This window comes from uncultured Ruthenibacterium sp., from assembly GCF_963558415.1.
Classification (GTDB): domain Bacteria; phylum Bacillota; class Clostridia; order Oscillospirales; family Ruminococcaceae; genus Ruthenibacterium.
The window spans coordinates 1-57,671 of record NZ_CAUWGY010000006.1; the positions used below are offsets into that span (position 1 = coordinate 1).

The following is a 57,671-nucleotide window of genomic DNA, read 5'->3' on the forward strand; positions in this document are numbered from 1 at the left end:
TGGAATTTGACACAGACATTGGTGGATGAGGTCTATGCCAAATCACTGTCGTGCTCAGGGTGGTCGGTTCGGGCTCATTTGGCAGTGGATACAGGAATGCACCGCTTAGGGGTTCCGTGCGGGGACATTCAAGCAATTTCGCGGATTTTTTCTATGCCGGGGCTACGGGTAGAAGGGGTTTTTTCGCATCTTTGTGTGGCGGATGGACTGTCCGTTCAAGAACGGAGTTATACCGAAAAGCAGACAAACAACTTTTTTGCTATGGTTCGGCAACTTCGTCAAAGAGGAATAGATCCAGGAGAAATTCATTTGTATGCCAGTTACGGCGTTTTAAATCAGACTGCGATTCCCTGCACATGGATACGAGCGGGAATCGCTCTTTATGGCGTTTACAGTGAATATGGAAAAACAGCAAATCGCGTGCCTCTTCGTCCGGTGCTTTCTCTGCGTGCCAGGGTGGCTTCCGTGCGTGTTTTAATGCCGGGGGAATGTGCCGGTTACGGCCTTGTGTTTGAGGCAAAAAGACACACACTTCTGGCTACAGTGACCATCGGCTATGCGGACGGTCTGCCGCGAATGCTCCCGCAGAGCGGTGGACGCGTAATTGTACGCGGACATTATGCGCCGATGGTGGGACGGCTGTGTATGGATCAAATGCTGGTGGATGTGACGGATGTTCCGGACGTCTGTGCAGGCGATGTGGTGACATTGATTGGAAAAGACGGAGAAAAGGAAATACGCGTGGAAGAACTTGCGGCCCGCTGTCATACCATTTCAAACGAGTTGTTGTCTGGTTTAAGCCCTCGCCTTGGACTGGTTGCCGAAAAAAATCGGCATAAAATTTGGAAAAGATTATTATGATAGTAGCAGTGAACACAAGGAGGGAGTAATGTGGAGCTGTCATTTTTGTCGGATTATTTTATTCCTGTAATTACCGGAATTTGTCTTTGTGTAGGATCGATTCTGAAACGTTGGATTGCTGACACAGGACATAAGTACATTCCAACGGTTTGCGCAATACTGGGTGCGGTGTTGGCAGTTTGGATGAGTCGAGAATTTTCCCCTGCTGTATTGCTGCAAGGCATGTTCAGCGGCCTCGCGGCTACAGGGTTGCACCAGGTGTTCCATCAAGCTTTGGGACAGACATTTCAAAAAAGCAACAGTACTCGGGGAAAAGCAAACAAAGCGTAGAACATTGCTCTTTTTACGGGATCACAGATAAAAAAACTCCTGCCTGAAGCGTTAAGGCGGGAGTTTTTTTATGTGATCAAAATGCAATATCATAATTGATAGGGGAGTAAAAAGTAGTTTCGAGTTCTTCCCAACTGGATACCCCTTTGCCAAGAATCCACATTAATTTGGTGTAGGCAGCTTCAAGCGTCAAATCTCGCGTTTCGAGAAAACGTACGCGATTTCGAACACGACGTCCCACTTCATAGGTGTCTACTGCGCTTCCCTCATACGTAACTTGCGTGGTGATGACCAGAACCTTTTTATGAGGTTCATAGCGAGCCATTTCTGAACACAAAGTATCCAGAATGCTGTCCGGTAAACCACCGACGCCAAAACTTTCCACCACGATGCAGTCGTACAGTTTGACAATCAACGGAATGATCTCCGGGGAGATTCCGGGCGTCAGTTTTAAAAGAAAAATGTTGGTGTTCAGTTGGTCGTAGAATTTCAATTTCCCACAAGGAGGGCAGGGGGCGACATAATAAATGATACGATCATTCTGTACTTGTGCCAGCGCTGGAAAGTTGATGCTGGAAAAAGCGTTGTAGCTGAAAGTCGACGTCTTTTTGGCACGTGTGCCGGCAATCAATTTTCCGTCAAACACAAGATTTTCACCACGTGTGCGTTCGTCCAAAGCAAAAAGAATGCTGTCCCGGAGATTTTTCTTTGCATCGGTGATCTCCTGTAAAATGGAACGCTGTGCTCCTGTGATAAGAATGGGTTTGTCCGCATTTTGAATCAGGTAAGACAAAGCGGCCGCAGTATAAGCCATGGTATCGGTGCCATGGCAGATTAAAAATGCATCGTATTTTTCGTAATTGTCATGAACAGCGCGTGCAATCATTAGCCAGTGCTGAGGAGTAATGTTGGTGCTAGACTGCACAACGCCTGGCTTTCCAGTTCACACACATCTTTGAATTCAGTAATGTATCCACGCAGGTCACTGGGACTCAAAACAGGGGTAAGACCGTTTTCCGTGGGACCAGAAGCAATGGTACCACCGGTGGTTAGCATCAAAATCTTTTTCTTTTTCATAGTACCTCCTCAACGCCTTCTAATTGAAAGGAAGGTGTGTATTCTTCTTTTGCGCTGCTTTTTTCCTGCATGAATCCCTGGGTCAGACCCAATTCCACTGCATAGTTCACTGCTTGACGGTATTCGTAAGTGGAGATGCGCCGGGAAAGTTCTTTGTATTCTTTGGCTTTGTAAAACGGAGTGTATTGACTCATTAGGCTGGTTAAAAAACCATTTGCGGGTAGTTGTTCAGCCATAAATTTGAGCACAGCCTTTGTGTCGGCCAGAGCACCCGGCAGAGCAAGGTGTCGAACAATAACTCCTTTTTTGAGCAGCCCTTCTGCATCCAGGACAGGCGGCCCCGCCATGCGGCACATGGTGAGCGCTGCCGCAGACGCCACATCAAAGTAGTCGGCGGCACCGGAATATTTTTTGCTCAAGACAGGGGAGACATATTTGATGTCCGTCAGCCATACGTCCACTACATCCTTGAGCATCTGCAGGGATTCCTGTGTCTCATATCCGCCGGTGTTGTAAACGATGGGAATAAAAAGCTCCGGGCCCGCCAGCGCAAGTGCTTCCAAAACCCACGGCAGGTAGTGGCCGGCAGTGACCAGATTAATATTATGGGCACCTTGTTCCTGCAGACGCAAGAAAATGTCGGCCAGTGTCCGTGTGGATACCTCTTTTCCGAAATTCTGCGCACTGATGGTGAAGTTTTGACAATAACAGCATTGGAGCGGACATCCTGAAAAAAAGACAGTTCCGGATCCTTTTGTGCCGGAAATGCAAGGTTCCTCCCAAAAATGAAGGGCGGCGCGCGCCAGACGCACTTGCGCGCCACCGCCGCACAGCCCTCGTGTGCGGGTGCGATCCGCTCCGCAAGCGCGCGGACAGAGAGTGCAGTGTGTGATTTCCATATAAAAAAACTCCTCCCTGTATGCGGGGTAGTGCCGCGCGGGATTCTTTTTTTAGTGTACCATAAATCCTCTGGATATGATACAATGTATCCATACAAAAAATAAAAAGGGAGTGTTTTTATGCCGCAGAAGGATTATCGGAAACTGGGCGGATGGCTTCTGTTTTTTGCAGTGATCTTAGGAATTGGATTTTTCTCCAATCTTGTATCGTTGATGAGTTCTTTGGCTTATTTGAACGTGAATTTACTTTTGACCATCCTCATGATTGCGTGTGTAGTGGCACAAGGCGTGATGTTCTATCAGATAGTTGCGCGCAGGCCGAATTACTGGCGCTGTCTGATCCTTTTGGTGGCATTGTTGACAATTTCGGATCTGTACACTTTGTGGTATGTGGGATTTAACGCACAGTTTGTCACCTCGGTTGTGGTCGACTTGATTCGCAGCGCGATTTGGCTTGCCTATTTTCACAAGTCCAAAAGGGTGGCAGTCTATTTTGCACAGTCTGTGCCCTTCGATCAGCCCTATCCCAATGTTCAAACGGGCGCTTCGGGTTATTGTCCGTACTGCGGAAGCGCAGTCAGCGATGACGCAATTTTCTGCGGGCACTGTGGACGGTCGCTGCGCTGAGAGGAGACAAGAATGGAAACTCCACAACAGAAGTTTCTTAAACTGCTGGCAAGAGACTATCCGACAACGGCGGCTGCCACACAGGAGATCATCAACCTACAGGCCATTTTAAAACTTCCCAAACCCACTGAGCACTTTATGAGTGACCTCCATGGGGAATATGAAGCATTTACACACATCCTTTCGAACGCTTCCGGAGTCATTCGAGAAAAGGTGGACCGTGTGCTGGAGGATTCTCTGTCCGCTCAGGAGCGGGCGGAGTTTGCTACACTGATTTATTATCCGGCGCAAAAGTTGGCACAGCTCAAGCCGGCGCAAAAAAATCTGGATGAATTTTATCGCCAGACTCTTTACCGCCTGATTGATGTTTGTCGTATGATGAGTTCGAAATATACACGAAGCTACGTGAGAAAGCGATTGCCGCAGGGGTTTTCTTACATCATTGACGAATTGCTGCATGCCCACTTTGAAGACCATGACAAAGATTTGTATTACGGGCGCATTTTGTCAGCAATCATTGATAACGGCCGTGCAGACGCTTTCATCACAGCTATGTGTGAATTGATTCGGCGTTTGGCGGTGCATAAGCTTCATATCGTGGGTGATATCTTCGACCGAGGCTCTCGCCCGGACATCATTTTGGATGAGCTGATGGCACATCATGCGGTGGACATCCAATGGGGCAATCACGATGTGGAGTGGATGGGGGCTGCCGCCGGAAGCGCGGTCTGCATTGCCAGCGTGATTCATGTTTCTCTGAGCTACAACAATTTGGAGACGCTCGAGGATGGATATGGACTGAATTTGCGGCCACTGGCGCTGTTTGCCGAAGAGGTGTACAAAGACACAGATGTATCAGCGTTTTGGCCAAAGCTGGTGAACGACGGTGGGTATTCTGCTGAAGATTTGGCCAGAGTGGCTCGAATGCACAAAGCAATTGCGATTATTCTGTGCAAGCTGGAGTGCCAGGTCGTGCGGCGCAATCCGGATTTTCAAATGTTAGATCGTGCACTTTTGGAAAAGATGAACTTTGTCACTCAGACAGTGGAAGTGGACGGGAAAGTTTACCGTATGCGTGACTGTGATTTCCCAACCGTGGACCCGGAACATCCGTCCAAACTGACTGCGGGAGAACAGGAAGTTATGGACAAACTCTGTCAGAGCTTTACAGAAAGCGAACGGTTGGCCCGGCACGTACGTTTTCTATATGCCAACGGAAGTGTTTACAAAATTGAAAACGGTAACCTTCTGTTCCACGGTGCGATTCCTTTTGATGAGGATGGTTGCTTGGCGCGCATCACGATGGATGGAAATGATTATCGGGGGCGTGCCTTTATGGATTATTGCGAACGAATGGCCCGGCAGGGTTATTTTGCGCCTCAGGGAAGTGAGGCTCGACGGAAAGGTCAAGATTTTCTGTGGTACCTTTGGTGCGGGCGGCGTTCTCCGATTTTTGGCCGCTATAAGATGGCGAATTTTGAGCATTTCTTTTTAGATGAAGAGGAAAGCTACGCCGAGCGAAAAGATCCGTATTATGACTGGGTGGAAAACGATGACACAGTTGTAGCTGAGTCAGCGGTGTTACGCATCTTTGAAGATTTTGGGTTGGACCCTGCACACGGGCATATTGTGAATGGACATGTGCCAGTAAAGGCAAAAAACGGAGAGAAGCCGGTGAAGGCCGGTGGCCGCCTGATTGTGATTGATGGAGGATTTTGTAAGGCTTATCATAAGCGCACAGGCATTGCCGGATACACGCTGGTTTTTTCAAGCCGAGGTCTGTCTTTGAGAAGCCACGGTTCTTTTGAAACAACGCAGAAGGCCATTCGTGAGAACGCAGACATCCTTTCGACGGTAAATGTGTTTGAAACAAGTGAACGGCGTGTCTATGTGGAAGATACGGATGAGGGCGGCCGGCTTCAGGACCAAATCGAGGATTTACAAAAGTTGGTTGCGGCCTATGCGGATGGTACGTTAAAAGAACAGGAGTAAAAAGGCAATGGTAAATCATATGAATGAAAGTGGAGACAGTTGGCCGGGGCAGCCTCTGCCTTTTGTGGAATGTGAAAATTTTCGGGAATTGGGTGGTTATTGCGGCCTCAACGGAAAGAGCGTAAAGCACGGCGTTTTCTTTCGTGGTCCGGCTTTGTGCGATATTCGCCTGAAAGAGGATCAAGAGCGCTTTCTAAGCCTTGGAATTCGAACAATTTTGGATTTCCGCTCTGAAAGCGAAAAGCGGCATGAGCCGGACCCAACCTTTGACGGAATCGATTACATCAGCCGTTCTGCACTGCGTGATGCCCAAGGCAAGGATGTGGATTTTGACATCGAAGCAATTTTTGCGGGCGGTGAGCAGACGGTGTCCCAAATGCTTCATCTGGTGGAGGACGGATACGCTCATATGCCTTTTGACAACGATGCTTACAGGGAGTTGTTTCGGATCCTTGCCCACAAGCGTGTTCCGGTCTATTTCCATTGCAGTGCGGGAAAGGATCGGACCGGCATCGGAGCGGCGTTGATCCTTTTGGCACTGGGCGTAGACCGTGAAACGGTGATTCAGGATTATTTGATTACCAATACATGCCGTCCTAAGGCACGGGCGCAAATTGAAAAAGTGTTGAAACGGTTCTTCCCTGAGCCGCGTGCTGCGGAATTGGCAGCGGTGACGGCTGGAGTGCAGAGATCCAGTATTGAGCGGGCACTGAATGCCATCGAAGAGCGCTATCCTCGTTTCGAGGATTATCTCATGGCAGAATGTGATGTGAATGAAAAAACGCTTGATGTGATCCGACAGATGTATCTTGTGTAAAGAAAGGAGCTTGGAATATGGCAACACCACACAATGCAGCACAGAAAGGCGATTTTGCCAAAACGGTTTTGATGCCGGGTGATCCGCTACGAGCAAAATTTATTGCGGAACATTTTTTGGAGTCTGCCCGTCTGGTTACACAGGTGCGAGGAATGCTGGGATATACAGGTACCTATCAGGGCCATCCCGTTTCAGTAATGGGTTCGGGGATGGGAATGCCATCCATTGGCATTTATTCTTGGGAGCTATTTACACAGTATGGCGTGGAAAACATTATTCGTGTGGGGTCGGCAGGTGCTTATGCTGCACAGGCAAAATTATTTGATGTGGTTTTGGCTACGGCAGCTTATTCTGAATCGAGTTATGCAAAAACGCAGAATGGTTCCATTGGGGATACAACCTATCCGTCAGAAGAGCTGAACCGCCGTCTGCGTGCCAGTGCGCAAAAGCAGAACATCCCTTTGTTGGAGGGTGTGATTCACTCCAGCGACGTATTTTATCGGGATGCGGCCGATCCGGACTATTGGAAAAAACTCTTTGAGCAAAAAGGTTGTTTGGCGGTAGAAATGGAGAGCTTTGCGTTGTTCCACAATGCGCGAGCGACCGGAAAAAATGCGGCTTGTGTTCTGACGATTTCTGACAGCTTTGTCTCTCATGAGGAGACCACGGCCGAGCAGAGAGAACGCAGTTTTACGCAGATGATGAGATTGGCCTTGGGAAGCGTACTGGAGGAGTGAACGATGAATCCAGATTACAAAGCGTTGATTCATGAGGCGTTGCGCGTGAGAGAAAATGCATATGCGCCTTATTCAGGTTTTCGCGTAGGAGCGGCACTTTTGGCAAAGGACGGAACCATTTATACTGGGTGCAATGTGGAATGTGCGAGTTTTTCTGCCACCAATTGCGCTGAGCGAACGGCGCTGTTCAAAGCGGTTAGCGAGGGAAAAAGAAAATTTTGTGCACTTGCGATTGTGGGGGGCAAAGGTGATCCCGAGAAAAATGGAATCATTGCTCCTTGTGGTGTGTGCCGGCAGATGTTGTATGAATTTTGCGGTGAAAAATTGGACATCGTAATGGCACAGGATGAAGAACATTTTACGCTTTGTACACTGGGAGAGCTTTTGCCTGTGGGATTTGGCCCGCAGGCTCTTCTGTAAATGCTTGCTTTTCGGCCTTTCAGGCTGGGATTGAAATCTTTTTGTAATTTTGTTATACTATTTGTAGTGTCGTCCGCCGGGTGTGGGCGGGCTTTGATTTTGACCGCGCGAGCCCCAACGCGGAAAAGGAGCTGACGATATGAAAAAACTGCTGGCGTGCATTTTGTCTGTCGTTTTGGCGGTGATGGTTCTGGTGGGTTGCGGAACACAAAAGGCAGAGCTTGCTCTTGTCACTGATGGCGGAGAAGTGACCGATGGAGCCTTTAATCAAGGTGCCTGGGAAGGGTTAGTAAAATATGCCGAGGAAATGAGTATTTCAAAACTGTCTTATAAGCCGGTTGAAAATACAACAGAGGCCTACCAGGACGCGATTGATTTAGCTGTAAAAGGCGGCGCAATGGTTGTGGTGGCCGTAGGATATGAGATGAAGGATGCGGTTGCCTATGCGCAGGAGCAGTATCCAGAGGTAGTGTTTATACTTCTGGATGGAACTCCCTTTGCACAAGGAGATGCGCAAGCGTATCCGAATACAGTCGGCGTGGTTTTTGCAGAGGAACAGGCCGGATTCTTGGCCGGATATGCAGCGGTCAAAGAGGGAATGACCCAACTTGGATTTATGGGCGGGAAGGCTCTTCCCGAGGTTGTTCGTTACGGCTATGGATTTGTTCAGGGCGCGGAATATGCAGCGCAGAAAATGGAGCTGCCGGCGGGCACTGTGACGATAAAATATGGTTATACCGGAAGCTCAACTGCAAGCAATGATATTCAATCGATGGCTGCAGGATGGTACGGCGAAGGAACCGAGTGCATTTTTGCATGCGGTGGTGAGATGACGAGCTCTGTATTGAAAGCGGCAGAAGATGTGGGAGCAAAGGTGATTGGTGCTGATGTGGACCGCTCGGATGATTCGGAAGTGATTGTGAGTTGCGCAACGAAAAACTTGAGTGGCGCTGTCTATAACATGATTTCTGATGCTTACGATGAAAAGTTGCCGGGCGGACAGACGATTGTTTACGATGCGTCCAACAACGGCGTGCAGTTATCGATGGAAACGTCAAAGTTTAACACGTTTACGCAGAAGGAGTATGACTCCATCTACGCGGCACTGGCAAATAACACAGGGAATATTGCAACTGGAATTTTGAAGGATACAGATGACCAAGGAAATCCAATTGCTGTTACAGATATTCCTCTTTCGCTAATAAATTTGCAGCAGGTAGGATAAAGAAAGACCGGCGGGATTTTGGCATTTGGCTAACCCGCCGGTTATTTATAAGAATGGAGTGCAAGAGGATGGAAAAAGAAGAATTGCTGGCGAGGGTGGACCATACATTGCTTAACCCGGAGGCTACTTGGGACCAGGTAAAACAAATTTGCGATGAGGCAGTGCGTTTTCACACGGCTTCGGTATGTATCAATCCATGTTATGTTCGCCAGGCGGTAGAGTATCTTGCAGGTCGCGTGCCGGTGTGTACGGTTATCGGCTTTCCCCTTGGCGCAACCAGCACACAAGCGAAGTTGGCGGAAGCACAGCAGGCCCTGATGGACGGATGCAGCGAATTTGATATGGTGATTAATATTGGCCGCCTGAAAATGGGGGATGTGGATTTTGTCAGAAGTGAGATCGCTGCTTTAAAACAACTCGTGGGAAAACACATTCTCAAGGTGATTGTAGAGACTTGTCTTTTAACGGATGTTGAAAAGGCAATCATGTGCGATGTGGTGTGCGAAGCAGGAGCGGATTACATCAAAACTTCCACCGGATTTTCCAAGGGCGGAGCAACATTTGAGGACATTGCCTTGTTTGCCCAAAAGGTTCGTGGGCGCTGCAAAATCAAAGCGGCTGGTGGGATTCGTACCCGAGAAGACATGGAACGGTTTGTTCAGCTTGGGGCAGATCGGCTGGGAACTTCTCGTGGCATCAGGATTTTATGTGATGGCAGTCGTGAAAATGTTGCAAAAAATTTAACAATTTGACTTCTATTTTGTGTTATAATAAAACGTATATTTAAAAAATTTGATAGATCATGATGAGAAAGGAAGGCGATCAGAATGCCCATCGATAAGTCCATCGATTATTCTGCCATTACACCCGAAATTAAAGCGCTGAGCGAACAATGTAAGCAAAACGGAAGCATTGACCCGGCTCTGTACACGAAATACGATGTGAAGCGCGGCTTGCGGGATTTAAACGGAAATGGTGTTTTGACCGGCCTTACAGAAGTCAGCGAAATCATGGCATTCAAGGTAGTAGACGGCGTTAAAACTCCTTGTGACGGAAAACTGTATTATCGGGGCGTGGATGTTGAGGATATTGTAAAAGGCTTTATAAAAGAAAAACGGTTTGGCTTTGAGGAAACTGTCTATTTGCTTTTGTTTGGGAAGCTTCCGACCAAAGGTGAATTGGATGAATTTACAAAACTCCTTGCATTTTATCGTTCATTACCGACCAATTTTGTGCGGGATATTATCATGAAAGCGCCTAGTGCAGATATGATGAATACTCTGGCGCGCAGTGTTTTGACACTCTATAGTTACGATTCTCGAGCAAATGACAATAGCATTGACAATGTACTTCGGCAAAGTTTACAGTTAATTGCGCTGTTTCCCATGTTGTCGGTCTACGGGTATCAGGCGTACAACCACTATGTGAAAGATGGAAGTCTTTACATCCATAATCCGCAGCCGGAATTGTCCACGGCAGAAAATATTCTGTACACACTTCGGCCGGATTCAAAATATACTGAGCTGGAGGCACGAATTTTGGATCTGGCGCTGGTTCTTCACGCAGAACACGGCGGCGGAAATAACTCCACCTTCACTACGCATGTGGTTACTTCTTCTGGAACGGATACTTATTCTACGATCGCGGCTGCTTTAGGTAGTTTAAAAGGTCCTAAACATGGTGGTGCTAATATCAAAGTAGTTCAAATGTTTGAGGATATGAAGAAAGTAGTCTCTGATTGGAAGGATGATGAGCAGGTCGAACGCTATTTGCGTGCTTTGCTTCACAAAGAAGCCTTTGATAAAGCTGGTTTGATTTACGGAATGGGTCATGCAGTTTATTCCCTCAGTGACCCACGCGCCAATGTTTTCCGCCATTTTGTTGAGGATCTCGCCAACGCAAAGAATCGGCATGATGAGTATGCGTTGTATGCGGCAGTGGAACGGCTTGCGCCGAAAGTCATTGGAGAAGAACGCCGTATTTATAAAGGCGTCGCGGCAAATATCGATTTTTATAGCGGTTTTGTATATAGCATGTTGGATTTGCCGTTGGAACTCTATACGCCGATTTTTGCGATTAGCCGAATTGCCGGTTGGAGTGCGCATCGCATCGAGGAATTGATTAATGCAGGAAAGATTATTCGCCCGGCTTATATGAATGTGTCCGAACGGGTGGCTTATGTGCCTTTGGCGGAGCGAGGATAAGATTTGGATACAAAATGCTGGTATGCTTGGCGTACCAGCATTTCTTTTCGGTACAAACTGACGTTTTGTGAAAGAAAAGAAGGGATTAGTGCGTATTATAGGTAGAATGATACTCTCGGGAAGGAGATGTTTCAAATGACGGAAAGCTGGATCAAACGGATCGTAGCCATGATGGTGGGAACAGCGCTGGTGCTTTGTCTTGGCGCGACGGCTTGGGCAGACCAGACAGATACCGTTCGCGAAAGCGGTTTGACCATTACTGGAAATTCGGATGGGGTGCAGAAAGACGAAAGCGGCCAAATCTGGATTTCAGAGGATGGTTCTTATCAAATATCCGGTACGTGGAAAGGTACCCTGGAGAACGCAGATGAACAGGCACCCAAGGCGGTTCTGTGTATAGCGGGCGGGGTAGAAGCCGATATTTCATTCAAGAATGTAAATGTATCTTCTGTTGAAGAATTTACAGCAGCATTGGACCTGGACGAGGGGGCAACCGTGCGTTTGTCCGTCTCGGGAGAAAACACTTTGCAGGGTGGAGAGAATTACACCAGCATTGACATTGCAAAAAATGCAAAACTGAATGTGGCCGGTTCCGGAGCGTTTCAAACAGGTGCCATAGATGGTTCAGGAACTTTTGCTTTGGATTCTTCTTTCCAGGGCGTTGTTCGTTCGGGAGAAATTTCGTGTGGAACGGATTCTTCAAAATGGAACGGCATTTTGTTCCAAAATGAAGCAGGGTGTGTCTATGGAACACCGTTGTTGGAACAGAATTTAAATATTTCGAAAACCGAAAGTTTGACGATTCCCAAGGATGTTGTATTGACCATAGGAAAAGGTGTTGCGGTGCAGAACAGCGGTTCTGTGCAAAATGAAGGGTCGATTTATAATTATGGCGACTGGAAAGGAAATTCGCCCAAGGGCAATCAGCTTTTGCAGGACGCTCAGATTTCGCTTTCTCTTTCCAGCCAGGAAGTAACCTTTGCGGATAAGCTGACTGTTTTGGCTACTGCGCGAGTTCCAGACGGCACATCCGGGGGAACCGTGACGTTTTGGATGGGCGAGATCGGTGGGAATGGAATCAAACTTGGAACATCGCAGGCCACTGTAAAAGGTCAGCAGGCTTCGGCTCAGCTTATAGTGGAGCGATGCAGCGCGAACTTGGGCTTTGCAGTAGGCAAGACAGCAATTTATGCTGATTTCGGAGAGATGACCGGAAGCTTGATGCCGGGGCAGAGCAATGGCATAGAACTCATGGTGAAGGAAATTATTCGTTCTATTCCGGCACCTGCGGCACAGGCCGGTACGGAATTGAATATTATTCTTGGCGCCGTTACCCCCAGTGCCGGTGGCGGTACGGTGGAATATGGCCTTGCCACTGAGAACAATACAGAAAAAGTTGAAAAATGGCAGACGGGTACGACCTTTACCGGACTGAATGCGGGAACAGGTTATTATTGTTTTGCTCGCGTTACAGGAGATCCGGAGTATGCACAGGCGTATGCAGTAAGTGGTCCGGTGGTTGTTCCCAAGGCGGTTCGTACTCTTCCTGCTCCGACAGCCGTAGCGAAAGATGTGTGTCGCATAGAGGTATCGGCGGTAACTCCTAGCGCGGGAGCAGGAACCGTGGAGTACGGAATTTCTCTGGAAAATCAAGTTTCAAAAGTTTCTGCATGGCAGACAAGTACTGTTTTTGAAAATTTGACAGCAGAGAAAACATATTATGTGTTTGCACGTGTAACAGGCGATTCGCAGTACGAGGATGCAGTTTCCCAGGCAACTGCTGTAACTGTTCCAAAGGCGGCACGCACAATGAATGCGCCAGGCGGAAAAGCGGGCGGTACAGATAAGATTGTGTTGGAAACAGCCACACCGAGTGCGGGTGGTGGCACAGTAGAGTATGGCGTTAGCGAACAGAACGATAGCAATACGGTAACCAATTGGCAGGCGGCAACTACCTTTACCGGTTTAAAAGCAGGAACACCTTACTATTGCTTTGCGCGAGTGAAGGCGGATCCTAGTTATCAGGATGCGGTTTCTAAGAGCACAGTGATTTTTACGCAAAAGGCAAGTGAATCTTCTGCGACGACAAATCCTGAGACGTATTCCATCCAGGTTATCGCCGGGGAAGGCGGAACGGTCAGTCCCTCTAGTATGCAGGTAAATGCCGGTAGTACACATACTTTTACGTTTACACCTAAAAAGGGTTATGAAGTTGCAAATGTTCGGGTAGATGTAACGGATTTTGGATCGCGTACGAGCTATACGTTTGAAAAGGTTTCTGGACCACATTCTTTGACGGTGACCTTCCGGCCGGTAAAAGCTTCGTCTAGCAGTAGTTCGTCTTCGACATCCAGCTCTTCGTTCCAGCAGCACTGAGGAGTCCAGCTCCGCAAGTACAAGCGAGACAACTGCCAATACCAAAAACGGAAAAATTCCCACAGTTCTTTTAATTGTGATTGCGCTTTTGGTAGCGGCGATTGCTGCGGTCATTATTGTAATGGCGGTTCGGAGGAAAAAAGGGGATTCCGGGTATGATGAGTATGAAGAATATCCTCGTTATTTGGATGATGATGAAAATGCTACAGACGATTACAATGAATTGGATGTAGATTCGGATGAGGATTCCGATGACCGTTAAAAAGTATTTAAAGCCAAAAGCCCCTGTCCGGTTAGCCGGACAGGGGCTTTTGTAATAAAGAACGGCATATCCTTTCGGATATGCCGTTTGACTTTTTAAATTAGTCGCTTACATAGGGCAGCAGAGCAACATGACGAGCACGTTTGATCGCGACCGTCAGCTCACGCTGATGGAAAGCGCAGGTACCGGTAACGCGGCGAGGAATAATTTTCGCACGCTCAGAAATATACTTGCGCAGACGAGGAACATCCTTGTAGTCGATGTGGTCAACACGATCAACACAGAAGCTGCAAACTTTCTTGCGGCCACGGCGCTGCGGACGGCCACCGGCACGGGTGTCCTGACGCTCTTTATCGAATGCCATGAGACAGGTCCTCCTTTTTTAGAATGGTAGATCTTCGTTGTCGTCGATGACGGCAAAATCATCCGCGCTTCCGGCGGCATAGCTCACAGGCTCTGCCGGTGCGGGGCGCTGGGCGGGGGCAGGCGGAGCAATGTAATTACTACCACCAGAAGACCCCTTGCTTTCCGCAAAGTGGATGTTTTCTGCTACAACTTCGTATGCAGTGCGCTTGTTTCCATTGCGATCCTCATAATTGCGAGTCTGCAAACTGCCGTTTACAGCAATCAGACTTCCTTTATGAAAATACTTGCAAACAAACTCTGCGCTTTGACGCCAAGCAACAATGTCGATAAAATCGGCTTTGCGCTCTTCGCCAGCCCGCACAAAGCTGCGGTCAACCGCAATGCGGAACGTACATGTCGCAATCCCGTTCGGGGTGTGGCGCAATTCCGGGTCCGCAACAAGGCGGCCCATCAAAGCAATCACATTCAGCATTATTTTGCCTCCTCAGCTTCGGGTTTCGCAACGATCATGGAACGCAGCACGCCGTCGGTGATTTTGTACACACGGTCCAGCTCAGCGGGGAAATCAGGGCCGCTGGTGAAGTTGATGATGGTGTACACGCCGTCGGTTTCGTCGTTGATGGGGTATGCCAAACGGCGTTTGCCCCACTCGTCAACAGAGTCGATCGTACCGTTCTTCTCGATGAGAGCCTTAAACTTGCCCACCAAAGTGGCAGTTGCCTCCTCATCCAAAGCAGAACTGGTAACCAGCATGGTTTCATATTTTGCCATTTCTGTGCACCTCCTTTTGGACATATGACCCCTTTCGGGGTAAGGATATGCCTGCAATTTTCAGCAAGCAACTTATTATATAATAAAAGAAGAAGTCCTGTCAAGAACATTTTGAGCAGAACTTCTTCTTTTATTCACAATGTTTGAACCAGTTCCTTCAAATAGGCTTTAAACTCTTCTCCAATTTCCGGATGGCGGAGTGCAGTTTCCACCTGAGCCTGCATTACGCCCAATTTTGCACCCATATCGTAACGCTTCCCGGTAAAATCTACACCAGTCATGCCGCTTTTGCGTGCAATGACCGCCATAGCATCGGTCAATTGAATTTCTCCGCCAGCACCAGGCTGCGTCTTTTCAAGAATATCGTAAATATCAGGAGTCAGCAGACACCTTCCCAGAATAGAGAACAGGCTCATTTCCTGACCCAGAGCCGGTTTTTCGATCATATCGGTGACATTGTAGAGATTGTCCTGCAACCGTTCCACTTTTAAAGAAGAATACTTACGAATAGCATCCCGACTTACTTCTTTGATTCCAACACAAGGCTTGCCGTATTGCTCATACGCTCGGCACAACTGAGCCGCCACGGGGTCATCTCCCATAATGACATCATCCCCATAAAGCACCACAAAGGGTTCGTCTCCTGTGAAGGGACGAGCTTTCAAAATGGCATGTCCCAATCCCTTGGTTTCCTTTTGCCGCAAGAAGAAAATATCGGCAAGATTTGCAATCCCGAGACAATCTTCAAGCATATGTGCTTTGGCCGGATTTTTACCCAGAGCAGTCTCCAACTCAGGGGCACGATCAAAATGATCCTCCATGATCCCTTTTCCGCGCCCGGTAATAATCAAAATTTGTTCAATGCCGGCGGCTACTGCTTCCTCGACAATGTATTGAATGGCGGGTTTATCCACAATTGGAAGCATCTCTTTCGGCATTGCTTTGGTGGCAGGCAATACGCGGGTTCCAAGTCCAGCGGCCGGAATAACAGCTTTACGGATTTTTTGCATAATAGGTTCTCCTTTCGAAACTTAGCCATAAAAATAGTTCATCATTTCTGTCGGTCCCACGATTGAAATAACCAAGGAATTCAGCGTGACCAAAAGTGCAAACAAGAAAACAACACCGAGAACCGAAGTGCCACCTTCATGCTGCGCAGCCTGAATCATTTGCGCAGGAGAAGTAGAGGACTTTTGCAAGGCCTTCAACTTTTTAAGAGCATGACGGCGATATAAATAAAATGCGTAAAGTGCGAAAAAGACAGAACTTGCAAAGTTTAATACAAAGCAAATCAGGGTGAGGCCTTCCAGTGCAGAAGCGGATAAAATCGAGCCCGCCGGAAGCCCAACCGTTTGAAACATGGCCAAATAAGAAGGAATGGAAAACACGATGGACATGACAAGCGACAGAATACCCCAACCCCACATTTTTCGATAAAAGAAATACATCGGTGCATAAATCAGCGCGCTCCAACAAATGCTGGTTTTGCGGTTCAACCGATCCATACGAGAAAACTGGGCAAGATAGTATTGTGAGCTGCTTCCGATAAAAGAAGCCCAAGTGGCTGTGTCGATGCCGTCGTATTCTTTTTCCAGTGAGACGACCGGGCCCACAGGTGTGCCACCGAACGGTGTTCCCAAAGGCGGAAAGATTTGATCCGGTGTGGAAACATCCGGGGTACGTCCAGGCGCACCAGAAACAGGCTGGCCATTGCGGAGAGGTTGGCCACAGCGCTCACAAAAAATATTGTCTTTTTGGTTTAGCGTATTGCAAGCAGGGCAACGCACTCCGTCCGGTTCTTTGGGCTTGGGGGGATCAAAAGAAAATCCCGTACCGTGTTTTTCTTTAAAAACACATTTCCCTTCTTTTTCATAACACGCTCGATGATAAGGAGCGCCACACTCTGGGCAAACAACAATGTCATCGCCTTCGTGCAAAGGTTTATGGCAACTGCTGCAGTGGCAGTTTCGATAGTCGATCATGCTTAAGTTTGTCCTCCTCAAGATACTATTATGCATACTATACCGCATCAGGGGCAAAAATGCAAAGAAAAGAGTGTGAAAAACAGGAAAAAAACGAAGGCGACCAAAGAAACGGCCCTCTTTACAAGCGCATGGGAATCTTTTATAATATTTGGGTATGACAATTGTTTCTAATATCCCGCAAAGAGAGGAAATTATGGTTATTTTAGATGAAGTAAAACGTCAGTTGTCGGAGCTGGAGCCGGAAGTAGCAGATTTAGCGGATGCGCTGGCCATTGAGCGCAGCAAACTGCGCTTGGAAGAATTGGAACAGCGCAGTGCCAGCCCGGAGTTTTACAATGATGCTGAGGGATCAGGTGCTGTATTTGCAGAAATGGGCGAACTGAAACAGCGTATTGAAGATTATCGTGCGCTGCAGGAAATGCTCAGCGATGCACAAACGCTTTTGGAAATGTGTGAAGAAGACAGCGATGAGACATTGGCAGAAGAGTCACAGGCCGCTGTAGAGCAGTTGGCCCAAAAAGTAGAGGAGATGCGTCTGATCACGTTGCTAAATGGTGAGTACGACGCAAACAATGCTATTTTGACATTTCATGCAGGTGCAGGCGGAACGGAGGCACAGGATTGGGTCTCCATGTTGTATCGTATGTATACTCGCTTTGCTGCACGTCATGGCTGGAATGTGAAAGTTCTTGAGTATTTGGATGGCGACGAAGCAGGAATCAAGTCCGCGTCTATCTTGGTAGAAGGGCATAATGCTTATGGCTTTTTGCGTTCGGAAAATGGTGTGCACCGTTTGGTGCGTGTATCGCCGTTTGATGCATCGGGCCGTCGTCACACCAGTTTTGCTTCTCTAGAGGTTATGCCGGAGATGGATGATAAAATCACCGTTGAAATCCGTCCCGAGGATATCAAAATGGAAGTGTTCCGTTCTTCTGGTGCCGGTGGACAGCACATCAATAAAACTTCTTCCGCTGTTCGTTTGATCCATATTCCCACGGGCATTGTGGTAAGTTGTCAGAACGAGAGAAGTCAGTTCCAAAACAGGGACATGTGTATGAAAATGCTGGCGGCAAAGCTCTATCAGATCAAAGAGAGAGAGCATTTGGATAAAATCAGTGATATCAAAGGTGTACAAAAAGAGATTGCTTGGGGAAGCCAAATTCGTAGCTATGTATTTATGCCTTATACGCTGGTCAAAGATCACCGCACTGGCTATGAAAACGGAAATGTCAACGCAGTGATGGATGGCGACTTGGATGGTTTCATCAATGCGTATTTGAAAGCAGCCAGCAAAGGAGAGCTGGAAAAATAAAATCTTCATTTAACTTAAAAAAGCCGACGGATGAATGTCCGTCGGCCTTTTTTATTTTATTCGTGAAGCAAATTCAGCGTAATCTCATATTTGGATTCTACAGAATATTTTTGAGGAGCAGTTGCCTTATATTTATTTAATGCAGCAGTAGCGCGGACCGGATTTTGAAGAGTACCAGCTCCAGCCACACACCCGCCAGGACAAGCCATTCCTTCCAGAAGATAACCGTTCAATTTGCCTGCTTTGGCCATCATCAGCATTTTTTTGCAATCCTGCAATCCCTGGGCAGCCATAACTTTTACTTCTCGGTCCGGATCCATTTTATGAATGGCATTTACCACAGCATTGGCAACTCCGCCCGATACTGCAAAACCACGTCCGTCTGCAGTAGCCTCTGTTAATTCAGGTCCTTCGGCCACCTCGGAGAATTGAATGGCCTTGGCCTCAAACATACCCATGACTTCTTCAAACGTCAAAACAAAATCAACGTCACTGCGGATGGTGCGACGACTTGCTTCCAACTTTTTCGCCGCGCATGGTCCAATGAAAACGACCTTGCAGTTTTTGTGCTCCTTTTTAATCAAACGTGCGGTCAGTACCATCGGGGTCATTGCCATTGAGATATAAGGAGCAAAATCCGGGAACAATTTTTTTGCCATGACGCTCCAAGCAGGGCAGCAAGAAGTGGCCATAAACGGCTGATGTTCCGGAACCTCACGCATGAAGTCCTTAGCCTCTTCGATGGTGCACAAATCAGCGCCGATCGCTACTTCTACCACATCGTCAAATCCAAGCAGCTTCATAGCGGGCTTCAATTTGGCGGTAGTCATTTCCGGACCAAACTGTCCTACAAATGCCGGTGCTACCGCGGCAATCACGCGATCGCCTTTGTTAATGGATTGAATGACCTGGAAAATCTGACTCTTGTCCGCAATAGCGCCAAAGGGGCAGTTAACAAGGCACATGCCACAAGATACGCATTTATCATAATTGATCGTAGCTCTTCCAAGCTCATCCGAGCCAATGGCATCCATGCCGCAAGCCTTTGCGCAGGGACGTTCCATTTTATTAATGGCACCATAAGGACAGGCATTCGCGCACTGGCCACATTTAACGCATTTTTCCTGATCAATAACGCTTTTTCCGTGCACAATGGAAATAGCCCCTTTCGGGCATACTTCTTTGCAGGGGTGAGCCAGACATCCTTGACACAAATTGGTCACATGGAAAGATTTTTCCGGGCAGGCATTGCACGCAAATTTAATAACATTGATCAAGGGCGGCTCGTAATATTTCTCAGGACGAGCACTTTCTTCCACACCTTCTGCCAAAGGTGCATGCTGGTCAATGGGGCGCAAAGACAAACCCATGGTCAAACGCAGACGTTCACCAACAATAGCGCGTTCCAAAAAAATGCTTTCACGGTAACGCTCTACCTCGCCAGGAACAATCTTGTAGGGAAGTTCCTCGATGTGACTGTAATCAGTTTTTTCGTACGCCATACGGGCCACTTCGGTGAATACCTTGCGGCGGATATCGGTTACGGACGAATAAATGCCTCGCATGTATAAAACTCCTCATCATTTTATATGGTCAAGAAAATACCGCCATAATAATACCATTCACAAAAGAGCAGTGCAAGAGCATTTAACAGAACTTTTTTCTGTTTTACATAAAAATGGACCTCATTTTATAGATTGCAAAACAAAAAAGGATGTACTATACTAATAAGGTATATCATTTGTCCAAAAGTAATCGGACAAATGAGGAGAGAACACAGGGAGAAACTCTATGGATTTAATTTGGGATATTTTATTGGACGCATGGATGGACAGCGTGAAAATGCTGCCGTTTTTGTTTATAGCCTACTGGGTAATCGAATATGTCGAGCACCGTCATTCGGAACGGATTGAGCGCGTATTGGCGAGTGGTGGACGTTTTGGCTTTGTACCCGCAGCACTATTGGGATGTTTTCCACAATGCGGCTTTTCCGCGATGGCTGCCAATTTGTATGGGTCAAAGGTCATTACATTGGGAACGCTGCTGGCGGTATTTTTGACAACAAGCGATGAGGCGATTCCATTAATGTTGGCCAATCCTGACCAGTGGGAAGCCATGCTCGCAGTGATAGGAGTCAAAATTGTAGTTGCCTTGTTAGCAGCATTGTGCATAGACTTTTTGCTAAAAAAATGGATCCCATCGTCTGTACGAGGGGGGTATACCGGAAGTAGCCAAGAGGTAGATTGCCATGAGCACCAGGAGGAGGATGGAATCCTGGTGGCGACATTAAAGCATACATTTAATATTTTTGTGTTTATTTTTGCCTTCAATATTGTGTTGGGGGGGCTTGTAAGCATCATCGGACAAGACATTATTGCCTCGGCGTTGGCAGCCAGTGGCTTTTGGCAACCTGTCTTGGCTGGCTTGATTGGCTTGATCCCTAACTGCGTAGCCAGTGTTTTATTGACACAGCTTTTTGCTGCGGGCCAGTTGAGTTTTGGCGGCGTAGTGGCCGGCCTTTGCACCAGTGCAGGTGTTGGCTTGGCGGTATTGTGCCGTTCGAATAAAAGCTGGAAACAAAATTTGTTCATTATTTTGTTGCTGTATGTGATTGGTACAGCAGCCGGAATCGTTTGTCAGATTTTGGTTTGATAAGAGGTACGTATGGAGGATTCTTTGCTTTTGGCTCTTCGTCGTTATGCGGCGTCTGGAGCGATTCCTATGCACATGCCGGGACATAAGCGGAACGAATCGTTGGCACCTTATTTGCAGATGCTGAATGCCCCTTTGGATATTACCGAGATTGATGGTTTTGATGATCTTCACGATGCCCATGGGATTTTGAGACAGGGGATGGAACGTGCTGCGCATTTGTGGGGAGCACGCAGAAGTTTTTTTCTGGTGAACGGAAGTACCGGTGGTTTGCTGGCGGCCATCCATGCGGTTTTAGGAGCGGGTGGAGACGCCATTGTTGCTCGTAACTGTCACAAATCCATCTATCATGGGTTGGAATTGTGCGGTGTAACTCCCCATTTTGTCTGTCCGCCTGTGGAGCAGAGAATCGGTGTGTGTGGCTCCATTGTGCCTGAGGATATTGAGCGCGCTTTGAAGGATTGTCCATGTGCAAAATTGGTAATTGTGACAAGTCCCACATACGAAGGCGTGATCAGCGATATTCGAACGATTGCGGAGATCGCGCATCGTTATGGCGCTGTGTTGTTGGTGGATGAGGCCCATGGAGCCCATTTGGGAATGGGAGACTTTCCAGAGGGCGCGGTTGCTTGTGGTGCGGATCTGGTGGTTCAAAGCGCACATAAAACGCTTCCAAGCTTGACACAAACGGCGTTGCTCCATTTGCAAGGAAATTTAGTTGATCCCGAACGTGTAGAACGTTCTTTGGGGATTTTTCAAACAAGTAGTCCGTCGTATCTTCTTATGGCCTCTCTGGACAGTTGCGTAAGTCTGTGGGAGAAAGAGGGACAAACGTTAGCGTCGCAATGGCTCGACGCGCTGCATAAATTTGAGGTGCAAACACAAGAACTTCATCATCTGATTCTTCTAGGGCAAGAACAGATGGAGGATCATACAGTGTTTGCATTGGATCCATCCAAAATTGTAATATCCACAACAAGAGCGGGTGTACAAGGCCCAGAGCTGATGGATTGGCTGCGGGAAAAGCAAAAGATTGAATTGGAAATGGCTTGTGCAGATTATGTAGTAGCGATGACCGGGCCGGGAGATACGGAGAAGACCTTGGATTCGTTGGCGCAGGCGTTGCGCGTGTTTGACAAGGAATGCGCTCCTTGTCATGCAACGGCGATTCGTGCTGCAACAGAAATTCCAATTCGGATTTATAGGCCGGATCAGGCGGTAACGCTTGCACGGGAAAAATGTCCATTGGAAACAGCTTTGGGTCGCATAAGTGCCGGATATATTTGGGCGTATCCTCCAGGAATTCCGCTTTTGATTCCCGGTGAACAGATTGATGAAGCTGTTTTGCAGCAGATTCTTGTTCTGCAAAGGAGCGGCGTGGCCTTAAAGGGAATTTCTGACGGTTTGTGGGTGCTTTGCGAGTGAGACGATCCGTCAAGAGCTATTGACGGACATAGCTTGCACGATGTATAATAAATAGAAGATTCACGGTTTGTGTGAAAGGAGGAAAGTATCGATGAAACGAATCCAGACACTCGAAACGCGCGATCTTGCCAAGAGCGTTCAGAATGGCGGTTGCGGCGAATGCCAGACTTCCTGCCAGTCTGCTTGCAAGACTTCCTGCGGTGTTGCGAACCAGATGTGCGAGAACAAAGACAACAAATAATTGCTGTTGAAAATCCATGTCACCGCCTGCTCACCTGTTTGTGGGCAAGCGGTATTTTTGTGACGGAAAGGGAACACAAAGTGATACATCAATACAAGTTGAATGGATATAACATTGTGCTGGACGTTTATTCAGGTTCTGTACATGTGGTAGATGAGGTAGCGTACGATATCATCTCCCTCTATGAAAATACGACAGCCGACGATATTGTAAAACAAATTACGCACAAATATCCCGATGTAACGGAACAGGATGTGCGAGATTGTTTGGATGACGTGGAAGCCTTGAAGAAACAGGGAAAACTGTTTGCGGAAGACGTATACGCGGATAAAGCTTTCGATTTCAAAAAGCGCAATACAGTCGTGAAAGCGCTGTGCCTCCATGTTGCACATACTTGCAATTTGAATTGCGAATATTGTTTTGCAAGTCAGGGAAAATATCATGGCGACCGTGCTCTGATGAGTTTTGAAGTGGGAAAGCAGGCACTGGATTTTCTCGTCGCTAATTCTGGATCCCGTCGCAATCTGGAAGTGGATTTTTTTGGCGGCGAACCACTCATGAACTGGGAAGTGGTCAAGCAACTTGTGGCCTATGCGCGGAGCATTGAAAAGGAAAAGCAGAAAAATTTCCGCTTTACATTAACAACAAATGGCGTCCTTGTAGACGATGAAGTGATCGATTTTGCTAATCGCGAGATGCACAATGTGGTAATGAGTTTGGATGGGCGAAAAGAAGTGCATGACCGTTTGCGGAAAAACTACGCGGGACAAGGAAGTTACGATGTCATTGTCCCCAAATTTCAGGAATTTGCACGCCGCCGCGGGGACCGCGATTATTATGTTCGAGGCACTTATACACACAATAACATAGATTTTACAAATGACATTTTCCATATGGCAGACCTTGGATTTACCGAACTGTCTATGGAGCCAGTTGTGTGTGCGCCGGGAGAGCCTTATGCGTTGACGCAGGAGGATCTGCCAAAACTCATGGAACAGTATGAAATTCTTGCAAAAGAAATGATTCGTCGCGAAGAAGAGGGCAGACCGTTTACGTTCTACCATTATATGATTGATTTGACCCATGGCCCTTGCATCTATAAACGAATTTCCGGTTGTGGTTCTGGAACAGAGTATATGGCGGTTACTCCGTGGGGAGATTTGTATCCTTGCCATCAATTTGTCGGGGATGAAAAATATCTTATGGGGAATGTGTGGGAAGGTGTCACACGCCCTGAAATTCGCGATGAATTTAAACTGTGTAATGTATATGCTCGTCCGGATTGTAAGAACTGCTGGGCGCGACTGTATTGTTCAGGTGGCTGTGCTGCCAATGCATACCATGCGACCGGAAGCATTCAGGGTATTTATGAGTATGGATGTGAACTTTTCCGGAAAAGAATGGAATGTGCCATTATGATTAAAGTGGCTCAGGCGGCAAAAAAAGAAAAAAAGGCGTAACAAAGCAGAAGGACGCGAGGCGGTGAGGCTTCGCGTCCTTTTTGGCTTTTCGGAACACATTCCGTCCAGGAATGCTTTTTTTCTTGGAAAGAGCATGGTATACTGAAACCAGAATTTCCCGAGGGAGGCTCAAATATGCCGCGTCGTGTCTGTACGTTTGCTGTTGCGCACACGGATATCTCCGCTCAACCATTTAATAATGCCGCCCGTACGGTGCGCATTTTGGCACCCAATAATCTTGTGGGCGATGGCATTTATGTGAAATTCAGTAATTACTATTCTTCTCGCCCTGTATGGGTAGGAAATGCTACCGTGGCGCTGGCCGACCGAAAAGGCAATCTTCTGGCGGGAACCATTCGCCCGTTGACGGTGTGTGGAGATACGAGTTTTGCACTGGTGCCTGAGCGTGACGTTTATTCCGATCGAGTTTCGTTATCGGTGCGTCCCGGACAAACGATTGCAGTCAGCTTATACTATCCGCTTTCCGACAAAGTGAGCTCTGGTAATTTTGTGAGTACGTTTGCCACGCGTTCGGTAAAGGGGGATTATTGTGCACAGGAAGTGCTTCCCAAAGCGAGGCTGCTTAGTGGTTTGTCTCGTACAATGCTTCCGTGGGATCTTACCAATGCGGTCACAACTTTGTCTGAAATTGTTGTGGAGCAAGACGACGATTCTCCGATTCCATGCGTTGTAGCGGCGTTTGGAGATTCGATTATGCAGCAGGGAGCGTGGGTCACTCCTTTTACGCAGCGGTTGTATCGAGCTTGTCCAGGAATGGCCAGCGTTTGCAACTTGGGCATTGGCGGAAATCGTTTGTTGTATGATTCCCCATCACTTGTGAAAGGCATTTATGGTCACGCAGGGGTAGAACGTTTTCGGTATGATTTGTTGCCCGTGGAGGGGCTGACGCATGCCATTTTTGCTTTGGGGACCAATGACATCGGTTTGCCCGGAAAAGATGGGGCCCCGGAAAGCGAGCTCATCACTTTGGAACAGTATCAAGATGCGGTAAAACCGCTGGTAGAAGTACTGCATAGACGTGGTGTAAAAGTTTATGCGGGAAAACTTTTGCCGCGGGAAATCAATCACATCTATACTTCCGAGCGAGAGCAGCTACGTTTGATGATCAATGACTGGCTGGAAACCTGTGGATTGTTTGATGCAGTTTTAGATTTAGGAGCTCCAATTGCGGCAACGGATGGACCAGGTATGAAAAAGGAGTTTTCGTTGCCAGATGGGTTGCATCCCAATAAGCTAGGTGGAATGGCCATTGCACAAAACATTGATTTGCGCTTATTTTTGTCGCACCCGGGAGGCGGGAAAGATTGAAAAAACAAATAATTTTTAAAAAATGGCATAAATTGGACAATACGGCAAACCTGTTTCCGGTAGTGGCCAGTCGACGTACTACCAACGTGTTTCGATTAACGGCTATTCTTCGGGATCCTGTGGATCCGGCGATACTTCAGCGTGCGCTGGAGCAAACATTGCCTTATTTTGCGGCATTTGGAGTGCGGCTGCGCCATGGTTTGTTTTGGAGCTATCTGGAGGCCAATGAAGCGACTCCCGTTGTGCGGCTGGAGCAGGATGTTCCCTGTCGTTATCTTGATCCGCTGGAAACAGGGCGGTATCTGTTTCGTGTGCTCTATTTTGAGAATAGAGTCCATTTGGAGACATTTCATGTGCTTACGGACGGAACAGGAGCCATGCGCTTTTTAAAAGCCATTTGTTATCGGTACTGCCAATTGGCTTATCCCAATGAAACAGAGCAGAAAAGACTCTATGGTCTTGAACAAGCTGGGAATGTAGAGGATTGCTATTTGAAATACAGCCGTCCCATTGAGAAAGGAACTTACAAGGAGCCAAACGCATTTCATATCAAAGGCACAAATCGTCTGGCGGGGGATGTTGGCGTCAATACGTTGTTAATTCCGGTAAAAGAGATAAAGGCACTTTGTCAAAAGGAAAATGTTTCAGTAGGCGAGTATCTGGCGGCACTTGTTCTGTGGTCCATTCGACAGGCGTATGTGCCGGCAAGTGGATCAAAAAAACCGGTTAACTTATTTGTTCCTGTCAATTTACGCCGTATTTTTAACGATGATACGTCCTTGAACTTTTTTTCTGGCATTACAGTCAGCAATCAGTTTGAGGGTGGAACGTCAGATTTTACTCGGATATTGGAACAGACAAAAAAGCAGTTCGCAGAAAAGTGTACCCGAGATGTCTTTGAGCGAAAACTTGCTTATACGGCGCAGAGTGAAAGAAATTTATTCACCCGTATTATTCCTCTTCCGATTAAAAATGGTGTCTTGCGATTGATTTATGAGCACTCCAGCCATGGAAGTACAACGACTCTATCGAATCTTGGTATGGTGACGGTAGAACAGGAATTTCAACGCTATTTTTGCGGATTTCGTTTTTTACTTCCTCCTTCGCCTGGTGAACCGCTAAAATGTACTGCGTGTACATTTGACCAAGTCCTTGCACTGAATGTGACGACGCTTTTGGAAGGGAATGCTCTGGTGAAACAGATGATTCAACATTTGACGCAAAGAGGAATTCCACTTGTATTAGAGAGCAATGGTGATTCGGATGAAACATTGTGAAAGTTGTAGAATTGATTTTGCAACCCCCGTAGAAATTTGTCCTGTATGTGGCGGGCCTTTGTCCGGTCAAAATGAAAAACCGGTCTATCCCGTTTTGGGATTTCGTAGAAGGTATCATCTGGTCAGACGGATTTTGTTGTTTTGCTCCATTTTGACGGTAGCCATATGTGTATTTGTCAATCTGGCGGTTATGCCACATTTTTGGTGGTGGCTAATTGTAGCAACATCGTTCATATATACTTGGACAGCGCTGCCGCATATTTTGCGGACAGGTGGAAATGCCGGCGGAAAAATTTTGATGCAGGTCGTTTGTATGGGCGCATTGGTTATGTTGCTAGATGCAGAGACAGGTTGGCGTGGTTGGTCAGTGGATTTTGTGCTGCCAATTATCCTCTGTATTGGAATTGCCGCAATCATGGTTGTTGTTTTATGCAATCTTACGCATTGGGCGCGTTATGTGCTTTATCAAGTCGTTTTGGCTCTTTTGGGTTTTCTGCCGCTGGTCTTCTATTGGATTGATTTTTCGCGTGTTTTCTGGGCCGCTGCGGTTCCTGCTGTAATGGCGTTAGCCAGTCTGACAGCCCTTGCTTTGTTTGGAGATCGGAGTATAAAAAATGAATTTTTAAAACGTTTCAGATTTTAGTAAAAAAACACTTGATTTTTTTAGAGAAATCGCTTATACTAATTAAGCTATCTCTTGTGCCGATGTGTCGGAATGGCAGACGATGCGGACTCAAAATCCGTTGGTGGCAACACCGTGTGGGTTCAAGTCCCACCATCGGCACCAAATAAAAAGCTGCACTTTGTTTTCAAAGTGCAGCTTTTTTATTTTTACAGAGAAAAAGACATCAGAGAAAATGCTACGGTGTGTGATATACTTGTTCCAAGATGGTTTCAAAATCGAAGCGGTTCGGAGGGACGAAATTGGCGCAAGAGGAAAAGATTCAACATAGACCCTATTTATACAAAGTGGGTGATACATTCAATACGCGAAATGGCCCCATGACAGTAATAGATCGATTTCGTATTCAGAGAGAAGATAAGGTGTTTCGCAAACATTACATGCTGCAATGCGAGAAGGGACATCGCTACGATGTAGACGAAGGGTATCTTAAATCCGGACGTCTGAAAACCTGTAAAAAGTGTAACCACCCTACCATTGCCGATTTTGATCCGGATTTTGCATCTTGGTTTGTGGATCCATCCATTCCACGAACGCGTTCATGTGGATGTCATGACAAAGTCGATTTTTATTGCCCGAATTGTGGGAAAATTGTCCGTGGGAAAAGCATCAATAATATTTATAAAAGAAAACAGGTTCCGTGTCCATATTGTTCCAATGGAGTCAGTTATCCGGAACGTTATATGATTGCTTTGTTGGAACAACTGAAAGTTCCTTTTATACATCAGTATACTGTTCAGGTTTTTCAAGACGGTAAAAAGTCCTATTATCGGTATGATTTTTTTGATCCAGACCGACAACTGATTATTGAGGTGCATGGACAACAGCATTACGAAGCCGGTACATTTGAACGATTGGGTGGATACACTCTTGAACAAATCCAGAAAATAGATAAAGAAAAAATTCAGTATGCAACAAAAACATTGGGATTGAACTATGTTGTGCTTGATTGCAGGAAGTCGGATTCAAATTGGATTCACGCACAGGTTGTTCGGAATTTAAAATTTTATGCTTTGGATGCCGTTGATTGGGACGCGGTGCGGCAATATGCAAATAAATCTGTGGTGCTGCAAATGATTGATTTGATTAAGAATGGATATACGTGCAGACAAATTGGAGAGATCGTTCATATGAGCCCTTCCACGGTCAGCCAAAAACTTCAAAAAGCTCAGCAGGATGGTCTTTACGATGGAATTACCCCGCGTAAAATAACAGCAGAAACCAGAAAGCGGCTACAAGAAGAACGTCGGCAGATTCGTTTGGAAAAGCAGCGGCAGATGGAAGAATTGCAACAGCGGTATGAACAACAACACAAGGAAAAGCAGCAGCAAAAGAACCTATTCCGACGGGAGATTCAGGACAAAATAAGCAGTTTACAGGCCAGTATTACGTTGTTGGAGCCGTTTGGTGGTAAGCGTAGTCGGATCAAATTTCGATGTAATATTTGCGAGAAAGAGTTTAGACGGTCTCCAGAGGAACTTTTAAAGGATGATCGTTGTCCTAGCTGTAAAAAATTGGAGGAATTGAAACAAAACCTTTTCAGGGCCTATGGTGATGAATATGAAATCTTGGATTTCTATACGGATCACCGTACTCCAATGCGAATTCGCCATAAAGTTTGTGGAGAGATTTATCAAGAGACTTCTGGAAAAATCACAAGACATGGATGTCCGGTTTGCAGCAATCGACAGCGTATCGAAAAAACGGTTGCCACAAAATATATTCGGGGAGAAAAGAAATTTTTTTCTGTATTGCCGGCCATTGAAAAACGTGGTTACACATATATAGGTCCCTTTTATGGCTGGGGCGAGAAGAATCCTTTTTTATGCAGTCATTGTGGACAAGTATGGTGGACGACCGCTAACAGTATTCTGAATGGTCGAGACCACATCTGTATCAGTCCGTGTAAGAAAAAGACGCATGAAATTTTTGTTCAACAGGTGTATGAATTGGTGGGGAACGAATATAGCGTTGTAGGCGAATACCGAAATGCTCTGGAACCCATTAAAATGCGTCATAATATTTGTGGGCTGGAATACTTGGTGACTCCGGCGCATTTTACCAGTACAGGAAGACGGTGTCCGTTTTGTACAAAAAATGCAACACAAAAAGATATAGAAAAAAGGCGGTTGCGCTTCAACCGTGTCCAACTTCTTTATAAAGGGTGGGAAAAGCATTCTCAATTCGAAGAAGGAACGGATGGGTTCCTCGACTATATTTGGAATAAGACATATGAAGCCGCCGTTCTTTTTAGAGCGCAGCATGGACATTTGGACATTCCCTATAATTATGTGACAGATGGAATTTGTTTGGGAAGCTGGCTAGGTGAACAGCGCAAATTTTACCGTCGGGGAAATTTGTCAGAAGAACGGATACGACGTTTAGAGGATTTGAAAATTTGCTGGAATCCTCTTGAGGGTCACTGGGACGAGCGCTACGAAAAGAGTAAACAGTATTTGTGTGAGCACGGTTTTCCGCGATTGCATGAAAACAGCGGCGAAGATGAAAAAACATGTTATTATTGGCTCCACGATCAGATTAAGCTATTACGTAAGGGAAAATTGCCTTTAGAAAGGGTAGAGCTGCTTAAGGAAATAGGCATTAAAGCGGACTATTATGCCGATGAGCATTTTGATAGTATGTGTAAAAAGCTTGAGACTTTTATACAGATAAATGGACACTGTATTGTTCCGGAAGATGAAGGACAAGGAGAGGAACATCCTCTTGGAGCGTGGGCGCAGCGGATGAGGATGCAATTATCGGCCGGGACGTTGCCAGAGGAGAGAGCCATGCGTTTGAAAGCAATGGGTCTTCCAGAGAACAACAAAGAGGCAAAGTTCTGGCGGCAGATTGGGAGTCTTTCTGTTTATTTTCACAAACATGGAAACTTGCTTATTCCGCAGTCCTATGAAGAGAATGGAGAAAAGTTGGGTCGATGGATCAATCGCTTTCGCGTTCTATATAGCAAAGGAATGTTGAGTGAGGAGAGGATCAAAGCTTTGGAGTCCATTGGTATGGTGTGGGGAACCAATCAAAAAGAGTAAAAAGTTATATGCTGCTTAGAAAAAGAGGTCATTCCAGTCGGAATGACCTCTTTTTCTGTATGAAAATGCGCCCAAATGTAAAATTATATTACAGATGTTTCGATGCAATTAACGGGAGGGATGCACAATGAATTCAACAATTTATGGATATGTTCGAGTTTCCACGAAAGAGCAGTGCGAGGAAAGGCAACTGATAGCATTACAGGATTTTTCAGTCCCTCCCAATAACATTTTTATGGATAAACTCAGTGGGAAAGATTTTAATCGTCCGCAATATCAAAAGTTATTGAAAAAACTGAAAGCACAAGATTTGTTAGTGGTGAAGTCCATTGATCGATTGGGACGAAATTACGAAGAGATTTTGGAACAGTGGCGTTTCATCACCAAAGAAAAGAAAGCAGATATTGTAGTGTTGGATATGCCTCTTTTAAATACGCGGCAGCCGGGAAGAGATTTAACAGGTACGTTTATTGCAGATTTGGTCCTGCAAATTTTATCGTATGTAGCACAGACGGAACGTGAAAATATAAAACAGCGGCAAAGAGAAGGCATTGCCGCTGCAAAAAATAGGGGAGTCCGTTTTGGAAGGCCAAGAAAAGAAGTACCTTTAGAATTTGATTTGTTGTGTTCTGAATGGAAAAAGAAAAATATCAGTTCACGTGAAGCTGCACAAAAACTTGGGATTTCGCAGGATACTTTTCTTCGCTGGGTTCATGGGAAATAACCAGAAAAAAGTAGACTTTTTCGTAGCGATTGTCTTTTACATAATTTAAGCATTTTCCATGCAAAAAAGCCTGAAAATGTCCTTTTTTCTAGCATACACCATACGAATGAAAAAGTCTACTTTTTCGTTCGTACGCTGATTGTAGAACCTCAAGGGGAAAGGTGTTGGCAGAGCATATGTTACAACCGACACTATAGTCGGTTGTTTCTTTTTGCAAAAAGAAGAACGATACAAAAATCCAAAATCAGGAATTTTTGTTCAATTTTTACCAGTCAAAAATTTTGCAAAAGGGGATTTTTCCATGCTTTTATATGCAAATTCCATATTTTGCACAAAAAAATGCGTTTGACGTTGTGAAATACTCCCTATTATAATGGGCCACAGTTCAACCGGAAGAGAAAATAAGGCCGATGCGGACTGATATAAATTTGTATGAATTTCACATAACCGGAGGGAATAATTTGAAGGAACAGGAATACGAAACGATTGATCTGAGAGAAGTGATTCTTTTGCTGAAAAAGAATTTTCTGGGATTGATCGCGTGCACCGTACTGTTTGCGGCAATTGGATATTTCGTCAGTGCTTTTTTTCTGGTACCAGAGTATGAGGCGAGTGCCACGATGATTGTGAACTCGAGGGAGGACGCATCTACGCAGACTTCCATTACCAACGATCAGATTACATCGGCTACGAAGCTAGTAGACACTTATTCAGTGATTTTGACCAGCGATACGGTTTTGGACAAAACCATTGAGGATTTGGATTTGGATATGGATTACGAAGACCTTTTGGAAAAGGTAAATGTAGAATCCGTTAATGGAACGCAGGTCATGAAAATTTCTGCGCAGGATGAAAATCCGGAACTGGCGCGAGCGATTGTGGCAAGTATTGTCAAACAAGCGCCGGAGATGATTATTCAGACAGTGAAAGCCGGCAGTGTTGAAGTGATTTCACAGCCAAAGACCGGTGAAGAACCTGTTTTTCCGAAAAAGGGATTGAACACGTTCATTGCAGGAACACTTGGTATGGTGGCAGGGCTGGCTTATATATTCCTGCGCGCGATGTTAAACAATAAATTTATGACGGATTCGGACATTAATAAAAGGTTAGGATTAACAGTTTTGGGCGTTATTCCGCAGATTAGCATGAAGGGGTAAAATATGGCAAAAAAAAGCAAACACACCAACCGCAGATTTGTGCTGGTGGGGAAGGATACGCCTTTTCAATATCAGGAAGCATTTAAAAGCTTGCGTACAAATCTAAAGTTTTTAGGGATGGGAAAAGTTTGTAAAAAAATTATTTTGACGAGTGCAATTCCCGGCGAAGGAAAGAGCAGTGTGGCCATCAATTTGGCGGTGTCGTTGGCAGACGCAGGCAGCAGGGTTCTGTTGATCGATTGCGATTTGCGCAAACCGATTTTACATCGCTATTTAAAACTGGATAATTCGTCCTACAAAGGACTTACCAATATTTTGGCGGGTGGTGCACTTACGGAATCCATCGTCAATATGAAGTCTCTGAATTTGCACGTGATTATCGCGGATGCAATTCCACCGAATCCGGCAGAGCTTCTCGGTTCGAATCGAATGAAGATTTTGATCGAGGAACTGGACAAGCATTACGATTACATTATTTTTGATACTCCGCCGGTTTCTGTGGTGACAGATGCGGCAGTGCTGAGCCAATATGCAGATGGTGTGATTTTGGTGGTGCGTCAAAATCATGCAACTTTTGACGAAGTAGCTTTGGCTAAGAAGAATTTGGATGCAGTACATGCCAACATTCTTGGCGCTGTATTGAACAATTTCAACACGAAATCAGCGGATAAAGAAAGTGGGTATTATTACAGCTACAACTATGACTACAACGAAAGCTGAATCTATGACGGATTTACACAGTCACATCCTTCCGGGAATAGACGATGGCGCCAAGGATTTGCAAATAAGCCTGGAGCTGTTGCGCAAACAGTATGCCGATCGGGTAACACAGATTGCCCTGACCCCACATTTCAACTTTGAAAGGCAAACACTCGAGGAGTTTTTAAAAGTACGCAATAGGGCGGCCCAAGAATTGGGAAGAGCATTTCGCATGTCCGGGATTCCGCAACGTATGAAATTAGGGGCAGAAGTTTTTTATTCATCCGAAATCCTGCAGACGGATATGAGAGCTCTGTGTTTGACAGGAACCTCTCTGCTATTGATTGAATTTCCGCCGGCATACTATCCGCAAGAGGCTGCAGATGTGCTTTATCAGTTAACACGTAGAGGAATCGTCCCCTTGATTGCCCATGTAGAGCGATATGCTTTTGTGCGTTCAAATCCCAATTTGTTATGTGATCTGATTGAGGCGGGAGCATATACGCAGATGAACGCTACAAGTTTGATGCTGCACAGAAAATATCAAAAATTGTATTTGAGAATGATTCAACACGGAATGATCCATGTGGTAGGTACCGATACACATTCTCCTTCAAAGCGTCCGCCGATGCTCGCGGATGCAATGAAGTTGGTCGAGGAGAAATGTGGTCAGCAGATGGCGCGTCGAATGATCGAAAATGGGGCAGTGCTGTTTGATGGAAAGGAACCGGAGTATTTGGAACCTCGAGCAATGCGGCAAATACTCGGACAATGGATATAAAAATTTCCCGGGAAAACAGAAAGGACGAGACAGTTGCAAAACAACAAAAAGCGAACAGGATGGATCGCGTTGATCAGTGTATTGACGGCGATTCTATTGGTGGTCGTGGTGGCAATCGCTTATTACAACTCGAAACTGAATTTGATTCATTACGACGATGGAAGTAGAGAGATTGACACGAGTACCAGTTATCCAGTGGACAATGATGAGCTGGATATCGGAGATCTTCCGGATGCACCAGAAGGCGAAGACGGTACCATTGAGATTCTGGACGGAGATATTTATAGCGATCGCAATGTAACCAATATTTTGCTGCTGGGTACGGACGAGCGAACCGATGAATTTAGTGACAATGCCCGGGCCGACAGCATTATGGTACTGAGTTTAAACACCAAAGACCATACGATGAAATTGGTGAGCATTGAACGCGGCATAGGCGTGCCGATTCCTGGCCGCAACGACGATTGGCTTACGCATACTTTTCGCTATGGTGGTGCAGCGCTGACGATGCAAACGGTCCGCGACTGCTTCAAGCTGGATATAGATCGATATGTGCGCGTGAACTTTTACGCCTTTGAAAAAGCCATCGATACCATCGGAGGAATCGATATTGAAATTACGCAGGAAGAGGCAGATGGACTGAACGGAAAGGTGCGTACCAATGCCACTGCAGAGCAGGAAGTAGTGGCAGGAATCAACCATTTAAACGGTCACGATGCGTTGGCTTATTCCCGCATTCGATACATAGACAGCGATTGGAAGAGAATTGAACGGCAGAGAAAGGTGATTCAGGCGGCAATAGATCAGGTAAAAAATGCGGACATCGCTACGCTGAATGCTTTGGCGGATGAAATTTTGCCTATGGTTCAGACCAATCTGACCAAAGCGGAAATTACCTCTTTGTTATTGGAAATGCCCAGCTTTATCAGTGCAGGAGCACAAATGGAGCAGATGACGATTCCCACTTATGAGACCTGTTGGAACAGTGTAGGTGTGGACGGGCGCAAAATGATTGGCGTGGATTTTGAGGCAAATGCAAAAATTTTGAGAGAGTTTTTCTACGGCGAGAATTACGCGGAAGAACAGACGAATGGAAGTTAAATCATCAGGAGGCAATCACAATGAAAATTGCAATTGTAGGAACAGGATATGTAGGGCTTGTATCTGGTGCATGCTTTGCAGATATGGGAAATGATGTGTGGTGTGTGGACACCAATGAGAAGAAGATTGAGCTTTTAAAAAATGGCGGAATTCCCATCTATGAGCCAGGCTTAGAAGAAATTGTACAACGAAATGTGCAGGCAGAACGGCTGCGCTTTACAACCAGCATTGAAGAGGCTTTAAAAACAGCACATATTTGCTTCATTGCTGTAGGTACGCCGATGGGTGAAGACGGAAGTGCAGACTTGCAGTATGTGTTGGAAGTGGCAAGAGGCATTGGGCGCCATATGATTCGTCACATGTATGTTGTGGATAAATCGACCGTTCCGGTGGGAACGGCCCAGAAAGTACGCGAGGAGATTCAGAAAGAATTGGATGCCCGCGCAAGCGATTTGGATTTTGATGTGATCTCCAACCCTGAATTTTTGAAAGAGGGAACAGCAGTCAACGATTGTCTAATGCCGGACCGCGTAGTAGTAGGTGTAGAGACCGAGCGCGCAGACAAAAAGATGCGAGAGCTGTATGCTCCATTCTTGCGCAGCACGGAGAACCTGATCATGATGGACATTGCCAGTGCAGAGATGACCAAATACACAGCAAATAGTATGTTGGCAACAAAAATCAGCTTCATGAATGAAATCGCCAATATCTGTGAGCTGGTGGGAGCGGATGTAAACAAAGTCCGCTTGGGTATAGGTAGTGACCGGCGCATTGGGTATCACTTTATTTATCCGGGGTGTGGATATGGTGGAAGTTGTTTCCCAAAAGATGTGCAGGCCTTGATTAAGACAAGCAAAAATAATGGCTATTCGCCACGTATTTTGACGGCGGTAGAAGATGTAAACGCCGACCAAAAGAAGGTAATTCCCCAGAAAGTCTTGGCGCGTTATGGAGAAGATCTTAAAGGAAAAACGTTTGCGGCTTGGGGTCTGGCATTTAAACCCGACACAGATGACATGCGGTGCAGTGCCGCCATTGTGATTATTGATGAGTTAACAAAACGAGGTGCGAAAATCCATGCGTATGATCCCAAAGCGGAGCGGGAGGCGCGCACCTGTTACTTAAAGGACAACCGGAATGTGGAATATTTCGACGGGAAATATGATGCGCTGAAAGGCTGTGATGCATTGATTTTGATCACAGAGTGGAAGGAATTTCGCAGCCCCGATTTTGAACGCATGATGGAAAATCTGAAGGCGCCGGTTATTTTTGATGGACGCAATCAGTACAATCCCGAAGAAATGAATGAGTACGGAATTGAATATCATCAGATCGGCGTTGGGAAAAACGCAGTGGAATGGAGCGAATAATATGAAACGCATATTGGTGACAGGCGGCGCGGGTTTTGTAGGTTCCAACTTGTGCGCACGATTGGTGAAAGATCCGGAAAATCATGTGATCTGCTTAGACAATCTGTTTACCGGACGTATGGTAAATATTGAGTCTCTTTTACATCTTTCGAACTTTGAATTTGTAGAGCACAATGTACAGCAGCCCATCGATTTGCCGGTGGATCAAATTTACAATGCAGCTTGTCCTGCGAGTCCGCCTGCTTACCAGAAAAGTCCTACGGACACTACGAAGACCTGCATTTTTGGCGTGCTGAATATGTTGGAGCTTGCCAAAAAGTACGGCGCGACCATGATGCAGTTTTCAACCAGCGAGGTATATGGAGACCCAGAGGTACATCCACAGGTAGAGAGTTATCGTGGATGTGTGAATCCCATCGGGGTTCGTAGTTGCTACGATGAAGGAAAGCGTTGTGCAGAGGCGTTGTGCTTTGACTATAACCGGGAGTTTGGTGTAAAGATCAAAGTAATTCGCATTTTCAATACATATGGTCCCAACATGGATCCGCAGGATGGACGTGTGGTGAGCAATTTTATTATGCAGGCGCTTCGAGGCGAAGATTTGACTGTATATGGTGACGGCACTCAAACTCGTAGCTTCCAATACATCGACGATTTGGTCGAGGGAATCGTTCGAATGATGAATGACAGTCGTTCGGACTTCTTGGGGCCTGTCAATCTGGGCAATCCAGGTGAGTTCACTATGTTGGAGTTGGCGCAGAAAGTACTTGAAAAAACAGGAAGTAAAAGTAAGGTGGTATTTCGTCCTTTGCCGGGCGATGACCCGACACGGCGCCGTGCGGATATTGCTTTGGCAAAGCAAGAATTACAAGGCTGGAGTCCGGCAGTAGCATTGGATGAAGGCTTGGACAAAACCATTGCATATTTTAAATCATTGATGTGAAAGGAACGATCGTTGTGGAAAACTCCATTGCGGTGGAAAGTGCACAGCAACCGAAGGCTCGGTCGACTGCACAAGTGGTGCCCAATACTTCCATCGCCTATCGCTTTTTGAAACGGGCCTTTGATATTACGGCAAGTCTGTGTGGACTTGTGATTCTCAGCCCGGTGTTTTTGATTACGGCCCTTGCGATTTACATAGAGGATCCAGGCAGTGTGTTTTTTGGTCAACCCCGCATAGGTAAGAACAAAAAAACTTTTAAAATGCTGAAATTTCGCAGTATGTGCAAAGATGCGGAGGAGCGCTTGAAAAATCTTTCTGCTGAACAGAAACTGGAGTTTTCGCAAAATTTTAAGTTGAAAAACGATCCAAGGATTACAAAAGTAGGAAAATTTATTCGCAAGACCAGCATTGATGAATTGCCTCAGCTTGTGAATATTCTCAAGGGTGACATGAGTGTAGTAGGGCCTCGCCCTCCGCTGCTCATAGAAGAAGAGTCCTACGGAGAACATCTCGATTCAATCATGTCCGTGCGTCCGGGTTTGACAGGATATTGGCAGGTCAATGGGCGCAGTGATACCGACTTTTCTGAAAGAATTGCAATGAATGAGTTTTACATTGCACATCGCAGTTTGTGGTTGGATATAAAAATCATTTTTCAAACTTTCAGCGCGATTTTTACTGGGAAAGGAGCCATTTAAAATGGCCATTTTGATTTGCGGCGGCGCCGGATACATCGGAAGCAACGTCAACAAATTATTGTCACAGCAGGGATATCAAACGATTGTATTTGATAACCTTGTTTACGGTCATCGTGAATTGGTGAAATGGGGCGAATTCGTTGAGGGCGATTTGAACGATTACAATGCGATTGATGCGGTGTTCAAGCGTTGGAAAATCGATGCGGTTTTCCATTTTGCCGCATATGCCTATGTGGGCGAAAGCGTGAAAGAACCGGCAAAGTATTATCAAAACAATGTAACGTGTACGTTGAATTTGTTGGAGGCAATGCGCACAAACGGATGCAATCGCATTGTGTTTTCCAGTACTTGTGCCACTTATGGCGTTCCTTCCCGGGTTCCCATTACAGAGGACATGCCTCAGAATCCAATCAACCCTTATGGGGCCACGAAATTGATGGTGGAAAGAATTTTTAAGGACTATGCAGTGGCCTACGGCCTTGAATTTGCGGTTTTGCGTTATTTCAATGCGGCGGGCGCGGATCCCGATGGGGAAATTGGTGAGTGGCATATACCGGAAACGCATTTGATTCCGCTTGTTTTAGAGGCTGCGGGAGGAAAACGCTCGAGCGTAAAGGTATTTGGTACGGACTATCCTACACGGGATGGCACATGCATTCGTGACTATATTCATGTGTACGATTTAGCAGATGCACACTTGCGGGCTTTGCGCTATTTGGAAAAGGGAAATCCATCTGATTTTTTCAATTTGGGAAATACCCTTGGTACGAGCGTTTTGGAAGTGATTGAAGCTGTTAAAAAAGTGACCGGACGTTCTTTTGAGGTGGAATATTGTGCTAGGCGCCCTGGAGATCCGGCAGAACTGGTCGGCGACTCAGCCAAGGCACAAAGAATTCTGGGTTGGAAGCCGCGTTATCCACAGATTGAAGAGATTGTTTCTCACGCATGGAAGTGGTATTGCAAACTGGCAAAAGATTGAGAGGAGTTCCCAAATGGATATTGTTTATGCCAGCGATAATCGTTTTGCGCAAATTTTAGGCGTTTCTTTGTTGTCGCTATTTGATAACAATTCAGATGCGGATTTGTCCGTTTATATTTTGGATGATGGAATAACGAATGAGAATAAGGAAAAATTATTATCAATCGCCCAAAAATATAATCGTGGATTAAAGTTTGTTTCTATTCCCGATTTGGATCAGTTGGCAGGTCAGAAAATCAATGCACAGCGGTGGTCGTTAACAACATTTGCACGGCTCTATTTGCCATCAATGCTTCCACATTTAAAAAGAGTGATTTACATTGATTGCGATACTTTGGTTTTGGGAAATTTATCCGAAATTGAGCGTGTGAATTTGCCCCAAAAAGATAGCTGCGCAGCGGTCGTAGAGTGCATGGGCGATAAACATAAAGTGAATGTTGGATTGAACCCCAAAGACGATTATATCAATGCGGGCATTATGCTCATTGATTTGGACCGTTGGAAACAGAGAAATATGGAAAAATCCTTTAGCAAGTATATTCAAGAACAAAAAGGAATGATTCCGTACGTAGATCAGGGCGTTATCAACCACGTTTTAAAAGATCAAATTTGCATTTTGCCACCGGAATATAATGTAATGACGGTTTGTTACGATTTTGATTACGAAGAGATGCAGCAGTATCGAAAGACAAAATATCCTTATTCCAAGCAAGCTTTTGAGCATGCCAAAAAATGTCCGGTAATTGTGCATTTTACAACTTGCTTTCTTTCAAGACGGCCTTGGATCGATGCAAAGCAAACGCATCCTTTTTCCCTTAAATGGCGGGAGTATAAGGCGATGTCACCTTGGGCGGATGAGCCTCTGTGGCCGGATAATCGCAGTTTTACCAAGAAAGCCTATGAAAAATTGTGCGGTTACGTTCCAAGAGTTGTTGCGGTCAGACTTTCGGGGGTTCTGCATAGCACCATGAAAGCCTTGAACGATCGGCGACTGTTGAGAAATGCCCTAAAATGAAAGAGGTTTTGTATGCTTATCCAACTCCGTTTTGAAATGGAAAACAACAAGATGATCCGAGCATTGGTATCTCCGTTGAAGAATTATTCTAGAAAAATGGCCGTAAAGACTTTTGCGAATACATCGGATGCAGAATATTTAAAATCGCTGAAAGACATCCATAAAGGTCAACGCTGCTTTATCATTGGAAATGGTCCTAGCCTGCAGGCGAAGGATTTGGACAAGTTAAAAAATGAGGTGACGTTTGCCAGCAATCGTATTTATCACATTTTTCCCAAGACGGATTGGCGTCCCACCTATTATGTTTGTCTCGATTTGAGCGTGTTGAACACAGAATGCGAACACATTCAAAATCTCGCATTGGATAACATATTTTTAAGTACGGTTGCACGTCCTCTCATTACGCAAAAAAGCAATGTGCATTTTTTTCAAGAATACGGAAAGTTTGAGATTAATAAGTTCGATGTGAAGAACATTGAAATGAGCGAAGACATTTCAAAATACATTTCCATTGGATATTCTGTCACAACTGCTTCCATTCAAATGGCATTCTATATGGGATTTCAAACCATTTATTTGTTGGGGGTAGATCATAATTACGCAATGTCCTTCAATAAGAACGGAAAGATTATCAACGATCCTTCGGTAAAAACGTATTTTGGCGGCAGCAAAGAACAGTTTTATTCCATTCAAAGCACATTGAGTGTAACGCGCGGATATGAAAGTGCCTATCGTTTTGCCCGCAAGAAGGGAATTCATATTTTTAACGCAACGCGGGGTGGAAAGCTGGAAGTGTTTCCGCGGGTGGATTTTGACACATTGTTCGATTGAACATTGGGTTCAAGCATTTTGAGTTTCATATAAGGTAGGATTGAATACTATGCCGATTGTCAGTGTGATCGTTCCCGTTTACTCTATTCCAGAATCATACCTTCGAAAGGCAATCGAAAGCGCTCAGCGACAGACGTTGCACGATATTGAAATCATTTTGATTGATGATGGTTCACCGGATGACAGCGGCGCAATTTGTGATGCTTATGCGCAACAAGACCAGCGTATTCGAGTGTTGCACAAAGAAAATGGCGGAGTTTCTGCTGCAAGAAACGATGGAATCAAAGCCGTGCGCGGGCAGTGGATCAATTTTCTTGACCCGGACGATTGGATGCCGGAGGATGCTTTAGAGAAAATGGTTCAAACTGCGCAACAGAACCAAAGCGATATTGTTGTTGGTGGTTTACAGGTCTTCTATGAGGATACTCCAGGACCACAAATGGGCTTTTTGGAGAAAGTTCAGGTGTTGGATGAATCTCGGAAGAATGATTATACGTTTAATTTGATTTGTCGCCATTTCGAGCAACGAGTTCGTGGGCGCAAAGATTTCGGAGAAAATTACCAAGGTGCTCCGTGGGGAAAATTGTTTGCAAAAAAACTACTTCAAGAACAAAATCTGTTTTTTTGCGAAGGGCTTCATCCATATGAAGATACGCTGTTTAATGTTTGCGCCGCCTTTCGCGCCGCTCGTGTTGTATTGATGGATTGCTGCGTATATTTTTATCGCATTAACCCCGGAAGTGTAACGGTGAAGTTCAAACCGACATGGATTCAGAACAATTTGTTGTACATCTCGCGTATTGAACGGACCTTGCAAGAGAATGGGTTTAACGAGAAAGACAAGCTTATCTGCGATGTTTTTCATGGCTGCATTGTAGAGAAAATTGCATCACTGTTGCTTGTGTATTTTTTTCATGCAGACAATCCGAAAAGCAGACGGCAGGTATATTGCGAGCTGAGCGAGTTTTCCCAAAATGCATATGTACAAAGGGCATTGCGTGATCGGCACAACCCTTTCTATACTCAAAAACAACAAATAATTCTTTGGTGTCTGCGAAATCGGATGTATTTCCTTTTGGAAATTCTCGCGTTTTTGAAGACAAAATCGAGAAATTAGAGCAAGATTTTATGACTCATGAAACAGATAAAGTTTGAATTAACATCCACTATTTTTATTTTTTTGCTGCTGTTTCCCCATTTTAAGCCGCGCTATTTTGATGAAGTTGCGGTGCTGGATCTTTCATTCAATTTTCTCCGTGTTCTTTCAGCCGGGGCGATATTGGTTTTGTACTTCACTCGAAGGAAAATCAATCTGCCGGTTTTGGTGCTTCTTATTTGGAAAGGGTGGCTTTTGCTCACAACTCTTTTCAATCTGGACAGAGGTGCAGATATCTATACATTTCTGATTCGAACCGTGCCGGATGTTGCAGTTTTTTTGCTGTGCAGTTATATGGTAGTCAATTTACCAAATTTGATTCGGGCGCTAATGATGTTGGGGGAAATGCTGATATACAGCAATCTTGTCACCATTTTGCTATTTCCAGATGGGTTGTACCATACCGATCGCTTTTTTCAGAATTGGCTGCTGGGATATCGCAATCAGTTCTTCTCTTCTTTTTTGGTTTTCGGTTTGGCGGCTTTTTTGTACTACCGCTATGTTGGAGGATGGGTGCGTCCTGCAATGTTGCTTGCAGCAATTTATGCCAGTCTGCTGTTGGTCGATTCAGCTACATCAATTTTTGCCATCTCCGTGTTTTTGTTTCTTTCATTGGTAACAATGCGGTTTGGTGTGAAAATGTTCAATTCAGTTGTATTGACTTGTTGTAATATGATCGCCTTCTTTTTGTTGGTGATTTTTCGAATTCTGGATATGTTTTCCTTTATTATTGTAGATATGTTACACCGCAATACGACGTTGACCGGCCGAACAATTCTTTGGGACGGCCTTTATGATATTATTGGGCGACAGCCGATCATTGGCTATGGTGTGATGGGCGGCGACCAGACATCCGAATTGTTGAATCAGACATGGGCGACGCATGCTCACAATCTGCTTCTTCAATGTCTGCTTGAAGGGGGAATCGTTGCCCTTGTTTTATTTGTTGTCTTCAATGTGTTGTTGATTAAAAAGCTCTACCAGTATAGAGGGCTGAAATCCGCCCAGTTGCTCTCATTGGCGATTTTTGTTTATTACATCGCCTGTTTGACAGAAGTGTATACGGTACCTGGAATTTATATTATATATGCCATTGCGTTTGCGGTTGACCGCATTGCAGCACAGGAAGAACAGTATTTATTACGTCGAAGAAAAGTGAAGTTTATTATAAGATGAGAACAAAAAGCACTTTTATAAATTTGATGGCCGCTTTTATTGGACAAGGACTCGGGATCCTTGCAAGCATGATTGCAAGGGTTTTCTTTGTGCGCTTTTTAACGGCGGAATATTTGGGCCTTTCCAATTTATTCACAAATATTCTTTCGGTATTTTCTTTGGTGGAACTTGGCATTGGCCCGGCAATGACGTTTTCCCTGTATGAACCACTTGCACATCAGGATGTAGAAAAAATTAAAAGTTTGATGCAACTGTATAAAAAAGCTTACCGCGGCGTTGGAATCCTCTTGCTGATACTTGGAGTGTGTGGCCTTTCCTTTTATCGCTTTTTTATGGAATCGGTCCCGGATATTCCGCATTTGGATCTTATTTATCTTCTGTTTGTTTTTAACACTGCAATTTCTTACTTTTATTCTTACAAAAGATCGCTTATTATTACGGATCAAAGACGTTACATTGCGACTTTTTTTCGATATGGATTTTATATTATTTTGAATATCGTGCAGATTTTTGCACTTTGGCTTACTAAAAGCTATCTTTTGTTTTTGCTTGTCCAGATTCTGTTTACTTGGACCGAAAACTTTTGTATATCGAAAACGGCGGACAGAATGTACCCCTATTTAAAAGAAAAAAAGGTTTATCCGCTTGAGAAAAAAGAGCTTTCTCGAATCAAACGAGATATTGGAGCAATGGTATTTCACAAAATTGGCGGTTTATCGGTTAATTCAACGGATAATATCATTCTTACCAAGTTTCTCGGACTGGTAGTTTCTGGAGTTTATTCCAACTACGCACTGATCATACAGGCTCTTAAAATGGTAACTCAGCAGTTTTTTCAGTCTCTCATTGCAAGTGTGGGAAATTTGAAGGCAAGCGCGGAAGAACAAAAAGTGTTGTCCGTTTTTTACAGAATCCTTTTTTTGAGTTTCTGGTTATTTTCGTTTGTTTCCATTGGGCTGGGAATTTTGGTCAATCCCTTTGTAAAGTTGTGGCTGGGGCCGGAGTACTGCCTGGATTCATTTACCGCAATGGTTTTAGCAATGAACTTTTTCTTTTATGCGGTTCGTCAGGCAGTGTTGACTTTTCGCGATGCAACCGGCACGTACTACTATGATCGGTACAAACCATTGTTTGAGGCGGCAATCAATCTGGTAGCTTCTGTTCTTTTGGTGCAGAAGTGGGGTGTTGCAGGGATTTTTTTGGGAACAATGCTGGGGTTCCTTTTGACCGGATTTTGGGTGGAACCATTTGTTTTGTATAAGCATGTTTTTCACTGTTCGCTGAAAGGGTATTTTAAAAAGTATTTCTTTTATCTGTCTGTTGCACTTTTTGCGGCATGGATTACTTGGGGTGCAAGTGTTTGGGTTGGCAATGGTGGATTGGATGGATTCATACTTCAATTTTTGATTTGCATAGTGGTTCCCAATGCTATTTTTTTACTGGTATTCCATCGTACCCCGGAGTTTGTCTATTTTTGGGAATTGTCACAAAAACTTTTTGTCAAAGTGAGAGGTCTACTGTCCTCAGAAAGGAGCACAAAATGAAGACGGCTTGCTTTATTCCAATCAAGAAAAATTCTGAGCGGGTGCCCGGTAAAAATTTTCGGGTTTTAAATGGCCGCAAGTTGTATGAATATATCTCTGAACATGTGAAACAGGCCAATGTTTTCGATGATGTATACATTGATACCAACAGCGAAGAAATTGCAGAGTATGCTCAAAAGATGGGCTTTAAGACAATTGCCCGAAAACCGGAGTTGACGTTGAATACGGCCAATGGAAACGATTTGCTGGTATATCATTTTCATGAATATCCTGGGTATGATTACTATTTCCAAATGTTTGCCACGGCGCCCTACCTTCAGCCGGAAACAATCAAAAAGTGTTATGATCGATTGTTAGCAAGTGAAGAGTATGATTCCTGTTTTACAGCGACGGAGAATCACGGATTTTACTGGTTGGCCGACAATCCCATCAATTATCGACCGGAAATTTTGCCAAGAAGCCAGGACATTCTTGCGGTGACCGAAGAGACAACAGGACTGTACGGAATTCACCGGGATGCGTTGGCACGTTATCGCTGTCGCATTGGGCGTAGACCTTACATCCATGTTGTAAATAAGTTTGAAGCAGTGGATATTAATACAGAAGAGGATTTGAAGGTAGCCGAATATATCGGCAAAGTGGTTTATGGATTATAAGAATGAGCGTTTTAACATATTGATTTGAAGAGCAATATTGTTTTGCAAAACGACACATTGTTATTAGTTCGTTGCTCGTTATGTATCGACAACAAAAGAAGAATTTATTGTATTAGATAAAAAAGCATCCCTTTGCAGGGATGCTTTTGCTTTACTTGCAGAAGTAAAAAATCAATGACCGCTCTGTCCGTAGTTTGAGAGGACACGAGCGCTGGGATCGTTTACGTTGCATCCAGGCCAAGCGGGATTGGGCATCCAAAAGCCAGGAATCATTTGGGCTTGACCAGGATAAAAACGCTCAAAAATTTCACGGTAAAGAAGACTTTCCTTAGTAAAGGGAGTGGCGAAAGAATAGCGTGAAGAGCGCTGCTGAAACTCCTTGTCGGAATAATATTGTTCAGCATATTCTTTTAAATCGTCTACCATGCTGTGCCCCACAGCATCGCTGAAGGCGGCTTTTTCGCGCCACAGAATAGAGGTTGGTAGAATGTGGTCCTTTTCAAAGGCTTTGCGCAGCAGATATTTGCCTTTGCCATAAATGTTTTGTTTCATAAACGGGTCGATAGACATTACGTAGCGCACAAACTCCAAATCCCCAAACGGAACACGAGCCTCCAGACCATGTGCAGCCAGGCATCGATCGGCGCGCAGTACATCATAACAGAAAAGCTCTCTCATTCGCTTGGCCGATTCCTTTTGAAATTCTAAAGCGCTCGGTGCAAAATCCGTATATTTGTAACCGAATAATTCGTCAGAAATTTCGCCCGTAAGCAATACTTTTAAATCGGTCGTTTCGTGAATTGCCTTACACAATAAATACATTCCCATGCTGGCCCGAATCGTAGTGATATCATATGTACCCAGCGCTCGAATTACTTGTGGAAGGGCATCAAGGACTTGCGAGCGCGTCATGATAACTTCTGTGTGCTGTGCTCCCAAAAAATCTGCTGCTTGACGCGCATATTTTAGGTCAATGGCATCCTTATCCATACCGATGGCAAACGTGCGTATAGGTTTTTTCAAGATAGAAGCAGCGATGGCACATACAAGGCTGGAGTCCAGACCACCCGAGAGCAGAAACCCCAACGGTGCATCCGCGTCCAAACGTTTGCGAACCGCCTGAACTAAACGGTCGTGGATGCCGGATGTAATTTGCTCAAAATCATCATGAAGATAGAAAGGTACATGGTCGATTTGATGATAAGGGACAAATTGACCGTTGCAGTAATAGTGACCTGGTGGAAAAGGCCGAATTTCATCTACCCAACCTTCAAGGTTTATGGCCTCGCTTGCAAAGGCGATGGCTCCGCTGCGGGAATATCCATAAAAAAGAGGTCGGATACCGACGGGGTCGCGGGCAGCAATGAGCCAGTTCCTTTTTTCGTCGTACAAAACGCAGGCAAATTCTGCGTCCAGATGAGAAAACATTTCGCAGCCATATTCTTCATATAGTGGAAGCAGTACTTCACAGTCCGAACCGCTGTGAAAAGAATACCCACGCGTTTCCAACTCTTTTTTCAAACGGCGAAATCCATAGATTTCGCCGTTGCAAATCAACCAGTTCCCATTCCTTTCAAAGGGCTGCATACCTTCCGGCGTAAGCCCCATGATTGCGAGCCGGGCAAAACAAAAATAGCCAAAGGATGTGGCAATGACGCGGGTATCGTCTGGTCCGCGCATTGCGTTGCGCTGGAGATACCCGGCCAAAATATCCGAACGAATATCTTTCCCGGAGTAACTCAAAATTGTACACATGGACGATTCCTCCTGTTATAAATTGCTATATCCCATGAGAGATTTATCAATGGCGCGAGCGGCGTTTTGTCCTTCCTCAATGGCCCAAACTACGAGGGATTGACCCCGTCGAACATCTCCGGCCGCAAAAACGCGTTCGTTTGAGGTGTGATATGTTTTGGAATCAGCGGCTACATTGCCCCGTGAGTCTAGAGATATTCCAAAAGAATCGGCTACATAGTCCTCGCTTCCCAAAAAACCGGCGGCAATCAGGACGAGATCGATGGAAATGGTCTCCTCGCTGCCGGGCACAGGAATCATACGAGTACGGCCGTGTTCTAAATGCGGTTCCAGTGCGGTCAAAGTGGCCGAACAAACTTCGCCTTGGTTGTTTTTGGAAAAGCCAACTACGGTTGTCTGATAACGTCGGGGGTCTGCACCGAATAGAGCGGTGGCCTCTTGCTGTCCATAGTCCGTTTTTCGGATTCGGGGCCATTCCGGCCACGGATTTGAGGATGTGCGCCGGTCGGGAAGAGCTGGCATCATTTCTAATTGTAGTACACTGGTTGCGCCCAAACGCAAAACAGTACCTACACAGTCATTTCCGGTATCGCCACCACCGATAACCAATACTCGCTTATCCTTTGCAAGATGGTAGGGCACCTTTTCAAAGTTGTTGTCTGTAAGAAACCGGGTCACTTGCGTCAAAAAGTCCACAGCAAAATAGATGCCTTTTGCATCTCTACCGGGCACATTTAGATCACGCGGTTTCGAGGCTCCGCAGCTTAGAAGTACGCGGTCGTATTGGCTGAGTAGCTCCCTGCCAGAAATGTCTTTTCCAACGTCGATGCCACAATGAAAGCAAATTCCGGACGCTTCCATCAGACGGATGCGTCGATCTATGATGCTTTTTTCAAGCTTCATATTGGGAATACCGTAGCGCAACAGTCCGCCCGGACGGTCGTTGCGTTCGTAAATGGAGACGCTGTGCCCGCGCTGATTTAGACGCAGAGCGGCGGCCAGACCTGCTGGCCCGCTGCCGACTATGGCAATTCGTTTTCCTGTGCGGACCGCAGGTGCCTCTCCGCTGACCAGACCGTGGTGAAAGGCATATTCAATCACTTGGCGTTCATTTTCTTTAGTGCATACGGCTTCGTCGTGGACGCCACAGGTACAGGCCGCTTCGCAAAGAGCAGGGCATACCCGGCCAGTAAATTCTGGCAGGCAGTGTGTCAGACTCAGACGGTGATAGGCCTGTTCCCAGTTGCCCCGCCATACAAAATCATTCATTTCAGGAATCAGATTATGGAGCGGGCACCCCGATACCATTCCGTTCATCATAGTTCCGGACTGACAGAAAGGAACACCGCAATCCATACAGCGTGCGCCCTGTTTCTTTTGTTGTTGCTCGGATAGCGGAACATGAAATTCGTTAAAATCTTTTAATCGCTCCAACGGCGGGCGACATACGCCCTCCTGTCTCGGATAATCTAAAAAGCCGGTGGGTTTTCCCATCGTAAGACCCTCCTTTATTGTGCCCGAGTACTGGCGTAAAACGCTTCGATGCTTGCAGCTTCACGGTCCATTCCTTGTTTTTCAAATTGTGTGGACAACTGCAGCAACCGTTTGTAATCGGTGGGGATGATTTTTTTGAATTTGGGAAGAAAGGTTTCGAAAGAGGCCAAAATTCGCCGCGCTTTCGAAGAACCGGTGGCCTGGAAATGAGCACGGATCATATTCAACAGTTCCTGTTGATCGAACTTGGTATCTACACTCTCCATGACGACCATTTCCTTATTGAGATTGCGGTATAATTCGTTCTTTTCGTCCAAAACGTAAGCCACGCCGCCGCTCATACCAGCGGCAAAGTTCTTTCCGGTAGGTCCGAGAACGACTACACAACCCCCCGTCATGTATTCACATCCGTGTTCTCCGACTCCTTCTACCACAGCGCGGGCACCGGAATTTCGAACACAAAAACGTTCACCGGCTACGCCGTTGATATAGACCGTTCCGGATGTTGCGCCGTACAGCGCAACATTGCCAACAATGATATTCTCTTCTGCAGAGAAGAGGGCATCAGAGGGAGGAAACAGTATTAATTTTCCACCGGACAGCCCTTTGCCGAAGTAGTCGTTGCTGTCGCCGCACAATGAAAGTGTTAGGCCACGGGGTACAAACGCGCCGAAACTCTGCCCGCCCGCACCGGTGCAGGAGAGATGAATGCAGTCTTCCGGCAGACCATCGGGGTGACGGCGTGTAATCTCAGCCCCCAAAAGAGTCCCGAACGTTCGGTCCGTGTTGCGCAGGCGAAGCGCGCGATGACAGGGAATGGCATCGGTGATGGCTTTGCGAATGCCCTCATCCCGGAGAAGAATTTCCTCGTCTTTGGTTCGTTCCAAACGAAAATCGTATGCATGGGCTGGGTTAAACGTAACCAATTCCGACACAGGCGGGGGGAGAATACCGCTCAGATCCAAAGCAGGCTCGCCGTTGGCAACAGGTTTTGCACGCAGAAAATCTGTACGGCCGACCATTTCGTCGACGGTGTGTACACCCAGTTTGGCCATATATTCCCGCAGTTCTTGTGCAATAAAACACATAAAGTGCTCTACATATTCCGGCTTTCCGCAAAAACGTTTTCGGAGTTCAGGATTCTGAGTGGCAACTCCCATCGGACAGGTATCAAGATCACATACACGCATCATGACACACCCAAGTGTTACCAAAGGCGCAGTGGCAAAGCCAAACTCCTCTGCCCCCAGCAAGGCGGCAATGGCCACATCTCGACCACTCATTAGCTTACCATCTGTTTCCAGAACTACACGCTGACGTAATCCGTTTCGAATGAGAGTTTGATGTGCCTCCGCCAAGCCAAGTTCCCATGGAAGCCCAGCGTTATGAATGGAACTGAGAGGAGCGGCACCGGTGCCGCCGTCGTGTCCGGAAATTAGAATCACTTGGGCTCCTGCCTTTGCGACTCCTGCAGCGACGGTGCCTACACCGGCCTCGGCCACAAGTTTTACCGAAATTCGTGCGTTGCAGTTGGCGTTTTTTAAATCGTAGATTAATTGTGCCAGGTCCTCAATGGAGTAGATGTCATGGTGCGGCGGCGGAGAAATCAGACTTACGCCCGGAGTGGAATGACGGGTTTTGGCAATCCAAGGATATACCTTGCGTCCCGGCAAATGACCGCCTTCTCCGGGTTTTGCGCCTTGTGCCATTTTGATTTGCAGTTCTTTGGCACTGACCAAATAGCGGCTGGTCACACCAAAACGTCCGCTGGCAATCTGCTTGATTGCAGAGCTTCGATCATGTTCTGTTCCGGCGGAAGCGAGACGTTCGTCGCTCTCTCCACCTTCGCCGCTGTTTGATTTGCCGTGCAGATGGTTCATGGCAATGGCCAACGCTTCGTGAGCCTCCTGTGAAATGGAACCGTAAGACATGGCACCCGTTTTAAAGCGACGTACAATCGATTCTACGGGTTCTACCTCTTCCAAAGGAATACCCTGTTTTGGAAATACAAATTCCATGCAACTGCGCAATGCACCGGTGCGCTCATCGTCCACACGCTGTGTATATTCTTTAAATAAGGAATAATTGTTTTCCCGTGTGGCGCGTTGCAACAGATGAATGGTCTCAGGATCGTAACGGTGGTGTTCACCTTGAATACGCATTTTGTGCTTGCCGACAGAAGGAAGGGATAGGTCTACAGGAAGTCCTAAAGGATCAAATGCGCGCGAATGTTGTGCTTCGGTACGGGCAGCAATGTCCTTTAATGTCAAACCTCCTACACGGCTGATGGTGCCGGTAAAATAGGCGTTGATCACTTCGGGAGCAATGCCCAGCGCCTCAAAAATTTGGCTGCCCTGATAGGATTGAATGGTGGAAATCCCCATTTTGGATGCAACTTTTACAATACCTTGCAAAACTGCACGATCATAGTCATCCACCGCAGCATAATAATCCTTTTCCAAAAGCCCGGCTTCAATCAACTGCGCGATCGCTGCATGAGCAAGGTAGGGATTGACTGCACAGGCCCCATAGCCAAGCAGAGCTGCAAAATGATGAACTTCTCGGGGTTCTCCAGACTCCAAAATCAGGGAAAGCGCAGTGCATTTCCGAGTCTTCACAAGATGTTTATGCACGGCGGATACCGCCAGCAAAGAGGGAATGGCTACATGGTTTTCATCCACGCCGCGATCTGACAAAATCAAAATATTGGCCCCATCACGATAGGCTTTATCCACCTCAAGAAAGACATTTTCCAGCGCTTCATCCAAAGCGGTTGTTTTGTAGAACAGGATGGATACAATTGCCACATGGAAGCCAGGCTGTTTCATATGCTTGATTTTTAGCAGATCCAAATCGTTGAGAATGGGATTTTCGATTTTTAATACCTGGCAATTTTCAGGACGTCGATCCAACAAATTGCCGCTTTTACCTGCATACACCGTTGTGGATGTGACGATTTTTTCACGTGCCGCATCGATGGGCGGATTGGTAACTTGTGCAAACATCTGTTTGAAATAAGCAAAAAGTGGCTGATATTCATGGCTCAAAACGGCCAAGGGGGTGTCAGTACCCATGGCGCCAATGGCTTCGTTTCCGTTAAGAGCCATCGCAAGAATGGCACCTCGTGTCTCTTCCCAGGTATAGCCAAAGGCTTTCAAAAGTCGAGCGCAATCGTCGCCCTTCAGTGCAGGTACCCGTTCATTGGGAACGTGAAGCTGGCGAAGCCTGAGCAAATGACTGTCTAGCCATTCACCGTAGGGGTGTGCGCCGGCATAATGCTCTTTGACGGCCTCGTCATTCAAAACTTCTCCTTTTTGAGTGTCTACCAGAAGCATTTTGCCTGGGTGAAGACGTTCTTTTTTCAGGATTTGTGAATCATCCAAATCCAGAACTCCTACCTCGGACGCAAGAATCAGCCGTCCGTCTGCGGTAATGCAGTAACGAGAAGGGCGCAGACCATTGCGGTCCAATACCGCACCCATCACATCTCCATCCGAGAATAAAATGGAGGCCGGGCCGTCCCATGGCTCCATCATGGTGGCATAATATTGATAAAAATCACGTCTCTCCTGCGAAAGTGTGTCGTTGTGGCTCCAGGGCTCGGGAATGGCAATCATAACAGCGAGAGGGAGCGGCATACCACACATCATCAAAAATTCAAGCGCATTATCCAACATCGCTGAATCCGAGCCCGAAGGATGAATAACAGGAAGGACCTTGTTCAAATCCTCTGCACAAAGGGCTTGGGTGCGCATGGTTTCTTCGCGGGCGAGCATTTTATCTACATTGCCTCGAATCGTATTGATTTCGCCGTTATGCACGATTAGCCGATTGGGATGTGCCCGTTTCCAACTTGGCTCCGTATTCGTAGAAAACCGGGAATGGACAATGGCGATGGCCGAAGAAAAGTCTGGAGCTTGCAGATCCTCAAAAAAGGTGCGCAATTGCCCCACCAGAAGCATTCCTTTATACACGATGGTACGACTGGAAAGAGAAGCTACGTAGGTGCTGCCGTTGCTGTGTTCAAAAACACGACGAACGACATAAAGTCGGCGATCAAAATCCAATCCAGCGGGAATGTGGGCGGGGCGTCCCACAAAGCTCTGAAGGATTACAGGCATTCTTTCACGCGCTTTTCGACCAAGAATATGAGGGACAATGGGCACGGGACGCCAGCCTAAAAAGACAAGCCCTTCTTTTTTTACAATTACCTCAAACATTTTTTGTGCCTTGGTGCGTTCATGCTCGTTTTGCGAAAAAAAGAACATACCGACGCCATATTCGCGTTCTTGCCCAATGGGAATATTCTGCTGAGCACATACACGAGCAAAGAAGGTGTGCGGAATTTGCACCAAAATTCCTACGCCATCTCCAGTGGCGCCGTCTGCATCTTTCCCGGCACGATGCTCAAGATTCTCCACAATTTTCAACGCATCGGTTACGATGTCGCGGCTCTTTCGCCCGTGAATATCCACTACGGCACCAATGCCGCAGTTATCATGTTCCATTTGAGAACAATACAACGGATAGAGGTTTTTATTCTTCATAACTCAGCCTCCCTGTTTTAACAAAAAAGGCGTCAAAGGTCCCAGGGTACAAAAGCCCGAGTCCCTTTGACGCCTTTGTCAAAGATACATGTGTGTTTATGCGTTAAACTATACCGCGTTTGACGTGGGTTTGTAAAGGGGCAAAAAAAGAATTGTCATTTTGCAAAAAAATAAACTTGCGTAAAAAGAAATATTCGGATGTTTCGTAAAAAATCCTCTTTAATTACTTTAAAGCAGAATTTTCAAAAACGAATAAATCCGTTAGATGGGGAGTTGACAATCGAAAAAAAGCGAGTATACTACTCACCATAAAGCAACGGCGCTTTGGGAATTACCCGAGGCGCCGTTTTCTTGTTTTTGCCGAAAATGAGAAAAGACCCGCCTTGCGTCGGGATTTTGGAAAGGAGCACTTTGTTATGGACAAACGAATTCCGGAACTGTATGGAAGCCTTGTATTCAATGACCGAATTATGCGCGAGAAACTGCCTAAGGATGTGTATAAGGCGCTACGCAAGACGATTGACAATAATTTGCCGCTTGAATTGAATGTAGCCAATTCTGTGGCGGTGGCTATGAAAGAATGGGCCGTAGAAAACGGAGCCACTCACTATACCCATTGGTTCCAGCCAATGACAGGCTTTACAGCGGAGAAGCATGATAGTTTTATCACTCCTATAGGTGGTGGCCAGATTATCATGGATTTTTCCGGTAAGGAATTGATCAAAGGCGAGCCGGATGCTTCAAGCTTTCCGTCCGGCGGTTTGCGGGCCACGTTTGAAGCTCGTGGCTATACCGCCTGGGACCCCACTTCTCCGGCATTCATCAAGGATGGAACGTTGTATATCCCTACGGCATTCTGTTCATACAGCGGTGAGGCGCTGGACAAGAAAACTCCACTGCTTCGCTCTATGGAAACTTTGAGCCACGAGGCGGTCAAGGTGCTGCATTTGCTCGGTCATCCCGAGGTATCCAATGTTTCTACCACCATTGGACCGGAGCAAGAGTACTTTTTGGTAGATCGAAAACTGTATGAAAAGCGCAAGGATTTGATTTTTACTGGGCGTACACTTTTGGGGGCCATGGCCCCGAAAGGGCAGGAACTCGAAGATCATTACTTCGGCGCGCTGCGGCCTCGTGTAGCCGCCTTCATGCACGATCTGGACGAAGAACTCTGGAAACTGGGAATTCCTGCAAAAACCAAACACAACGAAGTAGCTCCTGCTCAACATGAGTTAGCACCGGTATTCGACACTGCCAATGTGGCGGTGGATCACAACCAGCTTACCATGGAGATGATGAAGAAAGTAGCAGATAAGCATGGCTTGGTTTGTCTTTTGCATGAAAAACCTTTTGAAGGAATCAATGGTTCCGGCAAGCATAACAACTGGTCCATCCTCACCGACACGGGCGTGAACCTGCTCAATCCCGGAAAAACGCCCAGCGAGAACATTCAGTTCCTTGTCTTTTTGATGGCGGTCATTAAGGCAGTGGATGAATACGGCGATTTGATGCGCGTCTCTGTGGCCAGCGCCGGAAATGACCACCGCTTGGGCGGCAATGAGGCGCCTCCCGCCATTGTCTCTATCTTTTTAGGCGATGAGCTGACGGCTGTTCTTGACGCCATTGAAAAAGATACCTATTTTGATAAATCTCAGAAAACACCCATGGAAATTGGCGCTGCGGTGATTCCGCGTTTCTTTAAGGATTCCACCGACCGCAACCGCACAAGTCCGTTTGCTTTCACCGGAAACAAGTTTGAATTCCGTATGTTGGGGTCTTCGCTGTCTGTATCCGGGCCCAATATTGTTTTAAACACCGCGGTAGCAGAAGCGTTGCGTCAATTTTATGAGGAACTAAAAGATGTGCCGGAATCTGAGATGGACAATGCGGTTCATCAACTGTTAAAGCGTGCCATTATAAAGCACAAACGGATTATTTTCAATGGAAATGGGTATACGGACGAATGGGTTCAGGAGGCTGCCCGCCGTGGGCTGGACAATCTTGTTTCTACACCGGATGCTCTTCCTAAGTTTGTTTCGCACAAAAGCATTGAACTTTTCACAAGTCATCATATTTTTACAAAGGATGAGATCCTGTCTCGTTATGTGATTTTGCTGGAGGGTTACAGCAAAACGCTCCATGTAGAGGCAAAGACCTTGCAGTCCATGATTCGGCACGAATTTTTACCTGCTTTGATGAAGTGTATGGATCAAGTGGCTACGTCCATTCGCAATAAGAAAGCGGTGTGCGATCAGCTTGATTGTGGAGCAGAAGAAAAGCTTTTGAACCGTTTATCACAGGCATATCAGGCTCTTGACCAAAACGAAGAAGCCATGGAAAAGAATCTAAAAGTGGCAGAAGGGATGGAAGATGCGCTGGAGAGCGCACGTTTCTATCACGACACTGTGCTAAAAGATATGGATACAGTTCGCGCTGTAGCCGACGCAGTAGAGACTGATTTGCCGGATGGGGCACTTCCATATCCAGGATACGATAAGCTTTTGTTTTCTGTTTAATTAAAAAAGCAACGCAAAGGCGCGTTCTCTGTTTATAACAGGGGACGCGCCTTTTGGCGCTTTTATACAAGGAGGAATGCAAAATGGAATATTCAGCGGTCAATACGATTTGGGTACTGGTGGGAGCGGTGCTTGTATTCTTTATGCAAGCGGGCTTTGCCATGGTAGAAACGGGTTTTACAAGAGCGAAAAATGCTGGTAACATCATCATGAAAAACCTGATGGATTTCTGCATCGGTACACCAGTATTTTGGTTAGTGGGTTTTGGTCTGATGTTTGGAGGAACTGGATCGCTCGTAGGAAGTATTGGCGGTCTGGCCAGTGAAGCCAATTATGGAACCAGCATGTTGCCGGATGGCGTGCCTTTCTTTGCTTTTCTAATTTTTCAGACTGTATTCTGTGCTACGGCTGCCACAATTGTATCGGGTGCTATGGCAGAGCGCACAAAGTTTTCCGCATACTGTATTTACAGCCTTATCATCAGTTTGGTGGTATACCCCATTTCAGGTCATTGGATCTGGGGCGGTGGCTGGCTTTCTCAAATGGGTTTTCATGATTTCGCAGGTTCGGCAGCAGTGCATTTGGCGGGTGGTGTAGCTGCATTCATCGGCGCGTGGATCCTCGGGCCGCGCCTTGGAAAATACGGGGCAGACGGAAAGGCTCATGCCATTCCTGGGCATAGCTTGACATTGGGCGCTTTGGGAGTTTTTATTCTCTGGTTCTGTTGGTTTGGATTCAACGGTTGTTCGACAGTTTCTATGGAAGGTGAAGCCATTCAACTAGCCGGAAAAATTTTTGTGACAACCAATCTGGCGGCGGCTATGGCCACCTGTACAGCCATGATTGTCACATGGATTCGCTATAAACGTCCAGATGTCTCCATGACGCTCAATGGTACTTTGGCGGGACTCGTGGCGATTACGGCGGGATGTGATACGGTCAGTCCGCTGTCCGCGGCAATCATCGGAATTTTGGCCGGCCTTACTGTGGTGTTCGGTATTGAATGGATCGATCAGGTCTTAAAAGTAGATGATCCGGTTGGTGCTGTGGGAGTGCACTGCCTCAATGGTGCGCTGGGAACCATTTGCGTGGGATTGTTTTCCGACGGAACGAGCACTTCGACCACCGGCTTATTTCTAGGCGGCGGTTTCGGTTTGTTAGGCGTCCAGTTGTTGGGCGTAGTTGCTGTGTCTGCCTGGGTAGCAATAACGATGGTCGTTGTATTTGTGGTGATCAAGCGAACCATTGGTTTACGGGTTTCTCAGGAGGAAGAAATTGCGGGTTTGGATATCAAGGAACACGGTCTGACCAGTAGTTACGCAGATTTTATTACGTATGATCAGGCTCCACAGCCAGCGGAAGCCGTTCCTGTATCCACTTCCAAACCAGCAGCAAAGCAAGGTAAAATGACGAAGGTTGTAATTGTCACTCGTCAAAACAAACTGAATGATTTGATGCATGCTTTTAACGGGATTGGAGTGACAGGTCTAACCATTACCAATGTGCTTGGCTGCGGTACACAAAAAGGCGCGACTCAGTTTTATCGAGGAGTTCCCATGGAAATAAATTTACTTCCAAAAGTGAAAGTAGAGGTTGTGGTAGGAGAAGTGCCTGTGGATTTGGTGATCCAAACGGCCCGCCGAGTGTTGTATACTGGACGAATTGGCGATGGAAAATTGTTTGTGTACGATATTGAAAATGTGGTAAAAGTTCGAACCGGTGAAGAGGGAATCGCTGCGTTGCAGGATGCGCCGGAAGAATAAAATGACCGTTGACAAATCTCTATCTCTTGCTATAATATTCAGGTAGAATATTGGTAAGAGGACAACGGCGTCCGTCTTTTTGCTCAGTGAGCAAAGGGATGGGCGTCGTTTCTTTTTTTGAAAACGACAGGGGAGAGTGCACAAGTTATGGCGGTAAAACATATTTTTGTAACCGGCGGCGTGGTATCCGGACTGGGAAAGGGAATCAGCGCGGCAAGCCTGGGAAGGCTGCTCAAGCAGAGAGGGTTGAAAGTAGCCGCACAGAAGCTGGATCCGTATATGAATGTAGATCCAGGTACGATGAGTCCGTATCAACATGGTGAGGTGTTTGTTACACAAGACGGAGTAGAGACCGATTTGGATTTGGGACACTATGAGCGGTTCATCGATGAAGA

General features: G+C 46.1%; 50 protein-coding genes, 1 tRNA gene and 1 pseudogene (1 of these 52 running past the window's edge). 40 read left to right on the plus strand and 12 right to left on the minus strand.

Annotated elements, in window-relative coordinates; translation table 11 throughout:
* Nucleotides 1-861, plus strand: an 861-nt coding sequence (gene alr, locus AB5H98_RS01840) for an alanine racemase (RefSeq protein ID WP_367924213.1), incomplete at its 5' end; no start/stop codon positions are given.
* Between the two features lie 30 nt (nt 862-891).
* Nucleotides 892-1,191: a phage holin family protein gene (locus AB5H98_RS01845; RefSeq protein WP_367924214.1), complete on the plus strand. Its 300-nt coding sequence runs from the start codon at nt 892-894 to the stop codon at nt 1,189-1,191.
* A gap of 76 nt (nt 1,192-1,267) precedes the next feature.
* On the opposite strand, the gene AB5H98_RS01850 is transcribed toward AB5H98_RS01845, so the two are convergent.
* From AB5H98_RS01850 to AB5H98_RS01860, 3 genes and pseudogenes are all read right to left on the minus strand, one after another.
* A complete protein-coding gene (locus AB5H98_RS01850) occupies nt 1,268-1,684 on the minus strand; it encodes a hypothetical protein (protein WP_367924265.1) in 417 nt (138 codons plus the stop codon).
* Nucleotides 1,685-1,771: 87 nt separating this feature from the next.
* A pseudogene (locus tag AB5H98_RS01855) lies at nt 1,772-2,268 on the minus strand (asparaginase domain-containing protein); the annotation flags it as partial.
* Nucleotides 2,265-3,167 carry a radical SAM protein gene (locus AB5H98_RS01860; protein ID WP_367924215.1) on the minus strand — a complete coding sequence of 301 codons (903 nt, stop codon included), beginning with the start codon at nt 3,165-3,167 and terminating at the stop codon, nt 2,265-2,267. The gene AB5H98_RS01860 and the pseudogene AB5H98_RS01855, both read right to left, overlap by 4 nt.
* 120 nt (nt 3,168-3,287) lie before the next feature.
* Here AB5H98_RS01860 and AB5H98_RS01865 point away from each other — a divergent pair, with 120 nt between their 5' ends.
* The 10 genes from AB5H98_RS01865 to AB5H98_RS01910 all read left to right on the plus strand — a co-directional run bounded on the left by AB5H98_RS01865 (nt 3,288) and on the right by AB5H98_RS01910 (nt 13,827).
* Nucleotides 3,288-3,794, plus strand: a complete 507-nt coding sequence (locus AB5H98_RS01865) for a DUF2569 family protein (protein ID WP_367924216.1) — start codon at nt 3,288-3,290, stop codon at nt 3,792-3,794.
* Nucleotides 3,795-3,806: 12 nt separating this feature from the next.
* Nucleotides 3,807-5,786 (plus strand): fructose-1,6-bisphosphatase, encoded by a 1,980-nt coding sequence (locus AB5H98_RS01870; RefSeq protein ID WP_367924217.1) that lies wholly within the window; start codon nt 3,807-3,809, stop codon nt 5,784-5,786.
* Nucleotides 5,787-5,793: 7 nt separating this feature from the next.
* Nucleotides 5,794-6,603 (plus strand): tyrosine-protein phosphatase, encoded by an 810-nt coding sequence (locus AB5H98_RS01875; protein ID WP_367924218.1) that lies wholly within the window; start codon nt 5,794-5,796, stop codon nt 6,601-6,603.
* 17 nt (nt 6,604-6,620) lie between these two features.
* Nucleotides 6,621-7,340 (plus strand): purine-nucleoside phosphorylase, encoded by a 720-nt coding sequence (deoD, locus tag AB5H98_RS01880; RefSeq protein ID WP_367924219.1) that lies wholly within the window; start codon nt 6,621-6,623, stop codon nt 7,338-7,340.
* Nucleotides 7,341-7,343: 3 nt separating this feature from the next.
* Nucleotides 7,344-7,760 carry a cytidine deaminase gene (locus AB5H98_RS01885; protein WP_367924220.1) on the plus strand — a complete coding sequence of 139 codons (417 nt, stop codon included), beginning with the start codon at nt 7,344-7,346 and terminating at the stop codon, nt 7,758-7,760.
* Between the two features lie 139 nt (nt 7,761-7,899).
* Nucleotides 7,900-8,985, plus strand: coding sequence for a BMP family protein (locus AB5H98_RS01890; RefSeq protein ID WP_367924221.1), 1,086 nt, complete (start codon nt 7,900-7,902; stop codon nt 8,983-8,985).
* A gap of 68 nt (nt 8,986-9,053) precedes the next feature.
* Nucleotides 9,054-9,737, plus strand: coding sequence for a deoxyribose-phosphate aldolase (gene deoC / locus AB5H98_RS01895; RefSeq protein WP_367924222.1), 684 nt, complete (start codon nt 9,054-9,056; stop codon nt 9,735-9,737).
* 75 nt (nt 9,738-9,812) lie between these two features.
* Nucleotides 9,813-11,189, plus strand: coding sequence for a citrate/2-methylcitrate synthase (locus AB5H98_RS01900; protein ID WP_367924223.1), 1,377 nt, complete (start codon nt 9,813-9,815; stop codon nt 11,187-11,189).
* Nucleotides 11,190-11,324: 135 nt separating this feature from the next.
* The gene (locus AB5H98_RS01905) at nt 11,325-13,565 is read left to right on the plus strand and encodes a hypothetical protein (protein WP_367924224.1); all 2,241 of its coding nucleotides are present in this window, start codon (nt 11,325-11,327) and stop codon (nt 13,563-13,565) included.
* A gap of 76 nt (nt 13,566-13,641) precedes the next feature.
* On the plus strand, nt 13,642-13,827 hold the full coding sequence (locus AB5H98_RS01910; RefSeq protein WP_367924225.1) for a hypothetical protein: 186 nt from the start codon (nt 13,642-13,644) through the stop codon (nt 13,825-13,827).
* Nucleotides 13,828-13,927: 100 nt separating this feature from the next.
* On the opposite strand, the gene rpsR is transcribed toward AB5H98_RS01910, so the two are convergent.
* The 5 genes from rpsR to AB5H98_RS01935 all read right to left on the minus strand — a co-directional run bounded on the left by rpsR (nt 13,928) and on the right by AB5H98_RS01935 (nt 16,946).
* A complete protein-coding gene (gene rpsR, locus AB5H98_RS01915) occupies nt 13,928-14,191 on the minus strand; it encodes a 30S ribosomal protein S18 (RefSeq protein WP_367924226.1) in 264 nt (87 codons plus the stop codon).
* 18 nt (nt 14,192-14,209) lie between these two features.
* Entirely contained in the window at nt 14,210-14,665 is a 456-nt protein-coding gene (locus AB5H98_RS01920; RefSeq protein ID WP_367924227.1) for a single-stranded DNA-binding protein, read from the minus strand.
* On the minus strand, nt 14,665-14,964 hold the full coding sequence (gene rpsF, locus AB5H98_RS01925) for a 30S ribosomal protein S6 (protein WP_367924228.1): 300 nt from the start codon (nt 14,962-14,964) through the stop codon (nt 14,665-14,667). Before rpsF ends, AB5H98_RS01920 begins: the two co-directional genes overlap by 1 nt.
* A gap of 134 nt (nt 14,965-15,098) precedes the next feature.
* On the minus strand, nt 15,099-15,974 hold the full coding sequence (locus tag AB5H98_RS01930; RefSeq protein WP_367924229.1) for a UTP--glucose-1-phosphate uridylyltransferase: 876 nt from the start codon (nt 15,972-15,974) through the stop codon (nt 15,099-15,101).
* A gap of 21 nt (nt 15,975-15,995) precedes the next feature.
* The gene (locus AB5H98_RS01935) at nt 15,996-16,946 is read right to left on the minus strand and encodes an RING finger protein (RefSeq protein ID WP_367924230.1); all 951 of its coding nucleotides are present in this window, start codon (nt 16,944-16,946) and stop codon (nt 15,996-15,998) included.
* Nucleotides 16,947-17,142: 196 nt separating this feature from the next.
* Between AB5H98_RS01935 and prfB the strand changes: the two genes are divergently transcribed.
* The gene (gene prfB / locus AB5H98_RS01940) at nt 17,143-18,261 is read left to right on the plus strand and encodes a peptide chain release factor 2 (RefSeq protein WP_367924231.1); all 1,119 of its coding nucleotides are present in this window, start codon (nt 17,143-17,145) and stop codon (nt 18,259-18,261) included.
* A gap of 56 nt (nt 18,262-18,317) precedes the next feature.
* Here prfB and AB5H98_RS01945 read toward each other — a convergent pair whose 3' ends face one another.
* Nucleotides 18,318-19,826 carry a 4Fe-4S dicluster domain-containing protein gene (locus tag AB5H98_RS01945; RefSeq protein WP_367924232.1) on the minus strand — a complete coding sequence of 503 codons (1,509 nt, stop codon included), beginning with the start codon at nt 19,824-19,826 and terminating at the stop codon, nt 18,318-18,320.
* Between the two features lie 226 nt (nt 19,827-20,052).
* On the opposite strand from AB5H98_RS01945, the gene AB5H98_RS01950 reads away from it, so the two are divergent.
* The 24 genes from AB5H98_RS01950 to AB5H98_RS02065 all read left to right on the plus strand — a co-directional run bounded on the left by AB5H98_RS01950 (nt 20,053) and on the right by AB5H98_RS02065 (nt 45,201).
* Nucleotides 20,053-20,913 carry a putative manganese transporter gene (locus AB5H98_RS01950; protein ID WP_367924233.1) on the plus strand — a complete coding sequence of 287 codons (861 nt, stop codon included), beginning with the start codon at nt 20,053-20,055 and terminating at the stop codon, nt 20,911-20,913.
* 12 nt (nt 20,914-20,925) lie between these two features.
* A complete protein-coding gene (locus AB5H98_RS01955; RefSeq protein ID WP_367924234.1) occupies nt 20,926-22,338 on the plus strand; it encodes an aminotransferase class I/II-fold pyridoxal phosphate-dependent enzyme in 1,413 nt (470 codons plus the stop codon).
* Between the two features lie 91 nt (nt 22,339-22,429).
* Nucleotides 22,430-22,579 carry a six-cysteine ranthipeptide SCIFF gene (gene scfA, locus AB5H98_RS01960; RefSeq protein ID WP_349214245.1) on the plus strand — a complete coding sequence of 50 codons (150 nt, stop codon included), beginning with the start codon at nt 22,430-22,432 and terminating at the stop codon, nt 22,577-22,579.
* Between the two features lie 80 nt (nt 22,580-22,659).
* Nucleotides 22,660-24,039, plus strand: a complete 1,380-nt coding sequence (gene scfB, locus AB5H98_RS01965) for a thioether cross-link-forming SCIFF peptide maturase (RefSeq protein ID WP_367924266.1) — start codon at nt 22,660-22,662, stop codon at nt 24,037-24,039.
* 135 nt (nt 24,040-24,174) lie between these two features.
* Nucleotides 24,175-25,368 (plus strand): GDSL-type esterase/lipase family protein, encoded by a 1,194-nt coding sequence (locus tag AB5H98_RS01970; RefSeq protein WP_367924235.1) that lies wholly within the window; start codon nt 24,175-24,177, stop codon nt 25,366-25,368.
* Nucleotides 25,365-26,645, plus strand: coding sequence for a hypothetical protein (locus AB5H98_RS01975; RefSeq protein WP_367924236.1), 1,281 nt, complete (start codon nt 25,365-25,367; stop codon nt 26,643-26,645). The genes AB5H98_RS01970 and AB5H98_RS01975 overlap by 4 nt, the downstream gene beginning before the upstream one ends.
* The gene (locus AB5H98_RS01980; RefSeq protein ID WP_367924237.1) at nt 26,632-27,288 is read left to right on the plus strand and encodes a DUF6320 domain-containing protein; all 657 of its coding nucleotides are present in this window, start codon (nt 26,632-26,634) and stop codon (nt 27,286-27,288) included. Before AB5H98_RS01975 ends, AB5H98_RS01980 begins: the two co-directional genes overlap by 14 nt.
* Nucleotides 27,289-27,346: 58 nt before the next feature.
* Nucleotides 27,347-27,432 (plus strand) — tRNA-Leu (locus AB5H98_RS01985).
* 137 nt (nt 27,433-27,569) lie between these two features.
* Entirely contained in the window at nt 27,570-30,371 is a 2,802-nt protein-coding gene (locus AB5H98_RS01990) for a Helicase associated domain protein (RefSeq protein ID WP_367924238.1), read from the plus strand.
* 127 nt (nt 30,372-30,498) lie between these two features.
* On the plus strand, nt 30,499-31,095 hold the full coding sequence (locus tag AB5H98_RS01995) for a recombinase family protein (RefSeq protein ID WP_367924239.1): 597 nt from the start codon (nt 30,499-30,501) through the stop codon (nt 31,093-31,095).
* A 461-nt stretch (nt 31,096-31,556) separates the two neighbouring features.
* Entirely contained in the window at nt 31,557-32,252 is a 696-nt protein-coding gene (locus AB5H98_RS02000) for a YveK family protein (protein WP_367924240.1), read from the plus strand.
* Between the two features lie 3 nt (nt 32,253-32,255).
* Complete coding sequence (locus AB5H98_RS02005) at nt 32,256-32,972, plus strand: CpsD/CapB family tyrosine-protein kinase (protein WP_367924241.1); 717 nt, start codon at nt 32,256-32,258, stop codon at nt 32,970-32,972.
* A complete protein-coding gene (locus AB5H98_RS02010) occupies nt 32,953-33,732 on the plus strand; it encodes a tyrosine-protein phosphatase (RefSeq protein ID WP_367924242.1) in 780 nt (259 codons plus the stop codon). The genes AB5H98_RS02005 and AB5H98_RS02010 overlap by 20 nt, the downstream gene beginning before the upstream one ends.
* Before the next feature lie 33 nt (nt 33,733-33,765).
* Entirely contained in the window at nt 33,766-34,833 is a 1,068-nt protein-coding gene (locus AB5H98_RS02015; protein ID WP_367924243.1) for an LCP family protein, read from the plus strand.
* 20 nt (nt 34,834-34,853) lie between these two features.
* A complete protein-coding gene (locus AB5H98_RS02020; RefSeq protein ID WP_367924244.1) occupies nt 34,854-36,203 on the plus strand; it encodes a UDP-glucose/GDP-mannose dehydrogenase family protein in 1,350 nt (449 codons plus the stop codon).
* A 1-nt stretch (nt 36,204) separates the two neighbouring features.
* A complete protein-coding gene (locus tag AB5H98_RS02025) occupies nt 36,205-37,146 on the plus strand; it encodes a UDP-glucuronic acid decarboxylase family protein (protein ID WP_367924245.1) in 942 nt (313 codons plus the stop codon).
* Between the two features lie 14 nt (nt 37,147-37,160).
* On the plus strand, nt 37,161-37,844 hold the full coding sequence (locus AB5H98_RS02030) for a sugar transferase (protein ID WP_367924246.1): 684 nt from the start codon (nt 37,161-37,163) through the stop codon (nt 37,842-37,844).
* Nucleotide 37,845: 1 nt separating this feature from the next.
* Nucleotides 37,846-38,823: a UDP-glucose 4-epimerase GalE gene (galE, locus tag AB5H98_RS02035; RefSeq protein ID WP_367924247.1), complete on the plus strand. Its 978-nt coding sequence runs from the start codon at nt 37,846-37,848 to the stop codon at nt 38,821-38,823.
* 13 nt (nt 38,824-38,836) lie between these two features.
* On the plus strand, nt 38,837-39,838 hold the full coding sequence (locus AB5H98_RS02040) for a glycosyltransferase family 8 protein (protein ID WP_367924248.1): 1,002 nt from the start codon (nt 38,837-38,839) through the stop codon (nt 39,836-39,838).
* 12 nt (nt 39,839-39,850) lie between these two features.
* On the plus strand, nt 39,851-40,669 hold the full coding sequence (locus tag AB5H98_RS02045) for a 6-hydroxymethylpterin diphosphokinase MptE-like protein (RefSeq protein WP_367924249.1): 819 nt from the start codon (nt 39,851-39,853) through the stop codon (nt 40,667-40,669).
* Between the two features lie 49 nt (nt 40,670-40,718).
* Nucleotides 40,719-41,786 (plus strand): glycosyltransferase family 2 protein, encoded by a 1,068-nt coding sequence (locus AB5H98_RS02050; protein WP_367924250.1) that lies wholly within the window; start codon nt 40,719-40,721, stop codon nt 41,784-41,786.
* 18 nt (nt 41,787-41,804) lie between these two features.
* Entirely contained in the window at nt 41,805-43,001 is a 1,197-nt protein-coding gene (locus tag AB5H98_RS02055; RefSeq protein ID WP_367924251.1) for an O-antigen ligase family protein, read from the plus strand.
* 68 nt (nt 43,002-43,069) lie between these two features.
* The gene (locus tag AB5H98_RS02060; protein WP_367924252.1) at nt 43,070-44,545 is read left to right on the plus strand and encodes a lipopolysaccharide biosynthesis protein; all 1,476 of its coding nucleotides are present in this window, start codon (nt 43,070-43,072) and stop codon (nt 44,543-44,545) included.
* The gene (locus AB5H98_RS02065; protein WP_367924253.1) at nt 44,542-45,201 is read left to right on the plus strand and encodes a hypothetical protein; all 660 of its coding nucleotides are present in this window, start codon (nt 44,542-44,544) and stop codon (nt 45,199-45,201) included. The genes AB5H98_RS02060 and AB5H98_RS02065 overlap by 4 nt, the downstream gene beginning before the upstream one ends.
* A gap of 171 nt (nt 45,202-45,372) precedes the next feature.
* On the opposite strand, the gene asnB is transcribed toward AB5H98_RS02065, so the two are convergent.
* The 3 genes from asnB to gltB are packed head-to-tail and all read right to left on the minus strand — an operon-like array spanning nt 45,373 to nt 52,997.
* The gene (gene asnB / locus AB5H98_RS02070) at nt 45,373-46,956 is read right to left on the minus strand and encodes an asparagine synthase B (RefSeq protein WP_367924254.1); all 1,584 of its coding nucleotides are present in this window, start codon (nt 46,954-46,956) and stop codon (nt 45,373-45,375) included.
* A 15-nt stretch (nt 46,957-46,971) separates the two neighbouring features.
* Entirely contained in the window at nt 46,972-48,450 is a 1,479-nt protein-coding gene (locus tag AB5H98_RS02075) for a glutamate synthase subunit beta (protein ID WP_367924255.1), read from the minus strand.
* A gap of 14 nt (nt 48,451-48,464) precedes the next feature.
* Nucleotides 48,465-52,997, minus strand: a complete 4,533-nt coding sequence (gene gltB, locus AB5H98_RS02080; protein WP_367924256.1) for a glutamate synthase large subunit — start codon at nt 52,995-52,997, stop codon at nt 48,465-48,467.
* Nucleotides 52,998-53,413: 416 nt separating this feature from the next.
* On the opposite strand from gltB, the gene AB5H98_RS02085 reads away from it, so the two are divergent.
* The 3 genes from AB5H98_RS02085 to AB5H98_RS02095 all read left to right on the plus strand — a co-directional run.
* Nucleotides 53,414-55,513 (plus strand): glutamine synthetase III, encoded by a 2,100-nt coding sequence (locus tag AB5H98_RS02085; protein WP_367924257.1) that lies wholly within the window; start codon nt 53,414-53,416, stop codon nt 55,511-55,513.
* A gap of 83 nt (nt 55,514-55,596) precedes the next feature.
* Nucleotides 55,597-57,276, plus strand: coding sequence for an ammonium transporter (locus AB5H98_RS02090; RefSeq protein ID WP_367924258.1), 1,680 nt, complete (start codon nt 55,597-55,599; stop codon nt 57,274-57,276).
* A 147-nt stretch (nt 57,277-57,423) separates the two neighbouring features.
* Nucleotides 57,424-57,671, plus strand: partial view of a CTP synthase gene (locus tag AB5H98_RS02095; RefSeq protein WP_367924259.1) — the start only. The gene runs 1,363 nt beyond the window's last position; the window shows 248 of its 1,611 coding nt (coding positions 1-248); the start codon lies at nt 57,424-57,426; its stop codon lies off the right edge, out of view.

What these genes read in the sequence shown, in the direction of transcription:
- deoC (WP_367924222.1), top strand. Translation starts at nt 9,054, where the DNA reads ATGGAAAAAGAAGAATTGCTGGCGAGGGTGGACCATACATTGCTTAAC.
- AB5H98_RS02055 (WP_367924251.1), top strand. Translation starts at nt 41,805, where the DNA reads ATGAAACAGATAAAGTTTGAATTAACATCCACTATTTTTATTTTTTTG.
- AB5H98_RS01920 (WP_367924227.1), bottom strand. Translation starts at nt 14,665, where the DNA reads ATGCTGAATGTGATTGCTTTGATGGGCCGCCTTGTTGCGGACCCGGAA.
- AB5H98_RS01865 (WP_367924216.1), top strand. Translation starts at nt 3,288, where the DNA reads ATGCCGCAGAAGGATTATCGGAAACTGGGCGGATGGCTTCTGTTTTTT.
- AB5H98_RS01980 (WP_367924237.1), top strand. Translation starts at nt 26,632, where the DNA reads ATGAAACATTGTGAAAGTTGTAGAATTGATTTTGCAACCCCCGTAGAA.
- AB5H98_RS01955 (WP_367924234.1), top strand. Translation starts at nt 20,926, where the DNA reads ATGGAGGATTCTTTGCTTTTGGCTCTTCGTCGTTATGCGGCGTCTGGA.
- AB5H98_RS01930 (WP_367924229.1), bottom strand. Translation starts at nt 15,974, where the DNA reads ATGCAAAAAATCCGTAAAGCTGTTATTCCGGCCGCTGGACTTGGAACC.
- AB5H98_RS02085 (WP_367924257.1), top strand. Translation starts at nt 53,414, where the DNA reads ATGGACAAACGAATTCCGGAACTGTATGGAAGCCTTGTATTCAATGAC.
- AB5H98_RS02050 (WP_367924250.1), top strand. Translation starts at nt 40,719, where the DNA reads ATGCCGATTGTCAGTGTGATCGTTCCCGTTTACTCTATTCCAGAATCA.
- gltB (WP_367924256.1), bottom strand. Translation starts at nt 52,997, where the DNA reads ATGAAGAATAAAAACCTCTATCCGTTGTATTGTTCTCAAATGGAACAT.
- AB5H98_RS02025 (WP_367924245.1), top strand. Translation starts at nt 36,205, where the DNA reads ATGAAACGCATATTGGTGACAGGCGGCGCGGGTTTTGTAGGTTCCAAC.
- AB5H98_RS02065 (WP_367924253.1), top strand. Translation starts at nt 44,542, where the DNA reads ATGAAGACGGCTTGCTTTATTCCAATCAAGAAAAATTCTGAGCGGGTG.
- scfA (WP_349214245.1), top strand. Translation starts at nt 22,430, where the DNA reads ATGAAACGAATCCAGACACTCGAAACGCGCGATCTTGCCAAGAGCGTT.
- AB5H98_RS02060 (WP_367924252.1), top strand. Translation starts at nt 43,070, where the DNA reads ATGATTGCAAGGGTTTTCTTTGTGCGCTTTTTAACGGCGGAATATTTG.
- AB5H98_RS01905 (WP_367924224.1), top strand. Translation starts at nt 11,325, where the DNA reads ATGACGGAAAGCTGGATCAAACGGATCGTAGCCATGATGGTGGGAACA.
- AB5H98_RS01870 (WP_367924217.1), top strand. Translation starts at nt 3,807, where the DNA reads ATGGAAACTCCACAACAGAAGTTTCTTAAACTGCTGGCAAGAGACTAT.
- AB5H98_RS01995 (WP_367924239.1), top strand. Translation starts at nt 30,499, where the DNA reads ATGAATTCAACAATTTATGGATATGTTCGAGTTTCCACGAAAGAGCAG.
- AB5H98_RS01945 (WP_367924232.1), bottom strand. Translation starts at nt 19,826, where the DNA reads ATGCGAGGCATTTATTCGTCCGTAACCGATATCCGCCGCAAGGTATTC.
- AB5H98_RS02005 (WP_367924241.1), top strand. Translation starts at nt 32,256, where the DNA reads ATGGCAAAAAAAAGCAAACACACCAACCGCAGATTTGTGCTGGTGGGG.
- galE (WP_367924247.1), top strand. Translation starts at nt 37,846, where the DNA reads ATGGCCATTTTGATTTGCGGCGGCGCCGGATACATCGGAAGCAACGTC.
- AB5H98_RS02075 (WP_367924255.1), bottom strand. Translation starts at nt 48,450, where the DNA reads ATGGGAAAACCCACCGGCTTTTTAGATTATCCGAGACAGGAGGGCGTA.
- AB5H98_RS01890 (WP_367924221.1), top strand. Translation starts at nt 7,900, where the DNA reads ATGAAAAAACTGCTGGCGTGCATTTTGTCTGTCGTTTTGGCGGTGATG.
- AB5H98_RS02045 (WP_367924249.1), top strand. Translation starts at nt 39,851, where the DNA reads ATGCTTATCCAACTCCGTTTTGAAATGGAAAACAACAAGATGATCCGA.
- asnB (WP_367924254.1), bottom strand. Translation starts at nt 46,956, where the DNA reads ATGTGTACAATTTTGAGTTACTCCGGGAAAGATATTCGTTCGGATATT.
- AB5H98_RS02040 (WP_367924248.1), top strand. Translation starts at nt 38,837, where the DNA reads ATGGATATTGTTTATGCCAGCGATAATCGTTTTGCGCAAATTTTAGGC.
- AB5H98_RS01970 (WP_367924235.1), top strand. Translation starts at nt 24,175, where the DNA reads ATGCCGCGTCGTGTCTGTACGTTTGCTGTTGCGCACACGGATATCTCC.
- AB5H98_RS01950 (WP_367924233.1), top strand. Translation starts at nt 20,053, where the DNA reads ATGGATTTAATTTGGGATATTTTATTGGACGCATGGATGGACAGCGTG.
- AB5H98_RS01875 (WP_367924218.1), top strand. Translation starts at nt 5,794, where the DNA reads ATGGTAAATCATATGAATGAAAGTGGAGACAGTTGGCCGGGGCAGCCT.
- AB5H98_RS01935 (WP_367924230.1), bottom strand. Translation starts at nt 16,946, where the DNA reads ATGATCGACTATCGAAACTGCCACTGCAGCAGTTGCCATAAACCTTTG.
- AB5H98_RS02020 (WP_367924244.1), top strand. Translation starts at nt 34,854, where the DNA reads ATGAAAATTGCAATTGTAGGAACAGGATATGTAGGGCTTGTATCTGGT.
- AB5H98_RS01885 (WP_367924220.1), top strand. Translation starts at nt 7,344, where the DNA reads ATGAATCCAGATTACAAAGCGTTGATTCATGAGGCGTTGCGCGTGAGA.
- AB5H98_RS01860 (WP_367924215.1), bottom strand. Translation starts at nt 3,167, where the DNA reads ATGGAAATCACACACTGCACTCTCTGTCCGCGCGCTTGCGGAGCGGAT.
- AB5H98_RS02090 (WP_367924258.1), top strand. Translation starts at nt 55,597, where the DNA reads ATGGAATATTCAGCGGTCAATACGATTTGGGTACTGGTGGGAGCGGTG.
- AB5H98_RS01900 (WP_367924223.1), top strand. Translation starts at nt 9,813, where the DNA reads ATGCCCATCGATAAGTCCATCGATTATTCTGCCATTACACCCGAAATT.
- prfB (WP_367924231.1), top strand. Translation starts at nt 17,143, where the DNA reads ATGGTTATTTTAGATGAAGTAAAACGTCAGTTGTCGGAGCTGGAGCCG.
- rpsR (WP_367924226.1), bottom strand. Translation starts at nt 14,191, where the DNA reads ATGGCATTCGATAAAGAGCGTCAGGACACCCGTGCCGGTGGCCGTCCG.
- deoD (WP_367924219.1), top strand. Translation starts at nt 6,621, where the DNA reads ATGGCAACACCACACAATGCAGCACAGAAAGGCGATTTTGCCAAAACG.
- rpsF (WP_367924228.1), bottom strand. Translation starts at nt 14,964, where the DNA reads ATGGCAAAATATGAAACCATGCTGGTTACCAGTTCTGCTTTGGATGAG.
- AB5H98_RS02010 (WP_367924242.1), top strand. Translation starts at nt 32,953, where the DNA reads ATGACTACAACGAAAGCTGAATCTATGACGGATTTACACAGTCACATC.